The organism is Streptomyces gelaticus (assembly GCF_014649535.1).
Classification (GTDB): Bacteria; Actinomycetota; Actinomycetes; order Streptomycetales; family Streptomycetaceae; genus Streptomyces; species Streptomyces gelaticus.
The window spans coordinates 56,392-114,062 of the sequence record NZ_BMTF01000003.1; the positions used below are offsets into that span (position 1 = coordinate 56,392).

The 57,671-nt window shown below is 70.1% G+C and carries 46 protein-coding genes and 2 tRNA genes (2 of these 48 only partly in view); 43 read left to right on the top strand and 5 right to left on the bottom strand.

Translation table 11 applies throughout. From position 1 onward, the window contains the following. The 21 genes from ndk to IE107_RS05200 form a co-directional block, all read left to right on the top strand. A protein-coding gene (gene ndk / locus IE107_RS05100) for a nucleoside-diphosphate kinase (RefSeq protein WP_072483627.1) crosses the window boundary here: on the top strand, window positions 1-69 show its final stretch. The gene continues 345 nt to the left of window position 1, outside the view; the window shows 69 of its 414 coding nt (coding positions 346-414); its start codon lies beyond the left edge, outside the window; its stop codon occupies window positions 67-69. A 287-nt stretch (window positions 70-356) separates the two neighbouring features. Then, window positions 357-1,376 carry a rod shape-determining protein gene (locus IE107_RS05105; RefSeq protein ID WP_189541490.1) on the top strand — a complete coding sequence of 340 codons (1,020 nt, stop codon included), beginning with the start codon at window positions 357-359 and terminating at the stop codon, window positions 1,374-1,376. Window positions 1,377-1,508: 132 nt separating this feature from the next. Beyond that, the gene (mreC, locus tag IE107_RS05110) at window positions 1,509-2,549 is read left to right on the top strand and encodes a rod shape-determining protein MreC (RefSeq protein WP_189541492.1); all 1,041 of its coding nucleotides are present in this window, start codon (window positions 1,509-1,511) and stop codon (window positions 2,547-2,549) included. 11 nt (window positions 2,550-2,560) lie between these two features. Next, window positions 2,561-3,223 carry a rod shape-determining protein MreD gene (gene mreD / locus IE107_RS05115; protein ID WP_189541494.1) on the top strand — a complete coding sequence of 221 codons (663 nt, stop codon included), beginning with the start codon at window positions 2,561-2,563 and terminating at the stop codon, window positions 3,221-3,223. Between the two features lie 61 nt (window positions 3,224-3,284). Continuing rightward, window positions 3,285-5,450 carry a penicillin-binding protein 2 gene (gene mrdA / locus IE107_RS05120; protein WP_189541497.1) on the top strand — a complete coding sequence of 722 codons (2,166 nt, stop codon included), beginning with the start codon at window positions 3,285-3,287 and terminating at the stop codon, window positions 5,448-5,450. Next, window positions 5,450-6,640, top strand: coding sequence for a rod shape-determining protein RodA (rodA, locus tag IE107_RS05125; protein ID WP_189541499.1), 1,191 nt, complete (start codon window positions 5,450-5,452; stop codon window positions 6,638-6,640). Before mrdA ends, rodA begins: the two co-directional genes overlap by 1 nt. Before the next feature lie 51 nt (window positions 6,641-6,691). Continuing rightward, a complete protein-coding gene (locus IE107_RS05130; protein WP_189541501.1) occupies window positions 6,692-8,257 on the top strand; it encodes a CYTH and CHAD domain-containing protein in 1,566 nt (521 codons plus the stop codon). Between the two features lie 50 nt (window positions 8,258-8,307). Then, complete coding sequence (locus IE107_RS05135; RefSeq protein WP_189541504.1) at window positions 8,308-10,233, top strand: TIGR03960 family B12-binding radical SAM protein; 1,926 nt, start codon at window positions 8,308-8,310, stop codon at window positions 10,231-10,233. Between the two features lie 109 nt (window positions 10,234-10,342). Beyond that, window positions 10,343-11,533, top strand: coding sequence for a hypothetical protein (locus IE107_RS05140; RefSeq protein ID WP_189542094.1), 1,191 nt, complete (start codon window positions 10,343-10,345; stop codon window positions 11,531-11,533). A gap of 122 nt (window positions 11,534-11,655) precedes the next feature. Next, complete coding sequence (locus IE107_RS05145) at window positions 11,656-12,438, top strand: TIGR03936 family radical SAM-associated protein (RefSeq protein ID WP_189541506.1); 783 nt, start codon at window positions 11,656-11,658, stop codon at window positions 12,436-12,438. A 231-nt stretch (window positions 12,439-12,669) separates the two neighbouring features. After that, window positions 12,670-16,713 (top strand): Rne/Rng family ribonuclease, encoded by a 4,044-nt coding sequence (locus IE107_RS05150; RefSeq protein ID WP_189541508.1) that lies wholly within the window; start codon window positions 12,670-12,672, stop codon window positions 16,711-16,713. Between the two features lie 376 nt (window positions 16,714-17,089). Further along, window positions 17,090-17,410, top strand: a complete 321-nt coding sequence (gene rplU, locus IE107_RS05155) for a 50S ribosomal protein L21 (RefSeq protein WP_042812502.1) — start codon at window positions 17,090-17,092, stop codon at window positions 17,408-17,410. Between the two features lie 14 nt (window positions 17,411-17,424). Beyond that, entirely contained in the window at window positions 17,425-17,682 is a 258-nt protein-coding gene (gene rpmA, locus IE107_RS05160) for a 50S ribosomal protein L27 (RefSeq protein WP_018103204.1), read from the top strand. A gap of 178 nt (window positions 17,683-17,860) precedes the next feature. Beyond that, window positions 17,861-19,297, top strand: coding sequence for a GTPase ObgE (obgE, locus tag IE107_RS05165; protein ID WP_189541510.1), 1,437 nt, complete (start codon window positions 17,861-17,863; stop codon window positions 19,295-19,297). A gap of 332 nt (window positions 19,298-19,629) precedes the next feature. Continuing rightward, window positions 19,630-21,087, top strand: coding sequence for a bifunctional cytidylyltransferase/SDR family oxidoreductase (locus tag IE107_RS05170; protein ID WP_373302394.1), 1,458 nt, complete (start codon window positions 19,630-19,632; stop codon window positions 21,085-21,087). 131 nt (window positions 21,088-21,218) lie between these two features. Beyond that, window positions 21,219-23,264: a hypothetical protein gene (locus tag IE107_RS05175; RefSeq protein ID WP_189541514.1), complete on the top strand. Its 2,046-nt coding sequence runs from the start codon at window positions 21,219-21,221 to the stop codon at window positions 23,262-23,264. A 156-nt stretch (window positions 23,265-23,420) separates the two neighbouring features. Further along, complete coding sequence (locus IE107_RS05180; RefSeq protein ID WP_268246563.1) at window positions 23,421-24,632, top strand: glycosyltransferase family 2 protein; 1,212 nt, start codon at window positions 23,421-23,423, stop codon at window positions 24,630-24,632. A gap of 138 nt (window positions 24,633-24,770) precedes the next feature. Further along, entirely contained in the window at window positions 24,771-25,841 is a 1,071-nt protein-coding gene (locus tag IE107_RS05185; RefSeq protein ID WP_189541518.1) for a glucose-1-phosphate thymidylyltransferase, read from the top strand. Beyond that, window positions 25,838-26,824 (top strand): dTDP-glucose 4,6-dehydratase, encoded by a 987-nt coding sequence (rfbB, locus tag IE107_RS05190; RefSeq protein ID WP_189541519.1) that lies wholly within the window; start codon window positions 25,838-25,840, stop codon window positions 26,822-26,824. Before IE107_RS05185 ends, rfbB begins: the two co-directional genes overlap by 4 nt. Beyond that, a complete protein-coding gene (gene rfbD, locus IE107_RS05195; RefSeq protein WP_189541521.1) occupies window positions 26,821-27,705 on the top strand; it encodes a dTDP-4-dehydrorhamnose reductase in 885 nt (294 codons plus the stop codon). Before rfbB ends, rfbD begins: the two co-directional genes overlap by 4 nt. A 155-nt stretch (window positions 27,706-27,860) precedes the next feature. Further along, on the top strand, window positions 27,861-28,655 hold the full coding sequence (locus tag IE107_RS05200; RefSeq protein WP_189541523.1) for an O-methyltransferase: 795 nt from the start codon (window positions 27,861-27,863) through the stop codon (window positions 28,653-28,655). 67 nt (window positions 28,656-28,722) lie between these two features. On the opposite strand, the gene rfbC is transcribed toward IE107_RS05200, so the two are convergent. Continuing rightward, window positions 28,723-29,322, bottom strand: a complete 600-nt coding sequence (rfbC, locus tag IE107_RS05205; protein ID WP_189541525.1) for a dTDP-4-dehydrorhamnose 3,5-epimerase — start codon at window positions 29,320-29,322, stop codon at window positions 28,723-28,725. Window positions 29,323-29,408: 86 nt separating this feature from the next. After that, on the bottom strand, window positions 29,409-31,448 hold the full coding sequence (locus IE107_RS05210) for a glycosyltransferase family 2 protein (protein WP_189541527.1): 2,040 nt from the start codon (window positions 31,446-31,448) through the stop codon (window positions 29,409-29,411). A 440-nt stretch (window positions 31,449-31,888) separates the two neighbouring features. Here IE107_RS05210 and proB point away from each other — a divergent pair, with 440 nt between their 5' ends. From proB to IE107_RS05235, 5 genes are all read left to right on the top strand, one after another. Then, window positions 31,889-32,974: a glutamate 5-kinase gene (gene proB, locus IE107_RS05215; protein WP_229866734.1), complete on the top strand. Its 1,086-nt coding sequence runs from the start codon at window positions 31,889-31,891 to the stop codon at window positions 32,972-32,974. Between the two features lie 142 nt (window positions 32,975-33,116). Then, the gene (locus IE107_RS05220) at window positions 33,117-33,617 is read left to right on the top strand and encodes a DUF8830 family protein (protein WP_189541531.1); all 501 of its coding nucleotides are present in this window, start codon (window positions 33,117-33,119) and stop codon (window positions 33,615-33,617) included. Window positions 33,618-33,738: 121 nt separating this feature from the next. Further along, window positions 33,739-35,022 (top strand): glutamate-5-semialdehyde dehydrogenase, encoded by a 1,284-nt coding sequence (locus tag IE107_RS05225; RefSeq protein WP_189541533.1) that lies wholly within the window; start codon window positions 33,739-33,741, stop codon window positions 35,020-35,022. A 67-nt stretch (window positions 35,023-35,089) separates the two neighbouring features. After that, window positions 35,090-35,704: an SCO2584 family spore wall biosynthesis protein gene (locus IE107_RS05230; protein WP_189541535.1), complete on the top strand. Its 615-nt coding sequence runs from the start codon at window positions 35,090-35,092 to the stop codon at window positions 35,702-35,704. 357 nt (window positions 35,705-36,061) lie between these two features. Next, window positions 36,062-37,192 carry an SCO2583 family membrane protein gene (locus IE107_RS05235; protein WP_189541537.1) on the top strand — a complete coding sequence of 377 codons (1,131 nt, stop codon included), beginning with the start codon at window positions 36,062-36,064 and terminating at the stop codon, window positions 37,190-37,192. Here the strand turns inward: IE107_RS05235 and IE107_RS05240 are convergent. Beyond that, complete coding sequence (locus IE107_RS05240; RefSeq protein WP_189541539.1) at window positions 37,116-38,249, bottom strand: M48 family metallopeptidase; 1,134 nt, start codon at window positions 38,247-38,249, stop codon at window positions 37,116-37,118. The two genes, IE107_RS05235 and IE107_RS05240, sit on opposite strands and share 77 nt — an antisense overlap. 111 nt (window positions 38,250-38,360) lie before the next feature. Between IE107_RS05240 and IE107_RS05245 the strand changes: the two genes are divergently transcribed. The 15 genes from IE107_RS05245 (at window position 38,361) to IE107_RS05315 (ending at window position 54,137) form a co-directional block, all read left to right on the top strand. Next, window positions 38,361-38,513 (top strand): hypothetical protein, encoded by a 153-nt coding sequence (locus tag IE107_RS05245; RefSeq protein WP_189541541.1) that lies wholly within the window; start codon window positions 38,361-38,363, stop codon window positions 38,511-38,513. Between the two features lie 84 nt (window positions 38,514-38,597). Then, entirely contained in the window at window positions 38,598-38,762 is a 165-nt protein-coding gene (locus IE107_RS05250) for a hypothetical protein (protein WP_189541543.1), read from the top strand. Between the two features lie 38 nt (window positions 38,763-38,800). Further along, on the top strand, window positions 38,801-39,418 hold the full coding sequence (gene nadD / locus IE107_RS05255; protein ID WP_189541545.1) for a nicotinate-nucleotide adenylyltransferase: 618 nt from the start codon (window positions 38,801-38,803) through the stop codon (window positions 39,416-39,418). A 19-nt stretch (window positions 39,419-39,437) separates the two neighbouring features. After that, complete coding sequence (locus tag IE107_RS05260) at window positions 39,438-41,180, top strand: LCP family protein (protein WP_189541547.1); 1,743 nt, start codon at window positions 39,438-39,440, stop codon at window positions 41,178-41,180. 114 nt (window positions 41,181-41,294) lie between these two features. Beyond that, window positions 41,295-41,726 carry a ribosome silencing factor gene (gene rsfS, locus IE107_RS05265; RefSeq protein ID WP_189541549.1) on the top strand — a complete coding sequence of 144 codons (432 nt, stop codon included), beginning with the start codon at window positions 41,295-41,297 and terminating at the stop codon, window positions 41,724-41,726. Beyond that, on the top strand, window positions 41,723-42,376 hold the full coding sequence (locus IE107_RS05270) for a histidine phosphatase family protein (RefSeq protein ID WP_189542096.1): 654 nt from the start codon (window positions 41,723-41,725) through the stop codon (window positions 42,374-42,376). The genes rsfS and IE107_RS05270 overlap by 4 nt, the downstream gene beginning before the upstream one ends. 160 nt (window positions 42,377-42,536) lie before the next feature. Further along, window positions 42,537-42,609, top strand: a tRNA-Ala gene (locus tag IE107_RS05275). Between the two features lie 1,021 nt (window positions 42,610-43,630). Next, entirely contained in the window at window positions 43,631-43,864 is a 234-nt protein-coding gene (locus tag IE107_RS05280) for a hypothetical protein (protein ID WP_015608461.1), read from the top strand. A gap of 141 nt (window positions 43,865-44,005) precedes the next feature. Further along, window positions 44,006-44,078 (top strand) — tRNA-Ala (locus IE107_RS05285). A 348-nt stretch (window positions 44,079-44,426) separates the two neighbouring features. Beyond that, complete coding sequence (gene leuS, locus IE107_RS05290) at window positions 44,427-47,294, top strand: leucine--tRNA ligase (protein WP_189541551.1); 2,868 nt, start codon at window positions 44,427-44,429, stop codon at window positions 47,292-47,294. Between the two features lie 163 nt (window positions 47,295-47,457). Continuing rightward, entirely contained in the window at window positions 47,458-48,162 is a 705-nt protein-coding gene (locus IE107_RS05295) for a hypothetical protein (protein ID WP_189541553.1), read from the top strand. A 108-nt stretch (window positions 48,163-48,270) separates the two neighbouring features. After that, window positions 48,271-49,116 carry a DegV family protein gene (locus IE107_RS05300; RefSeq protein ID WP_189541556.1) on the top strand — a complete coding sequence of 282 codons (846 nt, stop codon included), beginning with the start codon at window positions 48,271-48,273 and terminating at the stop codon, window positions 49,114-49,116. 854 nt (window positions 49,117-49,970) lie between these two features. After that, complete coding sequence (locus IE107_RS36050; protein WP_373302395.1) at window positions 49,971-50,393, top strand: ComEA family DNA-binding protein; 423 nt, start codon at window positions 49,971-49,973, stop codon at window positions 50,391-50,393. Next, window positions 50,390-53,065 (top strand): ComEC/Rec2 family competence protein, encoded by a 2,676-nt coding sequence (locus IE107_RS05310; protein ID WP_189541560.1) that lies wholly within the window; start codon window positions 50,390-50,392, stop codon window positions 53,063-53,065. The genes IE107_RS36050 and IE107_RS05310 overlap by 4 nt, the downstream gene beginning before the upstream one ends. A 187-nt stretch (window positions 53,066-53,252) precedes the next feature. Continuing rightward, the gene (locus IE107_RS05315; RefSeq protein WP_189541561.1) at window positions 53,253-54,137 is read left to right on the top strand and encodes a YceI family protein; all 885 of its coding nucleotides are present in this window, start codon (window positions 53,253-53,255) and stop codon (window positions 54,135-54,137) included. A 49-nt stretch (window positions 54,138-54,186) separates the two neighbouring features. Here IE107_RS05315 and IE107_RS05320 read toward each other — a convergent pair whose 3' ends face one another. Next, window positions 54,187-54,432, bottom strand: coding sequence for a hypothetical protein (locus IE107_RS05320; RefSeq protein WP_189541563.1), 246 nt, complete (start codon window positions 54,430-54,432; stop codon window positions 54,187-54,189). Window positions 54,433-54,911: 479 nt separating this feature from the next. On the opposite strand from IE107_RS05320, the gene holA reads away from it, so the two are divergent. After that, on the top strand, window positions 54,912-55,898 hold the full coding sequence (holA, locus tag IE107_RS05330) for a DNA polymerase III subunit delta (protein ID WP_189541565.1): 987 nt from the start codon (window positions 54,912-54,914) through the stop codon (window positions 55,896-55,898). Window positions 55,899-56,313: 415 nt separating this feature from the next. On the opposite strand, the gene rpsT is transcribed toward holA, so the two are convergent. Then, window positions 56,314-56,580 carry a 30S ribosomal protein S20 gene (gene rpsT, locus IE107_RS05335; protein WP_072483588.1) on the bottom strand — a complete coding sequence of 89 codons (267 nt, stop codon included), beginning with the start codon at window positions 56,578-56,580 and terminating at the stop codon, window positions 56,314-56,316. 216 nt (window positions 56,581-56,796) lie between these two features. Here rpsT and lepA point away from each other — a divergent pair, with 216 nt between their 5' ends. After that, window positions 56,797-57,671: the beginning of a translation elongation factor 4 gene (gene lepA / locus IE107_RS05340; RefSeq protein ID WP_189541567.1), read on the top strand. The gene runs 1,000 nt beyond the window's last position; only the first 875 of its 1,875 coding nucleotides appear in the window; its start codon is at window positions 56,797-56,799; its stop codon lies off the right edge, out of view.

Consider the following 57,671-nt stretch of genomic DNA (forward strand, 5'->3'; position numbering starts at 1 on the left):
ATTCACGCCTCGGATTCCGAGGAGTCCGCGGAGCGGGAACTGAAGCTTTTCTTCCCCGGAATCGCCTGATCCCGATCAGCCGAACAGCGCTCAGCCCCGGGGCGACCGAATTAATTCGGTCGCCCTTCGGTATAGGGTCCGGGATCGCGGGAACGCATCCCTCCGACATAACGTCACCATGAGTGGAGCGGCCACCCGTTCCGCCCACAATGGCGAAGGACCCTCGCGCGGTCTCCGTCACTGCGGCACTACGATGGAATCTTCCACGCCCGCCGCGCTCACCTCGCCGACCAGAACAAGCCATATCGCTTTCTCGGAAGGCCCGACGCATCCTCATGGGGAACAAGGGGAACTCAATGTCGTTCATCGGCCGTGACATGGCTATCGACCTCGGGACTGCCAACACGCTGGTGTACGTCAGGGGGCGCGGCATCGTTCTGAACGAGCCGTCCGTCGTGGCCATCAACACCAACACCGGCGGCATCCTGGCGGTCGGCTCCGAGGCCAAGAAGATGATCGGGCGTACACCGGGCAACATCGTTGCCGTACGGCCGCTGAAGGACGGCGTGATCGCCGACTTCGAGATCACCGAGCGGATGCTCCGCTACTTCATCCTGAAGATCCACAAGCGTCGCTACCTGGCCCGCCCGCGGGTCGTCGTCTGTGTGCCCTCCGGCATCACCGGGGTCGAGCGACGCGCCGTGATCGAGGCGTCGACGCAGGCCGGCGCGCGCCAGGTGCACATCATCGAGGAGCCCATGGCGGCGGCCATCGGCTCCGGACTGCCGGTCCACGAGGCCACCGGCAACATGGTCGTCGACATCGGTGGCGGCACCACGGAGGTCGCGGTCATCTCGCTCGGCGGAATCGTCACTGCCCAGTCGATCCGGGTCGCCGGTGACGAGCTGGACAACGCGATCATCCAGCACGTCAAGAAGGAGTACTCGCTCCTTCTCGGTGAGCGCACCGCCGAACAGATCAAGATCACGATCGGTTCAGCGTACGACATGGACAAGGACGAGCACACCGAGATCCGCGGCCGCGACCTCGTCTCCGGACTGCCCAAGACCGTGGTCATCGCGGCCGCCGAGGTCCGCAAGGCCATCGAGGAGCCGGTCAACGCGATCGTCGACGCCGTGAAGACCACGCTCGACAAATGCCCGCCGGAGCTCTCCGGTGACGTCATGGACCGCGGCATCGTCCTGACCGGCGGCGGCGCGCTGCTGCGCGGACTGGACGAGCGGCTGCGCCGCGAGACCGGCATGCCGATCCACATCGCGGAGGACCCGCTGGACTCGGTGGCGCTGGGATCCGGCAAGTGCGTCGAGGAGTTCGAGGCGCTCCAGCAGGTACTGGACGCACAGCCCCGCAGGTGAACGACCCCACGGGTGAACAGCCCCGTGGGTGGACAACACTGCGGTCTGCTGTACGGGACACTGCCGCTCCGTACGGCCGATCGTTGATATACAGGCACGAACATTCCGACGAGGAAGGCACGGCCGCCGCACGTGAGGGACACACGAGAGAGCCGGCTGCTCCTGGTGCTGCTGATCGCCATCGCGTTCGCATTGATCACGGTGGACATCCGCGGGGGCGAGGAGTCACCGGTGGACGGCGCCCGGCGGGCCGCCGCAGCGGCCTTCGGGCCGGTGGAGAATGGCGTCGCGGCAGCCGTCGACCCGGTGGGCAACGCCATAGGGGCGGTACGCGACTCCGGGACACGGCACAACCGGATCGCCCAGCTGGAACAGCAGAACGCCGCGCTCAAGACGAAGCTCGGCAGCGACGACCGCAACCGCAACCGGGTCCGTGAGCTCGACCGGATGCTGAAGAAGTCGGCCGCCGGACAGTACGGCATCAAGGGCGCCGAGGTCATCGCCATAGGAGCGGCCCAGGGCTTCTCCTGGACGGTCACCATCGACGCGGGTTCCCACGACGGGATCAAGCGCGACATGACCGTCATCAACGGTGACGGCCTGGTCGGCCGGGTCACCACCGTCGGCCCGGACACCTCCACGGTGCTCCTCGCCAACGACCCCGACTTCACCGTCGGCACCCGGATGGAGAAGACCGACGAGCTGGGCTTCGCCACCGGTCAGGGGACGCGGCCGCTCTCGGTCCAGTTCCTCAACGGCAAGGCCAAGGTGAAGAAGGGCGACCGGCTCGTCACCTTCGGCTCCAGCAAGGACAAGCCCTTCGTGCCCGGCGTCCCGGTCGGCGAGGTCGTCCGGGTCGACCCGTCCGGCGGCGGCCTGACCCGTACCGTCTACGTCCGTCCGTACGTCGGCTTCACCAAGCTCGACATCGTCGGCGTCGTGGTCCAGGCCCCGCGCGAGGACCCCCGTGACATGGTCCTGCCGAAGCAGCCGGCCAAGCCCGCCAAGCCGAAGCCCACGCCCACCGTCACCGTCACGATCTCGCCCAACGGCGACATCGTCGACACCGAAGGAAACGTCGTCGGGAACATCCACGAGAGTCCGGACCCCAGCAACAGCCCGGACCCGAACGGCACTTCGAACGCCGACTCCGCGGTCAACGAGCAGAGGTAGAGCTGATTCCCATGCGTTTGAACCGGATTCTGCTCTCCGTCGTCCTGGTCGTCGTCGCCCTCGTCGTCCAGGTCTCCGTGCTCGCCCGCCTCCAGCTCCCGGGCGCCGTGCCCGACCTGCTGCTCCTCGTCGTCCTCGCTCTCGCCTTCGTGTACGGGCACGTCAGCGGCGCCCTCATCGGTTTCGGCGCGGGGCTCCTCGCCGACCTGGCACCGCCCGCCGACCACGCGGCCGGACGCTACGCGCTGGTCCTCTGCGTCATCGGCTACCTCGCGGGGCTGCTGAAGCCGGAGAACGGCCAGCTGAAGTCGGCGATGGTCCCGATGATCGGGGTGGTCGCCGCGGCGATCGGCTCGACCCTGCTGTACGCGCTGGTCGGCGCGCTCGTCGGGGACACGGCGGCCCGTCATGTCGGCCTCGGCAGCCTGCTGTTCACCGCCGCCGTCTACGACCTGCTCCTGGCCCCCTTCGTCGTACCGCTGGTCATGGCTGTCGCCAGACGCACGGTGAACGACCCGCTCGCCGAGACCTCCGGCGGCGGGGACGTGGCCGCGGGCTGGCTCGCCTCCGGCACCGGCCTGCGGATCGGCAGCCAGCGCGGCGGACTGCGCGTCAAGGCCGCCCGCAGTCGCGCGGCCCGAGCCGGACGCATCAAGGGGGTCAAGCGACTGTGAGGCCGCACCGCAGCCAGGACCCCTCGCACCCCTCCGGCCCGACCACCACCGGGGGCGCCCCGTGAGCAACATCCCCGAGACCGGTCGGACCCAACGCGTCCAGATCCGGCTCGTCGTCATCCAGGTCCTCGTCTTCTCCCTGCTGCTCACCCTCGGCGGGCGCCTCTGGTACCTCCAGATCCGCAACGGCCAGGAGTACAGCGACGAGGCGAAGAACAACCACGTCCAGCAGGTCGTCCAGCCCGCCGTCCGCGGCTCCATCCTCGACGCGCGCGGCGTGCCCCTCGCCGACAACGAGACCCGGCTGGTGGTCTCCGCCAGCCGCACCGAGCTGATGAAGATGGAGGACGACGGCAAGAGCGTCCTGACCCGGCTCGCCGGTGTCCTGGACATGAAGCCCAAGGAGGTCCTCGACAAGGTCCGGCTCTGCGACTCGAAGACCCCGCAGCCCTGCTGGAACGGCTCGCCGTACCAGCCGATCCCGGTCACCGACGAGGCCACCACCCAGCAGGCCCTCCAGATCCGCGAACGCGCCGAGGACTTCCCCGGCATCACCGCCGAACCCACCGCCGTACGCCGGTACGCAGCGCCCGGCAAGGCCAACACCGCGCAGGTCCTCGGCTACCTCTCGCCGGTGACCGACGAGGAGATCACCAAGGCCCAGGACACCGACTCGCCGTACCTCCGTTCCGACCAGGTCGGCCGCTCCGGCCTGGAGCGCACCTACGACAAGGAGCTGCGCGGCAAGGCCGGCGTCACCCGCTACGAGGTCGACAACCTCGGCCGGGTCATCGGCGAGGCGAAGAACGACAAGGCGGAGCCCGGCTCCAGCGTCGTCACCTCCATCGACGCCCGGGTCCAGGCCGTCGCCGAGTACGAGCTCAACGAGGCCATGAAGACGGCCCGTCAGGCGTTCGACAAGAACACCGGGGAGAACTACAAGGCCGACTCCGGCGCCGTCGTCGTCATGGAGGCCAAGACCGGCCGCGTCGTCGCGATGGCCTCCCTGCCGAACTACGACCCCAACTCCTGGGTCGGCGGCATCTCCGCCAAGGACTACGCCAAACTCACCGGCAAGAAGTCCAACTTCCCGCTGCTGAACCGGGCCATCCAGGGCCAGGCCGCCCCCGGCTCGATCTTCAAGGTCATCTCCTCGACCGCCGCGGTCAACGCCGGATACCCCTTCGACGGCCACTACCCCTGCCCCAGCTCGTACAACGTCGGCGGGCAGACCTTCAAGAACTTCGAGTCCCAGGGCTACGGCGACATCACCATCGGCCGGGCCCTCGAAGTCTCCTGCGACACCGTCTACTACGGCATCGCGCACAAGGAGTGGCTGAAGGACGGCGGGATGAACCCCAAGAAGAACGCCAAGGACTGGTTCTACAGGACCGCCCACCAGTTCGGCCTCGGCAAGGAGACCGGCATCGACCTCCCCAACGAGGTCAGCGGCCGGGTCCCCGACCGCAAGTGGAAGCAGGACTTCTACGACGCGAACAAGGACGCCTGGTGCAAGCAGGGCAAGAAGGGCGGCACGTACGTCGAGCAGATCGCGTACGAGAACTGCCTCGAAGGCGACAAGATGCGCGCCGGTGACTCCGTCAACTACTCGATCGGCCAGGGCGACACGCTCGTCACCCCGATCCAGATGGCCACCATCTACGCCGCGATCTCCAACGGCGGCACGCTCTACGACCCCACCGTCGGCAAGGCGATCGTCAGCGGCGACGGCAGGAGCGTCGAGGAGATCAAGCCCAAGTCGCACGGCAAGCTGCCCTTCACGCGCAAGACCCGCAACGAGATAGACGAAGCCCTCGCGGGAGTCGCGACCCGTGGTTCGGCCGCCTGGCGATTCGGCGGCTGGCCGCAGGACAAGATCCCGATGCACGCCAAGACGGGTACCGCCGAGGTCTACGGCAAGCAGACGACCTCCTGGTTCGCCACGTACACCAAGGACTACTCGATCGTCATGACGATCTCCCAGGGCGGTACGGGCTCCGGTGCCTCCGGGCCCGCCGTGCGCAACATCTACGACGCCCTCTACGGTCTCGACGACTCCGGCAAGCAGGATCTGAAGAAGGCGCTGCTGCCCACCCCGCAGAAGTCCCTGCCGAAGATCCAGCCGGACGGCTCGATCGACGCCCCGGAGATCAAGCCCTACAACCCGGCCTCGCAGAAGACCCCGGAGGAACAGACCCTCGCCGCGGTGCTGGGGAGGCGCGACTGATGGCCGGCTTCTCCGTCCAGGGGTACGGCCCCGAGCGCTCCGCCTGGGGCAAACTCACCGCCCGCGATTCCCTCGTACGCAGACTCGACTGGCCGCTGCTCGGGTCCGCGATCGCGCTCTCCTTCATCGGCTCGCTGCTGGTCTGGTCGGCGACCCGGGGACGTGACTCGCTCACCCACGGCGACCCGTACTACTTCCTCTTCCGGCACGCCCTCAACAGCGGCATCGGCTTCGCCCTGATGGTCGGCACGATCTGGCTCGGCCACCGCACCCTGCGCGGCGCCGTCCCGATCCTCTACGGCGTCTCGGTGCTCCTGGTGCTCGCGGTGCTCACCCCGCTCGGCGCCACCGTCAACGGCGCCCATGCCTGGATCATCATCGGCGGCGGCTTCTCGCTCCAGCCGTCCGAGTTCACCAAGATCACCATCATCCTGATCATGGCGATGCTGCTCGCCGAGCGCGTCGACGCGGGCGACCAGCTCCATCCCGACCACCGGACCGTAGCCAAGGCCCTCGGTCTGGCGGCCGTCCCGATGGCCGTCGTCATGGGAATGCCGGACCTCGGATCCGTGATGGTCATGGTCGTCATCGTGCTCGGGGTGCTCCTCGCCTCCGGCGCGTCGAACCGCTGGATCGCCGGACTGCTCGGCGCGGGCGTGGCCGGCGCCATCGCGATCTGGCAGCTCGGCCTGCTCGACGAGTACCAGATCGCCCGCTTCGCCGCCTTCGCCAACCCGGCGCTCGACCCGGCGGGCGTCGGCTACAACACCAACCAGGCCCGCATCGCGATCGGCTCCGGCGGCCTCACCGGAACCGGCCTCTTCCAGGGCACCCAGACCACCGGCCAGTTCGTCCCCGAGCAGCAGACCGACTTCGTCTTCACCGTCGCGGGCGAGGAGCTCGGCTTCCTCGGCGCAGGGCTGATCCTCGTCCTGCTCGGAGTCGTGCTGTGGCGGGCCTGCCGGATCGCCCGCGAGACGACCGAGCTGTACGGCACGATCGTCGCCGCCGGAATCATCGCCTGGTTCGCCTTCCAGTCCTTCGAGAACATCGGGATGACGCTCGGCATCATGCCGGTGGCCGGACTGCCGCTGCCGTTCGTTTCGTACGGAGGGTCCTCGATGTTCGCCGTCTGGGTGGCGGTCGGGCTGCTCCAGTCGATCAGGGTGCAGCGGCCGATAAGCGCCTGAGCCGGTGCGTGAGCACTGCCCATTCGCGTACAACACGTCTAGATTCGGGTCATGGCGGACTCGAAGCGTGAGATCGAGCGGAAGTACGAAGCCACCACGGAAACCCGGCTCCCGGACCTGAGCCGGGTGGCCGGGGTCTCGGCCGTCGTCCCCCGGGGCGTCAGCGAGCTGGACGCCGTCTATTACGACACCGAGGACCTGCGGCTCGCGGCGGACTCCCTCACCCTGCGCCGCCGCACCGGCGGGAGCGACGCCGGCTGGCACCTCAAGTTCCCCGTCGCCTCCGGCATCCGGGACGAGCTGCAGGAACCGCTCTCCGACACCCTGCCGAGCTCCTTCGCGGGGCTGCTGCGCTCCCGGGTCCGCGACCGCGGCCTCGTCCCCGTCGTCCGACTGTTCTCCGCCCGCGACGTCCACCATCTGCTCGACGCCGACGGCGCCCTGCTCGCCGAGGTCAGCGTCGACCGGGTGCGGGCCGAACGGCTGACCGGCGGCGCCGGCACGGCCGCCTGGACCGAGATCGAGGCCGAGCTCGCCGATGACGGCGACCCCGCCTTCCTCGACGCCGTGGAGGGCCGGCTGCGCAAGGCCGGGGTCCGCCCGTCGGCGTCACCGTCCAAACTGGCCAGGGCGCTCGCCGAGACGGCGCCCGAGCCGAGCAAGAGCCCCGCCGAGGGCCGCAAGGAGAGCCCCGCACGCCGGAAGCAGAGCCCCGAGGGCCGGACCCGGCGGTCCACCGCGGGCGATCACGTCCTCGCTTACATCCGTGACCAGGCCGAGGCGATCGTCGCCCTCGACCCCGCCGTGCGCCGTGACCTGCCCGACTCCGTGCACCAGATGCGAGTCGCCACCCGCAGGCTGCGCAGCGCGCTGCGGACGTACCGGAAGATCCTCGACCGCGAGGTCACCGACCCGGTCGGCGACGAGCTGAAGTGGCTGGCCGCCGAACTCGGCATCGACCGCGACCAGGAGGTGCTCGACGCCCGGCTGCTCGCCCACCTCGACGGCCTGCCCCGCACCCTGGTCCTCGGTCCGGTCCGCGGCCGGCTCCGGATCCGGTCGGTGGCCCAGGGCAACGGCTCCCGCCGCCGCACCGTGGCCGTGCTCGACGGCAAGCGGTACCTGGCACTCCTGGAGAGCCTCGACGCCCTGCTCGCCGCCCCGCCCCTGCTGCCCGCCGCCTCCCGTGCCCCCGGGAGGGCGCTGCCCCGGGCCGTGCTGAAGGAGTACCGGCGCCTCGCGGCCCGGGTCGGCCACGCACTGGAGCTGCCGCCCGGCCACGACCGGGACGTGGCCCTCCACGAGGCCCGCAAGGCCGCCAAACGTGCCCGGTACGCGGCGGAGGCGGCCCGGCCCGCGCTCGGCAAGCCCGCCAAGCGCTTCGCCAAACGGATGAAGGCCGTCCAGAGCCTTCTCGGCGACCACCAGGACAGCGTGGTGGCCCGCGAGGCGCTGCGCGCCCTGGCCGTCCAGGCGCACGCGGCGGGGGAGTCGGCCTTCACCTGGGGACTGCTGTACGGGAGGGAGGAGGCGGCCGCCGCGGCCCGCGAGCAGGAGCTGCCTCAGGTGTGGGAGAGGGCGTCGCGGGCCGGACTGCGGGCGGCGCTGGGAGGCTGAGCATCGGGGTACGCTTGATGGTCACCCCTGCCGGCTCTCGAAAGTTCGCGATGTCTGTCGATTCGGTCTTCCCACAGCTCGAAGCTCTGCTCCCGCATGTGCAGAAGCCCATCCAGTACGTCGGCGGTGAACTGAACTCCACCGTCAAGCCGTGGGACGAATGCGACGTCCGCTGGGCACTGATGTACCCGGACGCGTACGAGGTCGGGCTCCCCAACCAGGGCGTCATGATCCTCTACGAGGTACTCAACGAGCGCCAGGGCGTCCTCGCCGAGCGCACCTACAGCGTGTGGCCGGACCTCGAAGAGCTGATGCGTGAGCACAAGGTCCCGCAGTTCACCGTGGACAGCCACCGCCCGGTCAAGGCGTTCGACGTCTTCGGGCTGAGCTTCTCCACCGAGCTCGGCTACACCAACATGCTCGCCGCCCTGGACCTCGCGGGCATCCCGCTGAACGCCGCGGACCGCACCGTCGACGACCCGATCGTGCTGGCCGGCGGCCACGCCGCGTTCAACCCCGAGCCGATCGCCGAGTTCATCGACTGCGCGGTCATCGGCGACGGCGAGCAGGCCGTCCTGGAGATCACCGAGATCATCCGCGCCTGGAAGGCCGAGGGACGCCCCGGCGGCCGCGAGGAGGTGCTCTTCCGCCTCGCGAAGACCGGCGGCGTGTACGTCCCGGGCTTCTACGACGTCGAGTACCTCCCGGACGGCCGCATCGGCCGTGTCGTGCCCAACAGGTCGGGCGTGCCGTGGCGGGTGTCCAAGCACACCGTGATGGACCTCGACGAGTGGCCGTACCCGAAGCAGCCCCTCGTCCCGCTCGCCGAGACCGTCCACGAGCGGATGTCCGTCGAGATCTTCCGCGGCTGCACCCGCGGCTGCCGTTTCTGCCAGGCCGGCATGATCACGCGCCCCGTGCGGGAGCGAAGCATCACCGGCATCGGCGAGATGGTCGACAAGGGCCTCAAGGCGACCGGCTTCGAGGAGGTCGGCCTGCTCTCGCTCTCCTCCGCGGACCACACCGAGATCGGCGAGATCGCCAAGGGCCTCGCGGACCGGTACACCGAGGACAAGATCGGCCTCTCGCTGCCGTCCACCCGCGTCGACGCTTTCAACGTGGACCTGGCCAACGAGCTGACCCGCAACGGCCGCCGCTCCGGTCTCACCTTCGCCCCCGAGGGCGGCTCCGAGCGGATGCGCAAGGTCATCAACAAGATGGTCTCGGAAGAGGACCTCATCCGTACCGTCGCCACCGCGTACGGCAACGGCTGGCGCCAGGTGAAGCTGTACTTCATGTGCGGCCTGCCCACCGAGACGGACGAGGACGTCCTCCAGATCGGCGACATGGCGGTCAACGTGATCGCCAAGGGCCGCGAGGTCTCCGGGCAGAACGACATCCGCTGCACCGTCTCCATCGGCGGCTTCGTGCCCAAGCCGCACACGCCCTTCCAGTGGGCCCCGCAGCTGAGCGCCGAGGAGACCGACGCCCGGCTCACCAAGCTCCGCGACAAGATCCGTGGCGACAAGAAGTACGGCCGCTCCATCGGCTTCCGCTACCACGACGGCAAGCCCGGCATCGTCGAGGGCCTCCTCTCGCGCGGCGACCGCCGCGTCGGCTCCGTCATCCGCGAGGTCTACGAGTCCGGCGGCCGCTTCGACGGCTGGCGCGAACACTTCAGCTACGACCGCTGGATGACCGCCGCCGAGAAGACGCTGCCCGAGTACGGCGTGGACGTCGACTGGTACACCACCCGCGAGCGCTCCTACGAGGAGGTCCTGCCCTGGGACCACCTGGACTCCGGCCTCGACAAGGACTGGCTCTGGGAGGACTGGCAGGACTCGCTCGACGAGACCGAGGTCGAGGACTGCCGCTGGACCCCGTGCTTCGACTGCGGCGTCTGCCCGCAGATGGACACCAGCATCCAGATCGGCCCGACCGGCAGGAAGCTGCTGCCGCTGTCGGTCGTGAAGTAGCCGCCCGCGAGCACGTCCCACTGGTGACGGCTCGGTGACGAGGGCCCGGTCCGGGAAACTAGGGCCCGGTCCGGGAAACTGCGGACCGGGCCCTCGCGTCATGTACGGCATGGACTACGGCAAGCACCAGGTCCCCGCGCGGTACGAAGCCGGCGAGGGCTGTCTCACCACGTCGATCCGGATTCCGGTACGGATCGTGGTCCTGGTCGTCGTGCTGCCTGTGCGGATGGTCCAAGACGCCCTGGTGGTGGCGGGCCGTGCCGTCGAGCGGAGCCTGTTGCGTCCGCTGGGGCGTGGCCTGTCCTGGCTGTCCGGGACCCTGGTGGTGGCCCCCGCCGGCTGGCTGTACGAGTCGGTGCTCACCCCGCTCGGCCATGCGCTGCGGTGGCTGGCCGCAGCGGTCTTCGTGTGGCCGTGGGCCGCGTTGTGGCGGTACGTGCTGGTGCCGGGGGTCCGGTACGGGCTGGCGGTGCCGGTGGTGTGGCTGTACGGGGCGGTACTCACCCCGCTCGGGCACGGGCTGCGGTGGGTGTACCGGGAACTGCTCGTGCCTGCCGGACGCGGGATCCGTACAGCCGTCGGCCGGGTTCTCACGGCGGCCTTCGTACGGCCGGTGACCGGACTGTGGCGGTACGTCCTGGTGCCCCTCGCGCTCGCCGCCGCCTGGCTTGCCGACCACCTCGTCGTACGGCCGCTGGGGTGGCTGTACCGGGAGGTGCTGACCCCGTTCGGCCACGGCGTAGCCCGGCTGCTCGACAGGCTGGCGCGCGGGATCGCGGCCGTCGGGGCCGGTCTGTGGGCGGCGGTGGGGTGGCTTGTCGCGACCCTGGTGGTCGCGCCGCTCCGATCGCTGTACCGGCGGGTCCTGGCCCCGGTCGGCCGGGAGATCGCCGCCGCCTTCGGCGTCGCCTGGCGGGTCGCGGGGTACATCTCGCGGGCCGTCGGCCGGGCCGTCGTCCGGCTGGCATGGAATCTGGTCGGGGCTCCGGTGGCCTGGGGCTACCGCACGGTCTGCACACCGGTGGGGCATTTCCTGCGCGACCGGATCTGGGCGGCGGCCAGAAGGGGAGCCGTCGAGGCGGGCCGCGCGGCCCGGTCGGCGCTGCGCTCGGCGCGCGAGACCGTACGCCGGGCACGCCACGATGCCTGGCGGGCCCTGGTCGGCGGGGCGCCGCAGCCCGAGCCCAGGGAACCGAAGGGGCCCCTTGCGCGTAGTCTGGGTAGTACAACGACTGTGCCCAGCGCGGCGCCCGAACCAGAGATCTCCCCGCCCGGAGTGAAAAACGCCGAGCGGGGGTGAGCCGGACCGGACACCCCGGGCCACCCGCATTTCGAGGGCGGCGCCCCACCGCGTCCGCCCCGCACCGAGGAGAAGAACCACTGGGCAAGCGACAGCCCGAAGGCCCGCCGCCCGCACCGGCGGTGCAGCGCATCCGACTGCGCTACACCAAGCGCGGCCGCCTCCGGTTCACCAGTCACCGTGACTTCCAGCGCGCCTTCGAGCGGGCACTGCGCCGCTCCGAGGTGCCCATGGCCTACTCGGCCGGCTTCACCCCGCACCCGAAGGTGTCGTACGCCAACGCCGCCCCGACCGGCACGGGCAGTGAGGCCGAGTTCCTGGAGATCGCCCTCACCGAGGCCCGAGATCCGGCCGTGCTGCGGGAGCTGCTCAACGACTCGCTGCCGGACGGCCTCGACATCACCGACGCCGTGGAGGCCCGTACCTCGGGTCTCGCCGAACGGCTGACCGCCTCCGTCTGGGAGCTGCGTCTCGACGGTGTCACCGAGGCGGACGCGGCCGAGGCCGTGGCCGCCTTCAACAAGGCGGAGACCGTCGAGGTCCAGCGCCGTGCGAAGAACGGCATGCGCACCTTCGACGCCCGCGCCGCCGTCGTCGACCTGCAGGCTCTTGATCCACAGGCTGATAGGCCCGAGGACAAGCCCTGTGCGATACTGCGGCTGGTTGTTCGGCACGTGACACCTGCCGTGCGACCTGACGACGTCCTGTCCGGTCTCCGCGTTGTGGCCGACCTGGCGCCGCCGGTCCCCGCAGCGGTGACCAGGCTGGCGCAGGGGCTCTTCGACGAGGAGTCCGGCACGGTGACCGACCCGCTCGCGCCCGACCGCGAGGCAGCCCCGGCCGCTCCACCCACGGCCACCGGGACCGCCGTCGCGACGGCGCCGGAAGGTGCAGGTACCGCGTAAGGCGGTCGTTGCAGCGCGGCCTCCGACTCGGGAGCCATCCGGTTCGGGCCGCGCGATGACCCATAAGACTTTCGCCAGGCCGTACGCACATCGCGTACGGAACCGGCGAGCCAGACATTGAGCTCCCGTGCGGCGCCCGCGCCCCGGACGGCGGAGCCGCGTACATCGCGCGGACCGTGCCGGACCGGAACCAGACGCGGCGCCCGGGAGCCTGACGGGAGAACCGCCCGCATGCCCCAGTCCAACGAGCCCGGCACGACCGGGAACGCCGAAGAGAACAACGCACCCGGCGACAAGCTGCCGCCGCGCCGCAGGCGCCGCGCCGCGTCCCGCCCGGCCGGTCCGCCGGTGACGGAGGCCCAGGGCGCAGCCGCCGAAGCGGCCGCGCCGGCCGTTGACGCCGCAGTGTCCGACAGCACCACCGCCGACGCCGGAAGCGCCGCGTCGCAGGAAGCCGCGCCGCCCGCGCGTCCGCGTCGTCGTGCGGTCCGCAAGGCGACGTCCCCGGCCGGTGCGCCGAAGGCCGCCGAAGCAGCCGAAGCGGTGGAGCCCGCCGCGGTCGCCGAGCCCGTGGCCGAGGCGCCGGCGGAGGCGGCCCCCGCGCGTCCGCGTCGTCGTGCGGTCCGCAAGGCGACGTCCCCGGCCGGTGCGCCCAAGGCCGGCGAGGCCACCGAGGCCGCCGCCCCGGTCGCCGAGCCCGAGGCCGAGACGGTGGAGGCGGCGCCCGCGCGTCCGCGTCGTCGTGCGGTCCGCAAGGCGACGTCCCCGGCCGGTGCGCCCAAGGCCGCCGAAGCCGTGGAGATCGTCGAGGAAGCACCGGCCGAACCCGAGCCGGTTGCCGAGGTCGTGGAGCCCGAGCCCGCCGCGCCGCGCGGCCGCGCCCGGCGCCGGGCGTCTGCCCCGGCCGGTGCGCCGCAGCCCGCCGAAGCGCCCGCCCCGATCGCGGAAACCGCAGAGCCCGTCGTGGCCGCGGAGGAAGAGGTCACCGAGGAAGAGGTCGTCGAGCCCGTCGAGGTCGTCGAGGCCCCGCGCGGCCGTCGTCGTGCGGTTCGCAAGGCGACGTCGCCGGCGGGTGCGCCGAAGGCCGCCGAAGCCGTGGAGATCGTCGAGGAGGCGCCGGCCGTCGCCGAGGAGCCCGCCGCCGAGACCATCGAGCCGGCCGAGGCCGAGGACGCCGCACCGCGCGGCCGTCAGCGTCGCCGGGTCACCGCCGCCGCGGGCCGGCCGGAGTTCACCGCTCAGGCCGAGGAGCCCGTCCGCAAGAGCCGTCGCTCCGCGCGCCCCGCCGTGGCCGTGTTCCAGGCGCCGGTCTTCGCCGAGCCGATGTTCCAGACCCCGGAGACCGCGGCCGCCGCCGCTGCGGCGTCGCGCTACGAAGAGGTCGAGGAAGAGGCCGAGACGGTCGAGGAGCCGACGGCCACCGTCGAGGCCCCGGCCGCCGAGGCCGCGCCGCAGGCCGGTTCGCGCCGTCGTCGCCGCCGTCGCGGTGAGGCCGCCGAGCCCGAGCAGGCCGCCGCCGTGGTGGAGGAGCAGGCCGAGGAGGAGGCCGAGCCGGAGCACGAGGGCGAGGCCGAGCACGAGGGCGACGAGACGGACGAGTACGGGGACCGGCCCTCGCGCCGTCGCCGTCGCGGAGGCCGTCGCCGCCGTCGTGGCGAGGTCAGCGAGGGCGAGGAGGCCGCGGAGCAGCACGCCGACGAGGCCGCCGCCGACCACGCCGAGGACGAGCAGGAACGTGCTCAGGAGTCCGAGGAGGAGGACGAGGAGCACGAGGCGGCCGCCGCCGGATCGAGCAGCAGCCGTCGCCGTCGTCGTCGCCGTCGTCGCAGCGGGGAAGTCTCCGCCGAGGCCGAGCACGGCACGGACGACCCGGAGCGCACGGTCGTCAAGGTCCGCGAGCCCCGTCGCAAGGACGCCGAGCGCGAGCCCGGCACCGGCTTCGACGAGGTCCAGTCCATCAAGGGCTCGACCCGCATGGAGGCCAAGAAGCAGCGCCGCCGCGAGGGCCGTGAGCAGGGCCGCCGTCGTGTCCCGATCATCACCGAGGCCGAGTTCCTGGCCCGCCGCGAGGCCGTGGAGCGGGTCATGGTCGTCCGCCAGAACGGCGAGCGCACCCAGATCGGCGTCCTCGAGGACAACGTGCTCGTCGAGCACTACGTCAACAAGGAGCAGGCCACCAGCTACGTCGGCAACGTCTACCTGGGCAAGGTGCAGAACGTACTGCCGTCCATGGAGGCCGCCTTCGTCGACATCGGCAAGGGCCGCAATGCCGTGCTCTACGCCGGTGAGGTGAACTTCGAGGCGCTCGGCATGGCCCACGGGCCGCGCCGTATCGAGACCGCGCTCAAGTCCGGCCAGTCGGTCCTGGTCCAGGTGACCAAGGACCCGATCGGCCACAAGGGCGCCCGCCTGACCAGCCAGGTCTCGCTGCCCGGCCGATACCTGGTCTATGTGCCCGAGGGCTCGATGACCGGCATCAGCCGCAAGCTGCCCGACACCGAGCGGGCCCGGCTGAAGACCATCCTCAAGAAGATCGTCCCCGAGGACGCGGGCGTCATCGTCCGTACCGCCGCGGAGGGCGCGAGCGAGGACGAGCTGCGCCGCGACGTCGAGCGGCTCCAGCAGCAGTGGGAGGACATCCAGAAGAAGTCGAAGAGCACCGGCAGCTCCAATGCGCCGACCCTGCTCTACGGCGAGCCGGACATGACCGTCCGGGTCGTCCGCGACATCTTCAACGAGGACTTCTCCAAGGTCATCGTCAGTGGCGACGACGCGTGGGAGACCATCCACGGCTACGTCTCGCAGGTGGCGCCCGACCTGACGGACCGCCTGTCGCGGTGGACCTCCGAGGTCGACATCTTCGCGACGTACCGGATCGACGAGCAGCTGATGAAGGCGCTGGACCGCAAGGTCTATCTGCCGAGCGGCGGCTCGCTGGTGATCGACAAGACCGAGGCGATGGTCGTCGTCGACGTCAACACCGGCAAGTTCACCGGTCAGGGCGGCAACCTCGAAGAGACCGTCACCAAGAACAACCTGGAGGCGGCCGAGGAGATCGTGCGCCAGCTGCGGCTGCGCGACCTCGGCGGCATCGTGGTCGTCGACTTCATCGACATGGTGCTGGAGTCCAACCGGGACCTGGTGCTGCGGCGCCTGCTGGAGTGCCTGGGACGCGACCGTACGAAGCACCAGGTCGCCGAGGTCACTTCGCTGGGCCTGGTCCAGATGACCCGCAAGCGGGTGGGCCAGGGTCTGCTGGAGTCCTTCTCCGAGACATGTGTCCACTGCAACGGGCGCGGCGTGATCGTGCACATGGAGCAGCCGACCTCGATCGGTGGCGGCGGCAACGGCAAGCGTGCCAAGAAGCGCGGCCGGGGCGGCGCGGACCACGAGCACGTGGCCGGGACCGAAGCCGTGGCAGAGGTCGAGACCGAGGCCGAGGTGGCCGCCGAGGTGGCCGCACCGGTGGCGCTGCCCGAGCCGGAGTTCGTCCCGGACGAGGAGCTGTACAGCAGCCCGGCCGAGGCCGAGGCGGCCGCCACGCGCGGTCGTGGCCGTCGACGTGCGACCCGTAAGGCAACGGCCCCGGCCGGCGCCCCGAAGGCCGCTGTCGCACCCGCCGCCGCCCCGGCCGTCGAGCCGGAGCCGGTCGTGGTCGCGGAGCCCGAGCCGGTCGTGGAGCCGGAGCCGGTGGCCGAGGCCCCGGCCGACGAGGCCCCGGCCCCGGTGGTGGAGGAGGCCCCCGCGGCCGAGGCCCCCCGGGCCCGTACGCGCCGTCGGGCGACCCGGAAGGCGACCGCCCCGGCGGGCTCGCCCGCCCCGGTCGAGCCCGCCGTCCCGGTGCAGGCCGCCGAGCCGGAGCCCGTGGTCGAGGCCGCACCCGAGGCCACACCCGAGGAGGTGGCCCCTGAGGCCGCCCCGCCGCGTGCGCGTCGCCGGGTGACCCGCAAGGTCACCGCACCCGCGGGCTCGCCCGCCGGTGCGGACGGGGCGGAGGTCGTCGTGGTGACCGGCCCGGCCGAGCCGAAGCCCGAGACCGAGCCCGAGACCGAGGCGGAGCCGGCCGAGGCGGTGGCTGCGGCCAAGAAGGCGGTCCGCAAGACCGCCAAGAAGGCCACGGCCAAGAAGGCGGCCACGGCGAAGAAGACGGCCACCAAGAAGACGGCTGCCAAGAAGACCGCGGCGAAGAAGACGACGGCCAAGAAGGCGGCGAAGAAGACCGTCGCCGCTGAGCAGCCGTCGAAGTCCACCGTCTCGGCCGACGCCGAGGCGTAGGCGACAGCGCGGCCCGTACGGCCACGGAGGTTCCTCCGCGGACGTACGGCGCGGTAGGACGGCCGTGGGCCACACTCCTGCGGGGATGTGGCCCACCGGCCGTCGTGGGCCCGCCACAGCCGGTGGCCGCCCCGGCGGCGGAAGCACGGGCGGGTCAGCCACGCATGAACGGGGGAGCGGCGGGGAAGGACCCCGGTTTGACCCTCCGGACGGCGGCCCGTAATCTTGCTCTTCGGCGTGTTTCCATGCGCCTGTCCCTGAGCAACCCCCTCCCTTCACAGGTGAGAGGCCGCTCGTCCATTCGGATCACCTCGGGCCCCGGCCCGTGTGAGCGGCTGGCATCAGGGACTTCGTTCCGAGCGAGAGAGAGATCCGCGTGTACGCCATCGTGCGCAGCGGTGGCCGCCAGCACAAGGTTGCTGTCGGTGACATCGTTGAGGTTGACAAGATTTCCACTGCCAAGGTTGGCGACACGGTCGAGCTCTCGACCCTGCTCGTGGTCGACGGCGACGCCGTGACCAGCGACCCGTGGGTGCTGGCCGGGATCAAGGTCCAGGCCGAGGTCGTGGACCACCACAAGGGCGCGAAGATCGACATCCTTCGCTACAAGAACAAGACCGGCTACCGCCGTCGCCAGGGTCACCGCCAGCAGTACACGGCGATCAAGGTCACCGGTATCCCCGCGGCTGCGAAGTAAGGGACTGAGGAGACATGGCACACAAGAAGGGCGCATCGTCCACCCGGAACGGGCGCGATTCCAATGCTCAGCGGCTCGGCGTGAAGCGCTTCGGCGGTCAGGCCGTCAACGCCGGTGAGATCCTGGTCCGCCAGCGCGGCACGCACTTCCACCCGGGCACGGGCGTCGGCCGTGGCGGCGACGACACGCTGTTCGCTCTCGCCGCCGGTGCGGTCGAGTTCGGCACGCACCGTGGCCGCAAGGTCGTGAACATCGTTCCGATCGCCGGCTGATTTTCGGCGCTCGTCGAGCGGTCTCTGCGGAGGCGGACCTCACTTCCCGTACGGGAAGCGGGTCCGCCTTTCGCGTGTTTCTCCCATGAGGGACGGCTGTCCCCCGGCGGTACGGCACGAGCCGGCGGGGCAGCGCGAGTGAGATATTTCTGCACGTATGTAACTGGAGGTTTCAACCATGACCACCTTCGTGGACCGCGTCGAGCTGCATGTCGCCGCGGGTAACGGGGGCCACGGCTGTGCCTCCGTACACCGTGAGAAGTTCAAGCCGCTCGGCGGTCCGGACGGTGGCAACGGCGGACGCGGCGGCGATGTGACCCTGGTCGTCGACCAGGCGATCACCACGCTCCTCGACTACCACCACCACCCCCACCGCAAGGCCACCAACGGCCAGCCCGGCGCGGGCGACCACCGTTCCGGCAAGGACGGCCAGGACCTGGTCCTGCCGGTGCCGGACGGCACGGTCGTGCTCGACCGGAACGGCAATGTGCTCGCCGATCTGATCGGCCAGGGCACCACGTTCGTCGCCGGGCAGGGCGGCCGCGGCGGCCTCGGCAACGCCGCGCTGGCCTCCGCCCGGCGCAAGGCCCCCGGCTTCGCGCTGCTCGGCGAGCCCGGTGAGGCCCGGGACATCGTGCTGGAGCTCAAGACCGTCGCCGACGTCGCACTGGTCGGCTACCCGAGCGCCGGCAAGTCCTCGCTGATCTCCGTCCTTTCGGCGGCCAAGCCGAAGATCGCCGACTACCCCTTCACGACCCTCGTCCCGAACCTGGGCGTGGTCACCGCGGGCAGCACCGTCTACACCGTCGCCGACGTTCCGGGGCTGATCCCGGGGGCCAGCCAGGGCCGCGGCCTCGGCCTGGAGTTCCTGCGGCACGTGGAGCGCTGCTCGGTGCTGGTGCACGTACTGGACACCGCGACGCTGGAGTCCGACCGCGACCCGGTCTCCGACCTCGACGTGATCGAGGAGGAGCTGAAGCAGTACGGCGGTCTGGAGGACCGGCCCCGCATCGTCGTCCTCAACAAGGTCGACATCCCGGACGGCCAGGACCTCGCCGACATGATCCGCCCGGACCTGGAGGAGCGCGGCTACCGCGTTTTCGAGGTGTCCGCCATCGCCCACACCGGTCTGAAGGAGCTCTCCTTCGCGCTCGCGGGCATCATCGCCGAGGCGCGCGCGGCCAAGCCGGTGGAGGTGGCGACCCGGATCGTCATCCGCCCGAAAGCCGTCGACGACGCGGGCTTCACCGTCACGCTGGAGGAGGACGGCATCTACCGGGTGCGCGGCGAGAAGCCGGAACGCTGGGTGCGCCAGACCGACTTCAACAACGACGAGGCCGTCGGCTACCTGGCCGACCGGCTCAACCGCCTCGGTGTCGAGGACGAGTTGACGAAGGCCGGTGCCCGTGCGGGCGACGGCGTCGCCATCGGTGCCGAGGACAACGCCGTCGTCTTCGACTGGGAGCCGACCCTGGCGGCGGGCGCGGAGATGCTCGGCCGTCGTGGCGAGGACCACCGGCTCGAAGCACCGCGCCCGGCGGCGCAGCGCCGCCGCGACCGCGAGGCGGAACGCGACGAGGCACAGCGCGAGTTCGACGAGTTCAACCCGTTCTAGAACGGGCGCCGGCCGCCGGACGGGCCTGTTCCGCAAGCCCCGTCCGGCAGTTGTGCACGCTCTCCGCGTCATTCGTCCGGGGGATCCGAACCCGCTCAAGGGTGAATCATGCCGCTCACTCGTGTGGCGTCGATCACCTGGCCGGGAAGCGTGAATTCCGGTATTCGCCCTGATCGCAAGGCAACAAAAGGTTTCCGTACGGCATGCGGTGGCCGACGTCCACCTTGCGAGACGGTAACGGAGAGTGCAACCATCGCGGTATCTCCCAGCCCTCGCAAGGTAGGTCGTCTGTGTCTGCTCAGCACATAGTCAAAGCCCGAACCACAGCTGTCGTGCTCGCCGGCGGTACCGGCCAGCGCGTGGGTCTGTCCATTCCCAAGCAGCTGCTGAAGATCGCAGGCAAGGCTGTCATCGAGCACACACTGTCGATCTTCCAGCAGGCCGACTCCATCGACGACGTCATCGTGCTGATGGCTCCGGGCTATGTGCCCGACGTGGAGAAGATCGTCGCCAAGGCGGGGCTCACCAAGGTCACCAAGGTGATCGAGGGCGGCTCCACGCGCAACGAGACCACCGAGCGCGCCATCGCGGCCCTCGGCGAGGGCCTGGCCGAGGGCGAGGACCGCAACGTCCTCTTCCACGACGCCGTGCGCCCGCTGCTCTCGCAGCGCGTCATCAAGGACTGCGTCGACGCCCTCGACCGCTACGAGGCGGTCGACGTCGCCATCCCGTCCGCGGACACGATCATCGTGACCCGCACCCACGGCGGCGACGGCGAGTTCATCACCGATGTGCCCGACCGTTCCCGGCTGCGCCGGGGCCAGACGCCGCAGGCCTTCAAGCTCTCCACGATCCGCCGGGCGTACGAGGTCGCCGCGGGCGACCCGAACTTCCAGGCGACCGACGACTGCTCGGTCGTGCTGAAGTACCTCCCGGACGTACCGATCTACGTCGTGGCGGGCGACGAGTACAACATGAAGGTCACTCAGCCGGTCGACGTCTTCATCGCGGACAAGCTCTTCCAGCTGGCCTCCACGGCCGTCCCGCAGCCGACCGACGACGCGGCCTACCGCGAGCTGCTCAGCGGCAAGACCCTCGTCGTCTTCGGCGGTTCGTACGGCATCGGCGCGGACATCGCGACGCTCGCCGAGTCCTACGGCGCCACCGTCTACGCCCTGGGCCGCTCCACCACCGGTACGCACGTGGAGAACCCGGTCCACATCGACGAGGCGCTCTCCAAGGCGTACGCCGACACCGGCCGGGTCGACTACGTGATCAACACCGCCGGCGTGCTCCGCATCGGCAAGCTGGCCGAGACGGACAACGCGACCATCCAGGAAGCGCTGAACGTCAACTACCTGGCACCGGTGCAGATCGCCCGCGCCTCGTACAAGTACCTCGCCGAGACCAAGGGCCAGCTGCTGCTCTACACCTCCAGCAGCTACACCCGGGGCCGCGCGGAGTACAGCCTCTACTCGTCGACCAAGGCCGCCATGGTGAACCTCACCCAGGCGCTCTCGGACGAGTGGGCGGCCGACGGCGTGCGGGTGAACTGCGTGAACCCCGAGCGCACCGCCACCCCGATGCGCACCAAGGCGTTCGGTGAGGAGCCGGCGGGCACGTTGCTCTCCTCCGAGGCGGTCGCCAGGACCTCGCTCGACGTCCTGCTCTCCGAGATGACCGGCCATGTCATCGACGTGCGCCAGCAGGACCCGACGCGGGGCGCCTCCGAGGCGTCCGGTTTCGAGCAGGCGCTTGCCGCTGTCCTGGACCGACAGGCCGATGTGTAATACTGCTTGACAATCGACTATTCGGACCCCTGCAGTCGCCACGTGCGTACCGCAGGGGTCCGTATTCGTGAAGCTCTGCCTTCACATTCCCCACGTAAGGTAAAAGTCGGCACCCTCGGGAGCGGTACTTCGTGATTTCGAAAGCCATGCGCTTGGCTCGGGTGGGCAGCGGTTCGGAGCTGGCCGCCGCGCTCCTGGTGGCTCTGGGGTTCCCGTGCATAATGCTCGCGGCAATAATCCCCAATCTCTGGTTCTTCGCCGCGGCCACCGCGGTCACCTATCTCGCGGACCGGTATCTGCACCACTGCGGCAGCTATCTGATCAACCGGCTCGCCGCCGTCCGGGCGGGGCTTTCGATCCGCTTCCTGGTCCGGCAACTCCTGCTCATCCTGCTGCTGTCCCGCATGGGATACGGCGAGGAGACGCTCTTCTACGTGACGGTCGCCTGCCTGCTGGCGTTCTACGGACTCCAGGCACCACAGAGCGCGATGGTCACCCTCATCCGGCTGCGCCGCAAGCTCCCGGTGGTCACCCGCAACATCGACCTGGCGTCGGTGCGGATCGCGGATGCCCCGCCGCAGGGCCTGATGAGCCGGCCCGCGGAGAAGATGCTGCACCTGGACGTCTTCTCGATGGTGGGTGTGCTGGTCGCGGTCGAGACCGGCAAGGACGCCATCGCGTACATCGGTCTCGGTCTGACGCTCGTTCTCGCGGTCTGCTACCTGGCGGCGCTGCTGCCGTACGTCCGGCCGAGCCGGCTCGTACCGCCGGAGACCAAGGTCCTCAACGCGGTGGGCGACTGGCTCGCCGAGTACCGGCCGACCGTGATGCTGTACTTCTCCGGCTCCAAGGACTCCGCCTACCAGGCCAACATGTGGCTGGAGACCATGGCGCAGCTCGGCGGCCGGCCGATGATCCTGCTGCGTGAGCGCAACATCGTGCCGCAGCTCGCCACGACCTCGGTGCCGGTGCTCTGCGTGCCCGGCGGTGTGCACCTGATGAATCTGGACCTCTCGTCGGTGCGGGTCGCGCTCTACGCGGCCAACGTCGGCAAGAACATCCACCTGCTCCGGGTGCCGACGATGAAGCACGTCTTCATCGGCCACGGCGACAGCGACAAGATCGCCAGCGTCAACCCGTACAGCAAGGTGTACGACGAGGTGTGGACCGCAGGCCGGGCCGGCCGCGACCGTTACGCGCTGGCCGACGTCGGGGTGCGCGACGAGGACATCGTGGAGGTGGGCCGCCCGCAGCTGGCCACCATCCAGTCCTGGTCCGGCACACAGAAGAACCCGATCCCGACCGTGCTGTACGCCCCCACCTGGGAGGGCTGGGACGACAACCCGGGCAACACGTCCCTGCTGCTGGCCGGCGAGAACATCGTCAGGCGGCTGCTGGAGGCCGAGCAGCCGGTCCGGCTGCTGTACAAGCCGCACCCGTTCACCGGCACCCGCAGCGACAAGGCCAAGGCGGTGCACCTGCGCATCACCGCGATGATCGAGCAGGCCGCCGCCGAGCGCGTCACCGATCCCCGCTGGGCGGAGCAGTCGGCCGCGCTCCGGAGCGAGCAGGCCGAGGCGCGGGCCGAGCTGACCCGTATCGAGGCACGGCTGGCCGAGCTGGCCGGCGGCGGACGCACCGCGCGGGACGAGGCGGAGCTGTCCCGCGACTCGCTGGCCGACCCGGCGCGCGAGGCCGAGACCGCGAAGCTCAAGGACGAGTGGAACGCGGCGTCCTGGCGTGCACAGGGCTGGTGGGAGCACCGAGTCATCACCGGCGCCCAGATGCGGCTGTACGACTGCTTCAACGAGTCGGACGCCATGGTCTCGGACATCTCCAGTGTGGTGTCCGACTTCATCGCGAGCGGCAAGCCGTACGCGGTCACGGACTCGGCCGAGCTGGGCGAGGACGAGTTCCGCCGGCAGAACACCGCGGTGCGCGCCGCGGTGATCCTGTCCAACTCGGCGGCCGAGCTCGACGAGCTGCTCGCCGCGGTGGCGGATCCGGCCGCGGACGTCCGGGCGGATGCCAGGCGCGAGCTGAAGCAGTACCTCCTCGGGCCGGACGAGCCCACCTCGATCGTGCAGTTCGACACTGCCGTGAAGGCGCTGGCGGCCAAGTCCGACGCGCGGAACGCCGGAGTGGCGCAGAGCCTGGGCGAACCTGTGGGCGGCTGAAAGTCAGCCATTTGCACTACATGATCGGGTAAGGCCCGGCACACCCCGCAAAGGGTTGTGCCGGGCCTTTGTGATGAGTATCACTATTTGGTCGTGTCGTGTTGGACAACCAACGGACCGGGCCGCCTGTCTTCTGTTTGTGTGAACGAGACGCAAATTCCTGACGTGACTGTGGTTGTCGGTGCATATGAGGCGATGCCCTACCTCATCCGCTGTCTCGAATCGGTGGAGGCGCAGACCATCGGGGCCGATCGCATCGAAATTGTTGCGGTCGACGACGGTTCCACCGACGGCACGGGCGAGTACCTGGAGGAATTCGCCGCGCGGTCGAAGGTTCCGACCAGGGTGGTCAGACAGAAGAACTCCGGCGGACCCAGCGGGCCGCGCAATGTGGGTCTCGGACTGGCCCGCGGCCGCTATGTGTTCTTCCTGGACGCGGACGACTACTTCGGGGACGAGGCGCTGGAGCGGATGGTGGCCATGGCCGACCGGGCGGGCACCGACGTGGTGCTCGGCAAGGTGGTCGGCGTGAACAGGGGGGCACCGCAGTCGATGTGGGGCGCCACCCGAGAACGTGTCGACGTCTACAACTCCAAGGTCATATACACCCTGAGTGCCCAGAAGCTCTTCCGGCGTGAACTCCTGGAGCGTCTCTCCCTGAGATTCGACGAGAATCTCAGAACCGGTGAGGACGCCCTCTTCACGATGGAGGCATATCTGCGTGGCGCCGGGGTCTCGGTGATCTCCAATTACGTCTGCTATTACCTGGTGGGCCGTGACGACGGGAAGCACGTCACGAAGAGCGGCACCTATGAATGGCGCTTCGACTCGATGCGCGCCATGATGGCGCTCATTCACCGGATCGAGCCCGCGGGTCCGAAACGGGATTTCCTGATGGTCCGGCCCTTCACGGTCGGGATGCTCCAGCAGTTCGGCCCGGTCGTGCTGAAGGATTCCGAGGAAGTCCGGCGGCACAAGATGGAACTTGTGGCTCCGCTGATGGAAACGTACTGGCACGACGGTGTGGCCCGGCTGATCAAGGTCTCGGAGCGGCTGCGTCTGGCCTGTGTCGCACAGGGCAGGATGGACCTGCTCATCGAGATGGTGCGGTACATCCGCGCGAAGACGGTCCCGGACGTGGTCCGCTCGCGCGACGGGCAGACGCTCTACCTCGCGTACCCGCACTTCCGCGACCGCTCAGCAGGTCTGGCCGACTCGAACTACGAGGTGACCGTGCCGGACTGGCACGACGGCAAGCGCATCGAGCAGCCGAAGGCCGCCGCCCGCCGGGCCTCGCTGTCCCGGCGCGTGGCCCGCAGGATGCGCCGTGACATGAGGCGATGGAAGGAGCGGCTGAGCGTGGAGTGACGGCCGCTTGTCCTGCGGGTGGACCCCGAGTGCACCCGCAGAACCGATTCACCGAAGATCACACCAAGAAGCATCAGTAAAATCGTCCGGACGTCGCGCCCGCGACAGGACCGACAGATCACCATGGGGACTGGTCACGTGAAGGCTCTCGTACTATCCGGAGGGGCCGGCACACGCCTGCGTCCCATCACACACACCTCGGCCAAGCAGTTGGTGCCCGTGGCCAACAAGCCCGTGCTCTTCTACGGGCTGGAAGCCATCGCGGAAGCGGGCATCACCGAGGTCGGCATCATCGTCGGCGACACCGCGCCCGAGATCCGCGAGGCGGTCGGCGACGGTTCCGCGCTCGGCATCGAGGTCACGTACATCCCGCAGGACGAGCCGCTCGGGCTCGCCCACGCGGTGCTGATCGCCCGCGACTTCCTGGGGGACGACGACTTCGTCATGTACCTCGGCGACAACTTCATCGTCGGTGGCATCACCGGTCTGGTGGAGGAGTTCCGCGCGGACAAGCCCGATGCACAGATCCTGCTGACGCAGGTGCCCAACCCGACCTCCTTCGGCGTCGCGGAGCTCGACGCCAACGGCCGGGTCGCGGCGCTGGAGGAGAAGCCGAAGGAGCCCAAGAGCGATCTGGCGCTCGTCGGCGTCTACCTCTTCACCCCCGCCATCCACGAGGCGGTCCGCTCGATCGAGCCCTCCTGGCGCGGCGAGCTGGAGATCACGCACGCCATCCAGTGGCTGATCGACCAGAAGCGCGACGTGCGCTCCACCACGATCCACGGCTACTGGAAGGACACCGGCAACGTCACCGACATGCTGGAGGTCAACCGGACCGTCCTGGAGGCCGTCGAGCCGTTCCACGAGGACGCCGAGGTCGACGAGGACAGCGAGATCATCGGCCGGGTGCGGATCGAGGCGGGTGCCAAGGTCAGCGGCAGCCGTATCGTCGGGCCCGTGGTCATCGGCGCGCGTTCGGTGATCAGCGGCGCGTACGTGGGCCCGTTCACCTCGGTCTCGGAGGACGTCCGCATCGAGGACAGCGAGATCGAGTACTCCATCGTCCTGCGGGGAGCCTCCATCGCCGGTGTCCGCCGTGTCGAGGCCTCGCTCATCGGCCGTGACGTCGAAGTGACCCCCGCGCCCCGTTCCCCGTCCGCCCACCGACTCGTACTCGGCGACCACAGCAAGGTGCAGATCTCTTCATGACCACCAACATCCTGGTGACCGGCGGCGCCGGCTTCATCGGCTCGCACTACGTCCGTACGGTGCTCGGCCCCGAGGGCCCCGGCGACATCGCCGTCACCGTGCTCGACAAGCTCACCTACGCGGGCAACCCGGCCAACCTCGACGAGGTCCGCGACCACCCCGGTTTCCGGTTCGTGCAGGGTGACATCTGCGACCCGGAGCTGGTCGCCAAGCTGATGGCCGAGCACGACCAGGTGGTGCACTTCGCCGCCGAGTCCCATGTGGACCGTTCCATCGACGGCGGCGCCGAGTTCGTCCGTACCAACGTCGTGGGCACCCACACCCTGATCCACGCCGCGCACCTGGCGGGCATCAAGACCTTTGTGCACATCTCCACCGACGAGGTCTACGGCTCGATCGACGAGGGCTCCTGGCCCGAGACCGACCCGCTCGCGCCCAATTCGCCCTACTCCGCGGCCAAGGCGTCCAGCGACCTGATCGCGCTCTCCTACCACCGCACCCACGGCCTCGACGTGCGGGTGACCCGCTGCTCCAACAACTACGGGCACCACCACTTCCCCGAGAAGGTCATCCCGCTCTTCGTCACCAACCTGCTGGACGGCAAGACGGTCCCGCTCTACGGCGACGGCGCCAATGTCCGCGACTGGCTGCACATCGACGACCACGTCCAGGGCATCGAGCTGGTCCGCACCAAGGGCCGGGCCGGCGAGGTGTACAACATCGGCGGCGGCACCGAGCTCTCCAACAAGGAGCTCACCGGCCTGCTGCTGGACGCCTGCGGCGCCGACTGGGACACCAGCGTCACGTACGTCGAGGACCGCAAGGGCCACGACCGCCGCTACTCGGTCGACTGCACCAAGATCCGCGAGGAACTCGGCTACGAGCCCCGCAAGGACTTCCGCGCCGGCCTCGCCGAGACCGTGCAGTGGTACCGCGACAACCGCGCCTGGTGGGAGCCGCTGAAGGACCGGGCCGCGCTGTGAGCGCCGTCTGGCTGGTCACCGGGGCCGCCGGGATGCTGGGCCAGGACGTCCTGGCCCGGCTCGCCGGTGAGGATGTCACCGCGGTCGCCGCGGACCGGGCGGCCGTGGACATCACCGACCCGGAGTCGGTGCGGGCGGCCTTCGAGGAGCACCGCCCTGCCGTGGTGGTGAACTGCGCCGCCTGGACCGCGGTCGACGACGCCGAGTCCCAGGAGGACGCCGCGCTGCGGGTCAACGGCACGGGCCCCGCGGTCCTCGCCGAGGCCTGCCGCGAGCACGGCGCCGTGCTCCTCCAGGTCTCCACCGACTACGTCTTCGCCGGTGATGGCGAGAAGCCGTACGCCGAGGACGACCCGACCGGGCCGCGCAGTGCGTACGGCCGTACCAAGCTGGCCGGCGAGCAGGCCGTGCTGAGCACCCTGCCGGAGACCGGTTATGTGGTCCGCACGGCCTGGCTCTACGGTGCGGGCGGCGGCAACTTCGTCCGTACGATGATCAAGCTGGAGGGCGTCAAGGACACCCTCGACGTGGTGGACGACCAGCGCGGTCAGCCCACCTGGACCGTCGATCTGGCCGACCGGCTGGTCCGGCTCGGGCAGGCCGCCCTCGCGGGTGGCGCCCCCGCCGGTGTCTACCACGGCACCAGCGGCGGCGAGACGACCTGGTTCGGCTTCACCCGCGAGATCTTCCGGCTGCTCGGCACCGACCCGGAGCGGGTCCGCCCCACGACCAGCGAGGCCTTCGTGCGGCCGGCTCCCCGGCCCGCGTTCAGCGTGCTGGGCCACGACCGCTGGGCCGCGGCCGGGATCGAGCCGGTCCGGGACTGGCGGGCGGCGCTGGCCGAAGCCTTTCCGGCACTTCTCGCGGCAGAGCGGCCATGATCATGAATTGATCTTACGAACGGTCAAATCACGTCGTTTTCAAAGATTTTCACAACCATGGTTTACATGAGGGAGAACGCTTACATCACAGTGTGGTCATGAGGTAACTTCGCCGGGCACCAGACCAGTTGATTTCCTGCGAAGGGCTGCTCCGAGTGAACCGCCACGACTTCCTGCGTCATCTGCACCGTGTGTACCGTCCCCGGAACTATCTGGAGATCGGGGTCAACGACGGCAGAAGCCTGGCCCTTTCACGGGTCCCTTCCGTCGCCGTCGACCCCGCCTTCCGGGTCGTGACGGACATCAGCTGTGACGTCCACCTGGTCAAGGCGACGAGCGACGACTTCTTCGCCCGCAAGGACCCGCTGCTGCACCTGCGCAACGGCCGGAACCCGTTCCGTGCGCTCGCCCGCCGCGATCCGCTCAACGTTCTCGGCGGGGACCCGAAGCTCGAGCTTTCCTTCATCGACGGCATGCACCTCTTCGAGTACGCCCTGCGCGACTTCATGAACGTGGAGAAGCACTCCCGCTGGTCGAGCGTGATCGTGCTGGACGACATGCTCCCGCGCGACGTCGACGAGGCGGCCCGCGACCGGCACACCAAGTACTGGACCGGCGACGTGTACAAGGCCGTGCAGGTACTGCGCCGCTACCGCCCCGACCTGGTGGTCGTCGAGGTGGACACGGAACCGACCGGCGTGGTCGCCGTGTTCGGCGCCAACCCGGAGAGCGAGGTCCTGAAGAACGCGTACGACGAGATCATCGAGGAGTTCGTCGTACCCGATCCGCAGGACGTGCCCGAAGAGGTGCTGGTACGCAAGAACGCCGTCCGGCCCGAGACACTGCTCCGCGCCGACTTCTGGCCGGCCCTGGCCCGCGCCCGCAATCTGCGCCGCCCGCGCTCCGCGTTCGCGCCGCTGCGCTCGCGCATCGAGGCCGTGACGGGCTGACCGGAGCCGGACAGCACGAAGCCCCCGTGATCCGCACGGACCACGGGGGCTTCGGCGTACCCGGGGGTCAGCCGCGGGCGCGCAGCTGCGCGTAGTACTCCTGGCACGCCTCGTACGTGGGCAGCAGGCCCTGCCGCTCGGCCTCGGCCAGCGAGGGCGCCGCGGCGTCCTTGTCGGACAGCAGCGGGGTGATCCCTTGCGGCCACTCGATGCCCAGCTCGGGGTCGAGCGGGTTGATGCCGTGCTCGCGGCCGGGCGCGTAGCCCTCGGAGCACAAGTAGGCGACGGAGGCGTCGTCCGTCAGCGCCATGAAGGCGTGGCCGAGGCCCTCGGCGAGGTAGACGGAGTGGTGGTCGATGTCGTCGAGCCGGACGGCTTCCCACTGCTTGTACGTGGGGGAGCCGACCCGGATGTCCACGATGACGTCGAGCACCGCGCCGCGCACGCACTTGACGTACTTCGCCTGGCTCGGCGGCACGTCGGCGAAGTGCACGCCGCGCAGCGTTCCCCGGCTGGAGACGGAGAAGTTGGCCTGCGCCAGCCGCAGCGTGTGCCCGACGGCCTCGCTGAGCTCCGACGCCTTGAACCACTCGTGGAAGCTGCCGCGGCTGTCCGGGAAGACCTTGGGCTCATGCACCCAGGCCCCTGCGATGGAGAGCTGCCGCATGCGATCACGTCCTTGTTCTGTCGCTCGTGGCCGATGGACCCGGCCGGTGTGTGCTGGTGAAAAGCGTACGGAGGTACGGGGCGGGGTCAGCCGGTGAACCGGGCGGCGAGGCGCCGCGCCCGCTTGCGGCTCTTGGCCGGGAGCCGGCGCACCAGAGGACCGCCGACCGCGCGCAGCGCGCGGCGCAGCTTGGCCTTCTGGCGCCTGCCGACGATCCCCTGCATGATCTCGGCCTCGATCGCGGGCACGCTCTGCGGGACGGTGATCCGGCCGCCCTTGCCGACGGTGACGTCGCAGAGGTGGAACGCGGGGTGCTTGTCGCCGTCCAGCCGGGCCGCGAGCTTCCAGACGCCGGGCGCGACGCCCGACGCGCGGTCGGGCACGGTCAGGTGGGCCCGGCCGTCGGTGGGGCGCAGCATGGTGCGGAGCTGGTGGGACGGTCCGTCGGAGCCGTCGGCCGGGCTCAGGACCAGCGTGGTCTCGGAGGGCGCGGTGGCGGACGTGGTGAACAGATCCAGCCGCAGTTCGGTGGGGCTGCCGGGGGAGCGGCGGACCGGACGGCCTTCGAGGTACTCGGCCAGCCTCTTGGCGCGACGGGCCACGTCGAGGGTGATGTTGCCGTGCGGGTCGGTGAAGTAGGGGATGACGGCACGGGCCGGCGAACCCAGCGAGGCGGGCAGGCAGGCGGCGTCCACCTCCGGGGCGCGGTCGGCGCCGAGCCGGGCCTTGCGGACCAGACCGAGACCGCGCAGCGGCACCCAGACGTCCCAGAAGCCGCGCGACACCCGGCCGCGGCCCTTGACCGCCTCCGAACCGATCTGGCCACTGCCGTGCAGGACAACCTCGCAGACGTCGTCGCCGAGCTCTTCGATACGGGCGGTGAAGGTTGCGGGGCAGGACCACTCGACGGCCGTCTCGCGGTTGCGCAGCGACAGCTCGGCGGAGAATCCGGACATGTCGTCGGTGACGTCCAGGAGCTCGCCGTCCGGCAGCAGACCCTCGGTGATGTCGGGGTGCAGGAAGTAGCGCCCGTCGCGGCGCAGCAGCGTCAGCGGGGCCTGGTCCTCGCCGTGGACGAGACGGCCGCTGATGGTGAGGTCGATCCGGCCGTCCGGACGCCAGGCGAACTTCTCCAGGCGGGCTGCCGCCTTGACCGACGCGGCGAACCGGGAGATCCGGACGAGGCCCTGGCGGTCGTTGTTGCGCAGCAGCGTGGAGCGCAGCCGGAGCACCGGGCCGAGCCCGTCGTGCACCCCGTCGTGCATGAAGTCCGTGGCCAGTTCCTGGACGGCGTCGCACATCTCGTCCAGGTATTCGGGCTCGTACTTGAGGACGGCGGGCTCGCTGAGCCGGCCGAGCATCTCGACGCGGTAGAAGCGGCGCAGCAGCATGTCCCGGAACTCGCCGGGCTCCGTGTTCTCCACGACGACGTCGAGGACCTCACGGAGGTTGCCGTAGTAGCCGGACGGGACGATCTTCGCGGAACCGGCGTTCTGGCCGTCGTCCCGGCGGGAGTAGTAGTAGCAGGTGTAGCTGCCGAGGATCGAGACGACCTTGGCGGGGAAGTACGCCTGCATCATGTAGAGCTGGTCCTCGAGCCGGCGCTTGCCCTCGGGGTAGGCGATGCCGTTCTCGCGGAGGAACTCCGTACGGAACATCTTGTGCGGCGTGAGGCTGTCGTACAGGGGCGCGTCGTGCAGGGTGCACTTCTCGCGGTTCTTCTTGAACACGCCGTGCGGGACGCCGCGGAAGTTGCTCGCCACCTTGCCGATGACGATGTCCGAACCGTTGCGGTGGCCCATGTCGTACAGCCGCTGCAGGGCGCCGGAGGCGAGGTAGTCGTCCTGGTCGACGAACTGGACGTACTCGCCCTTCGCCTCGTCCACACCGATGTTGCGGGGCTTTCCGGGCCAGCCGGAGTTCGGGATGGTGATCACACGGAAATGCGGGTGCTCCCCGGCCAGCTTCTCGAGTCTCTCGCGAGTGTCGTCCGTCGAGCCATCGTTGACGAAGAGAACTTCGAATTCCCCTGCCGGGAGGGTCTGTCGCAGCAGCGAGTCGATGCAGGGGTCGATGTACTTGCCCGGGTTGTATACAGGAATGACGACACTTACTTTGACTGGCATTACTGCTGTCCCATGTCTGTGAGAAGTCCCTCTGGCAGGCGGCGGATGAGGGGCCTGCGCTGCTGAAAATGGGCATAGGAAGCCACCCGCCGTTCACCCTATCGGCTATTAGATGATCGAGACGCCCCGATGGTTGCGTGCTCCGGCACGGCGTGATTCTGCCGACAGTGTGCGGATACGGCCCGAGGAGTCCCGGGACATTCGGTATATGCGCGCGGATGAACGGCCGGTGCGGCGCGACCGCCGAGAGGTGCCGGTCCGGGGCGCGGTCCCACGGCCCGCCCGGCCCGGTTCGCGGATCCGGCGGGCACCGTCCAGAGGGCGGAACGCGCAGGCGCCGGTTCTGCCGCTCGCGTAGATTGCGGGGGCCGGGTGAGGCCGAATCATTGGGGATGGACGTGTCAGGGGCAAGGCAGGGCGTCGCAGAGGCCCGCAGGATCGTGGTCAAGGTCGGTTCCTCATCCCTCACCACCGCGGCGGGCGGCCTCGACGCGGACCGTGTCGACGCGCTCGTCGACGTACTGGCCAAGGTGCGAAGCGGCGGGGAGCGCGAGATCGTGCTCGTCTCCAGCGGCGCCATCGCGGCCGGGCTCGCCCCGCTCGGGCTGGTGCGCCGTCCCAAGGACCTGGCCCGGCAGCAGGCCGCCGCCAGCGTCGGTCAGGGGCTGCTCGTCGCCCGCTACACCGCCTCCTTCGCGCGGTACGGCGTACGCGTCGGCCAGGTGCTGCTCACCAGCAACGACACCAGCCGCCGCGCCCACTACCGCAACGCCTACCGCACCCTCGACCAGCTCCTGGACATGGGTGCGCTCCCGGTCGTCAACGAGAACGACACCGTCGCCACCGACGAGATCCGGTTCGGCGACAACGACCGGCTCGCCGCGCTCGTCGCCCATCTCGTCCGCGCGGACCTGCTGGTCCTCCTCTCGGACGTGGACGGTCTCTACGACGGCGACCCCAGCACCCCGGGCACCTCGCGGGTCGCCGAGGTGGCCGGCCCGGAGGATCTGGCGGGCGTCACCATCGGCAGCGCCGGGAAGGCGGGCGTCGGCACCGGGGGCATGGTCACCAAGGTCGAGGCCGCCCGGATCGCCACGGCCGCCGGCGTCCCCGTCGTCCTCACCTCGGCGAGCCGGGCCGCCGACGCCCTGGCCGGACGCGACACCGGCACGTACTTCCACCGCACCGGACGCCGCTCGGCCGACCGGCTGCTCTGGCTCGCCCACGCCTCCACCCCGCAGGGCTCACTGACCCTCGACGACGGGGCCGTACGGGCCGTCGTCGACCGGCACAGCTCGCTGCTGCCTGCCGGGATCGCCTCGGTCGAGGGTGAGTTCGTCGCGGGTGACCCGGTGGAGCTGCGCGATCTCGAAGGCCGTCCTGTGGCCCGGGGGCTCGTCAACTTCGACGCCAAGGAGATCCCGCAGCTGCTCGGCCGCTCCACCCGCGACCTGGCGCGGGAGCTCGGTCCGGCGTACGAACGCGAGGTCGTACACAGGGACGATCTGGTCGTACTGCACACCTGACAAACCCCTGAAACGGCTGAAAGTCCAGTCTCGGGGCAGAGACCTTCACGAAAACCGCCCCATCCCCGGCCGCGGACTGGTCAACTTTGTAGCGGGGAACAGCGGGGTACAGCACAGTAAACGCATTCACAGGAGGCCGCCGGTGAGACGAGCGCGCCCGGGGGCGCCGCCCCGAGGAACGGGTGGCCGGGCCCTGACCAGTGTCGGAGCAGGTGCCGGCTTCGACGGGAGCCGGACCACGGAGCGAGGGGACGGCCGGACCACCCGGCCCGAGCAGACGGTGGTGAAGGAGGAACGCACCCCGTCGAAGCTGTGGCACATCACGCTCAGCGTCTCGGGAGCCGACACCCCTCTGAAGGAGGTCAGACGCGGACTCGAACAGCTGGCGCACGACCATCCCTTCCTGCTGACCAGCCGGTACGCCAACGACCATGCGGAGATCCGCTACTGGGAGGAGGCCCGCGATCTGCACGACGCGGCGGCCGTCGCGCTGCGGCTGTGGGGCGAGCACCGCTCCACGGCCAAGCTTCCGCCCTGGGAGATCGTCGGCCTGGAGGTCATCGACCGCGAGACGTACCACCAGCGCGTCGCCGAGGGGTACGGGCCGCCCCCGGCCGCTCCGGTCGGAGTGCACCCGTACTGACTACTGAGCAGGCACCCGCGTTCGGAACGGCCGTCCCGAAATCGGGCGCCTCGCATCAGCGGTTGTCTCGCATCACGGGATAAGTGACGGATGCCCGCAGTGTGCGCACTACCCTGCGGGCATGACCACGTTCTCGCCGTACGACAACATGTCCCCGATCGCCCAGGCCGCCTACCGGGCACGCTCCGCCGCAGCCGACATCGCGCCGCTGCCGCGCGCGGCGAAGGACGACGCACTGCTGGCGATCGCGGACGCGCTGGAGGTGCGGACGAGCGAGATCGTCACGGCCAATGCCGAGGACGTCGCCCGCGCCCGCGAGGCCGGGACCAGCGAGTCGATCATCGACCGGCTCACCCTCACCCCGGAGCGGATCCGCGCCATCGCCGCCGATGTGCGGGACGTGGCGGCGCTGCCCGACCCGGTCGGCGAGGTCGTCCGCGGCTCGACCCTGCCCAACGGCATCGACCTGCGCCAGGTCCGGGTGCCGCTCGGCGTGGTCGGGATCATCTACGAGGCCCGGCCCAATGTGACGGTCGACGCCGCGGCCCTCTGCCTGAAGTCGGGCAACGCGGTCCTGCTGCGCGGTTCGTCCTCGGCGTACTCCTCCAACGTCGCGCTCGTACGGGTGCTGCGCGACGCGGTAGGCGGCTCCGGGCTCCCGGCCGACGCGGTGCAGCTGGTCCCGGGCGAGAGCCGGGACTCGGTACGCGAACTGATGCGGGCCCGTGGCCTGGTCGACGTCCTCATCCCGCGCGGCGGCGCCTCGCTGATCCGTACGGTGGTCGAGGAATCCACCGTTCCGGTCATCGAGACAGGCACCGGCAACTGCCATGTGTACGTGGACGCGCAGACCGACCTCGACATGGCCGTGGACATCCTGATCAACTCCAAGGCGCAGCGCCCGAGCGTCTGCAACGCCGCCGAGACGCTCCTGGTCCACAAGGACGTCGCCGCGCGGTTCCTGCCGCGCGCCCTGGACGCGCTGGCCGAAGCGGGCGTGACCGTGCACGGCGACGAGCGGGTGCTCGAACACGCCAAGGGATCCAAGGCCATCGTGGTGGCGGCGACGCCGGAGGACTGGGAGACCGAGTACCTCTCCTACGACATCGCCGCGGCCGTGGTGGAGTCGCTGGACGCGGCCGTCGCGCACATCCGGCTCTGGTCCTCGGGCCACACCGAGGCGATCGTGACCACCTCCCAGGCCGCGGCCCGCCGCTTCACCCAACTGGTGGATTCCACGACGGTGGCCGTGAACGCGTCCACCCGCTTCACCGACGGCGGCCAGTTCGGCTTCGGCGCCGAGATCGGCATCTCCACGCAGAAGCTGCACGCCAGGGGCCCGATGGGGCTGCCGGAGCTCACCTCGACGAAGTACATCGTCACCGGCGACGGGCATGTGCGGTGACCTCCCGGGGCCGGTGAATGTTGCGGGCTCCCTGCCCAGAACGACCCGGCGGGGCTAGTCTGGAGCCGTGCCGGACGACGTGGGGGGCAGGCCGTTCCCGGACGGCTGGGAGCCCGACGACGACCGCGGGGGCGCGGACGAGGACTTCGCCTCCGTGGTGTTCGACGAGGACTTCGTACGGGCCGCCGAGATCCATGAGCCGACCGCCGTCGAGCGGCTGCTGGCGGCCGCCCAGGCACGCGCCGAGGCCGAGGCATCCCGGGCACGGGCGGGCGGCGGCCCCCTGGACGAGGATCTCTACGAAGAGGGGTACGGCGAAGAGGGGTACGGCCCCGGCGCATACGGCCGCGAGAGCACCTACGACGACCCGCTGGACCTCGACGACGACGGGTACGGCAGCGGTCCCTACGGCCGCCATGGCGGCGCTCTGCGGCCCTACCGGGGGGCCGCGCGCTGGCACCGGCCTGTGGCCTGGCTGCTCGCCGTGCTGATGGGCATCGGAATGGTCGCGCTGGCCTTCAGCGCCGTCTACCGCAACTCCTCCGGCAGCCGCCAGGACCCCGCCCCGCCGCCCGCCACGACCGGCGTGGACCGGGCTCCCGGCGCCGTCCCCGACGCCACTCCATCAGCCGCCACGGGCTATCCGCGCCCCACGGTCTCCGCGATCCCCCGCACGGACTGAGAAGCGCGCCGGGCTCCTGCCCGCCTGCCCACGCCCGGGTACGCCCCGCTCTCTCTCCGCATTCCTCGCAGGCCCCGAAGGTGTGCCCGCGGGCTCCGGCGGCACTCCTGGCCCGTTCTCCCGCAGTTCTCCCTCGGTTCTCTCGCGGCTGGGCGTTTACCCCGGTCGTAATCGACCTACCCTGAAGGTGTGACCCCTCTCTTCGAGGGGGCTTCTCACTCGTCCGTACATGCGCAGTCGTACGAAGTCACACGAACTCATACGAACTCATGACGGGCAGGCCCTGTCCGAAGCCATTCGGCCGAAGCAGAGCGAAGCGTTACGGCCCCGGTCAGTGACGTGGAGTCGGGAGAAGTCATGGCACGCCGCGGAGAACCACCAGAAGGTCCGTCCGAGAGTCCGGCGGGCGGCGGTGAGGACGAGTACCGCTCACTCGTCTTCGACGAGTCGTTCGTGCGTGCTGCCCGGCTGCAGGAATTCTCCGCCCAGGAGCGCATGGGGGACCACGCACCTGCCGTACGCAGCCTGCCGTCCCGGCGCCTGCGCAACGGACCCAGAGCGGCCATCGCCCTGGTACTCCTGATCGCCCTGGCCTTCGGAATGGCCGTGTACATGGGCCTTCGCCACCCCTACGAGGCGCCCGTCGGCAGACGCGCCGAGCCGCTGAGGTCCACCGTCGTACCTCTGGCTCCCCAGGGCGCCGTACCCGGTGGAACCGCAGCCGCGCTTCTCGCGAAGAGCCCCGCCGCACATTTCGAAACAGGTGCCGCAGGCATCAATCTGCCGGCGATCAGACGGACGGACAATTTCTCGGACAACCAGGTCGCGACCGCACTGACCACCGCCAAGGACTATCTCGTCGCCTCCTCACTCGATCCCGACGTACTCACCGGTGCCGCGGTGCGCCCGGTGGAAAAGCTGCTGGATCCGGACCAGACGACCCAGTTCGAGCAGAGCATGAGCCGGCCGCAGGACGACGGCCGGCATGCCGCGACCGGATGGCTGGTGCGGTTCGACGCGGCGAAGGTGGCACTGGCCGCTCCGGACGTCAGGGTCCACGGCACCCTGAGCTACGCCGAGGAGGGGTCCGACACGCTGGAGGTGGTGTCGGACCACACCTTCACCTACACGCTCCGCCCGGCCGCCGCGGGCCCCCAACAGGCGGGCGACGCCTCACTCTTCACCGTACGGCGCGAGCTGCACTTCCGCTTCGACCGGGAAGACCTGCGGCTGCACCGGCTGGAGCTGCGCACCAGCTATGTCCAGGCCGGACCGCAGGCGTGCCCGGCGGATTCCACCGGCGCGCTGCGGCCGCTGCTCGCAGGGCAGCACGCCGTCCCCCGCGGCCCCGCGGGCACCGACCCGTACGCGACGGGCGGGCCCACGGCGGCACTCTGCGGGACCCTGGCGGTCAGCTCCCCGCCGGCCCCGGGTCTGTCCCCGGCCCTTCAGGGTTCCGCGGCTCATCCCGCCTCGCAGAGTCCGTAGCGCCGCCCTTGCCGCCCGAGCTCCCGCTCTGGCCGGTGAACTTGTCGCGGAGCTTGCCGCCCAGATCCCCGGCGCCCCCCGCTATGTCGCCGACCAGCTTCATCAGCGGGTCCTTGCTGGAGCGGACCGTGTCCGCGTAGTGGGCCGCGGACTCCCGGAACGAGTCGGTCACCGAGGTGTCCTTGTCCTCGTCGCGCCGCGGGTAGTGACCGTCCATGATCCGCTGGTAGTCGCGGCTCTCGGACCACTTCTTCAGCTCGGCCGCGCGCACCGTGGTGAACGGGTGCGTGCGGGGCAGCAGGTTGAGGATCTTGAGTACGGAGTCGCGCAGATCGCCGCCCTTCTCGTACTCGTCGGCCTGCGCGAGGAAGGCGTCCACATTCATCTCGTGCAGATGATTGCCGCCCGCGATCTTCATCAGACCGCGCATCGACGCCTGCAGATCCTGGCCGACGAGCAACCCGGCCCGGTCGGCCGACAGCTCGGACTTGCGGAACCACTCCCGCAGCGCCGTCACGATCGCCATGATCGCGACATTGCCGAGCGGGATCCAGGCGACCTTCAACGCGATACTGGTGAGGAACAGCAGGATCGTGCGGTACACCGCGTGGCCGGAGAGCGCGTGTCCCACCTCGTGGCCGATGACGGCCCGCATCTCCTCCTCGTCGAGCAGCTCCACCAGGCCCGTCGTCACCACGATGATCGGCTCGTCGAGGCCGATGCACATCGCGTTGGGCTGCGGGTCCTGGTTGACGTACATCGGCGGGACCTTCTCCAGATCCAGGATGTAACAGGCGTCCCGAAGCATGTCGTTGAGATGGGCGAACTGGGCATCGCTCACCCGGACGGAGTCGGAGAGGAAGAGCAGCCGGAGACTGCGCTCGGGCAGCAGGCCGCTCAGTGTCTTGAAAACGGTGTCGAAACCGCTCAGCTTGCGCAGGGCCACCAGGGCCGAGCGGTCCGCCGGGTGTTCGTAGGCCCGGGACGAGATGCCCGCGAAACGCCTGCGTTGCCTGCTCGGCACCTTCTCATGGCTCTCGTGGCTGCGTTCGGTCATGAATGGGCCCCCTGTTCGTACGAGATGTCGCTCGCCCCCCTGACAAACCCCAGCGTAGGTGCTGGGGCTACGGTGTGCGGGGGGCTGTGGATAACTGAGGAGACGCCCGACATGCCGCACACCGTTGCTCTGCTCGCCGCCGCGTCCGGGGAGCAGGGGCCCGGCAGCACGCTCCGTATCGTGCTGCTCGCCTCGCTCGTCGGAGCCGTCCTGCTCGGCTGGTTCCTGCTCCGCGGATACCGCAACGACGACAACAACGACTGAGTCGGCGTGAGCGTGCCCGAGGCTCCCGCATACGATGTGCGCGATGTCTTCCTTCCGACTCCCGATCGATAGGTCCTGCCGAAGATGAGCCTCACGAGCACCGCGCACCAGCTGGTCACTCTCGCCTCCGAGGGCGGCGAGCAGGGTGGTAACCACGAAAGCCTCAGCCCGTATCTCACCGGGGGCGGCGCGTTCGTCGCGCTGATGCTCCTGCTCTGGATCACCACTCGCTTCAACCGCGACCGCTGAGGCGAAGGCGTACAGCTGTGCCAGTAGGCTCTGCACGCATGGGAGAGCAGGAAGTGCCTACCGGCCGCATAAAGCGCCGACTCGGCGTGATGGGCGGGACGTTTGACCCGATTCATCATGGACACCTGGTGGCGGCCAGCGAAGTGGCCGCCCAGTTCCACCTCGACGAGGTGATCTTCGTCCCGACCGGGCAGCCGTGGCAGAAGAGCCACAAGCACGTCTCCCCGGCGGAGGACCGCTATCTGATGACGGTCATCGCGACAGCGTCCAACCCTCAGTTCTCGGTCAGCCGGAGCGACATCGACCGCAGCGGGCCCACGTACACCATCGATACTCTGCGGGACCTGCGCGCGATCCACGGCGACGCGGACCTCTTCTTCATCACCGGTGCCGACGCGCTCTCCCAGATCCTCACCTGGCGGGACGCCGATGAACTGTTCTCGCTCTCCCACTTCATCGGTGTGACGCGGCCGGGGCACGTGCTCACGGACGCCGGACTGCCGGAGGGCGGGGTCTCCCTCGTGGAGGTTCCCGCGCTCGCCATCTCGTCCACGGACTGCCGTGAGAGGGTCGCGCAGGGGGATCCGGTCTGGTACCTGGTGCCGGACGGCGTGGTCCGCTACATCGACAAGCGCCAGCTGTACCGCGGCGAATGAGCGACGCAGAGGGGCACCGGTGAACGACCGACAGAACGCGTACGACCCGTACTACCAGCAGCCGCAGATCATCGGCTACGACGAGTACGGGCAGCCGGTGTACCAGCAGCCGCAGCACGTCCAGCCGCAGGCGTACGACCCGTATGCGTCGCAGCAGCCTCAACAGGCCCAGCAGCCTCAGCAGGCCGATCAGGGGTACGGCTACGACCCGTACGCCCAGCCCCATCCGCAACAGCCGCAGGCGTACGACCCCTATGCGCCCCAGCAGCCCCAACAACCGCAGCAGCCCCAACAACAGGGATACGGCGGTTACGACGGCTACGGCTACGACACCGGGCGGCAGCCCGCCGCGGTCGACACCACCCAGCAGTGGAACATCCCGCAGCAGGCGGCCGCGCAGTCGTCCCCGCCGGCGCCCGCTCCGGCCGAGCCGGAACCCGTGCCCGTGCCGGGCTCCGGGACGGAGCCGGATGCGGCCGTTCCCGGGCAGCGCCGCGCCGACCGCGACTACCGCACCGAGCAGTTCTCCTTCATCGAGGAGCCCGACGAGGACTCCGAAGACGTCATCGACTGGCTGAAGTTCACCGAGAGCCGCAGCGAGCGGCGCGAGGAGGCACGGCGTCGCGGCCGCAACCGCATGGTGGCGCTCATAGTCGTGGTGGCCCTGGTCGTGGTCGGCGGAGTCGGCTACCTCTGGTCCGCCGGAATGCTGCCGGGCCTGTCCGGCTCGGACAAGGACAGCACGGCGTCGACGGGCCCGCAGAAGCGGGACGTCATCGTGGTCCATCTGCACAACACCAAGAAGGGCGGCACCTCCACGGCGCTGCTCGTCGACAATGTGACGACCAAACAGGGCACGACGGTCCTGCTCCCCAACTCGCTCGCGGTGGCCGACGAGGACGGCACCGCGACCACCCTCGGCAAGTCCGTCAAGGACGACGGCACCACCGGCACCCGCGAGTCCATCGGCACCCTGCTCGGCACCGACATCAGCGGCACCTGGCGGCTCGACACTCCGTACCTGGAGACGCTTGTCGACCTGGTCGGCAACATCGAGGTCGACACGGACACCGACGTGCCGGACGAGAAGAAGGGTGCCTCCCCCCTGGTGAAGAAGGGCGAGGCGCAGACCCTGAGCGGCCGGATGGCCGTCGCGTACGCCACCTACCTGGGGCCGGGCGAGGCCGAGACGAAGCAGCTCACGCGGTTCGGGGAGGTCATGCGCGGCGTGCTGCGGAAGATCTCGGACGACCCGAAGGCCGCCACGGTCACCGTGCAGACGCTGGCGCAGATCCTCGACCCGTCGCTCCCCGAGAAGGATCTGGGAGCCTCCCTGGCGAAGCTCGCCCAGCACGCCAAGGTCGGCGACTACAAGACGGCGGTGCTGCCGGTTCAGGCCGACGGATCACTCACCGAAGCGGCCACCGAGAGCGTCGTCAAGGACATCCTGGGCGGTGCGGTCAAGGCTCCGGGCGCGGGTGACGCACCGGTGCGAGTCGGCGTCAAGAACGCCACCGGGGACGAGGGCGGCACGGGGTCCGCGCAGGTCAAGCTGGTCAACGGCGGCTACACCTTCGTCAGCGGCGGAACGGCCGGGACCGCGGCACTGTCCGAGGTCGTTTACAAGGGCGCGGCGGACAAGGAGAAGGCGACGCAGGTCGCCAAGACCCTGGGGCTGCCGACGGACGCGGTGAAACAGGGCAAGCCCGCCGCGAACGTGGATGTGTCCGTGCTGCTCGGACAGGACTACAAGATCAAATGACCCGCTTCCGACCGCACGGATGATGTCGATTCGATCTTCGAACAATCGCTGCGTCGGCTGTCGGCGGTCCGTGAGACCCTAGAGGTCGATCTGACCGCCGACGAAAGCCTGCATGTGACCGCCACGGACCGCTCCATCGAGCTCATCAATGCCGCCGCCCAGGCGGCCGCCGACCGGCTCGCGCACGACATCATCGCGTACGACGTCAGCGACGTGCTGTCGATCACGGACGCCTTCCTGCTGGCCTCGGCCCCCAACGACCGCCAGGTCAAGTCGATCGTCGACGAGATCGAGGAGCGGCTCCAGAAGGAGCTCGGCGCCAAGCCGGTACGCCGTGAGGGCGACCGCGACGCGCGCTGGATCCTCCTCGACTACGTCGACGTCGTCATCCACGTCCAGCACAGTGAGGAGCGGGTCTTCTACGCGCTGGAGCGCCTCTGGAAGGACTGCCCCGAGATCCCGCTTCCCGAGGACGCCGTCAAGACCCGCGGCAAGGCCGAGGAGTACGCCCGGCTCACCGGCAGTACGGAAGGTGAGCAGAGCTGAACGGCAGCGGAAGCGGCAGGGGCCGCAGGATCGTCCTCTGGCGCCACGGCCAGACGGCCTGGAACCTGGAGCGCAGGTTCCAGGGCTCCACGGACATCGCGCTCACCGAGGCCGGGGTCGGCCAGGCCCGGCGGGCCGCCCGGCTGCTGGCCTCGCTGAAGCCGGACGCGATCGTCGCCTCCGATCTGCAGCGGGCGGCGGCCACGGCCGCCGAGCTCGCCGCGATCACCGACCTCGAAGTCGCGCACGACGCGGGACTGCGCGAGACCTACGCGGGCGCCTGGCAGGGTCTCACCCATGAGGAGATCATCGGGCAGTACGGCGAGCAGTACGCCGCGTGGAAGCGCGGCGAGGCCGTGCGCCGCGGCGGTGGTGAGCTGGAGACCGAGGTCGCCGACCGGGCCGCCCCGGTCGTGCTCGGACACGCCGACAAACTGTCCGAGAACGGCACGCTCGTCGTGGTCAGCCACGGCGGCACCATCCGCACCACCATCGGCCGGCTGCTGGGCCTGGAGGCGCACCACTGGGAAGGGCTCGGCGGGCTCTCGAACTGCTGCTGGTCGGTGCTGGGCGAGGGTGCGCGGGGCTGGCGCCTGCTGGAGCACAACGCCGGCACGCTGCCCGAGCCGGTGCTCGGCGACGACACCTAGGGTCTTCCGTCCGGATCGTGCCGGGCTCCCGGGCCTGTCCGGCGGGTCCGGATCGGACGGGCCCCAGGGGTCACCCGGCCGGATTTCACTTTCTGGCAGGTCACAGGCTAAAGTTCTTCTTGTTCGCAGCGCGGAAACGCAGAGAAACACAGTGAACGATGGGGCTATAGCTCAGTTGGTAGAGCGCCTGCATGGCATGCAGGAGGTCAGGAGTTCAATTCTCCTTAGCTCCACAATCAAGATCCCGTCCCCGGCAGGGGGCGGGATCTTTGCGTTGCCCCTCTCGGCGCCGTCGCAACGCGGCAATCCGCTCCCTGCGAACAGGTCGCGACAGGCGGGGTTGGTGGCGAGATGTCGTGTCTCGCGTTGCAGACCACGGCGGGGCGCGGAACGAGCGCGTCGATGATGCCCTGGATCTCCGGCCCCATCTCGAAGGCGTCGGACTGACTGCCGGGTGCGCGGGCCACCTCCGCTCGCGCTCCGAGGCGTCCGGCTGGACCGTGCGCGCCACGGTGTCCAGTACCGGCGCCATGCCCACATCGGCAGGGGTCACCCGTGTCCGCGATTGCGCAGAAAGGTGGCGAGCTCCGGACGCCGCCGGTGCCGGACTGTTCGATCCGCCGTCCGGCTGCCCTGCCGATTCTCCGCCTGAAGTCCCGCCTGATGTGACGTCATCGCAGTCACACGCCCATGGCCGGTGACCTGCAAGGGAGTTGCCGGGTGCTGCCGGTACCAGCATCAGCGGGCTCTCGTCACCCGCATGAGGCCGGGGCCGGGCTCGATGTCATGACAACGGCCTCCGAGGCGATGGGTGTCGGACTGGCGCTGGGCTTCGGTCCCACCCCCGGCGGGGCGTTGGCGGACGTACGTCCCAACGGCGCGGCCGACGTGAGCGGCGCATTGGTGACGGTCACCCAGCCGGGTCAGCTGGCCGGGCGCGCGGCGTTCGGCACGCTCTGCTTCAACCGCCTTGATACACAAGGGCGCAGGGGTCGGGCAGGCGTTGTGGGTGTGCGCCCTCGCGCTCTTCATGACCGTGGCGGCGGGGGCGGCGGCGGGTTTCGTACGCCGTCGGTGAGCGGCCGGAACTCCGGCGGGCTTCCCCCCTTGCGGGGTCATGGCAGAATCGGAGCGCCGGAGGGGGCGACGGACCGAACGGGAGGGAGCGCGATGCCTGCGAGCCGCCACGAGGTCCCGGACCTGCCCCTTGTTCCCGGATTTCCTGCGACTCACGGCCAAAGCCGGAGCTGACCCATGGGTGCACACAGGCGGAAGTGCGACTGGTGCGGCAGCGGTACGCCCATCGTCAGGGACATGGATCCGATCAATCCGGAGTACCAGTACTGGTGCGAGGAGTGCGCCCGGGCGCTGATCATAAAGGGCGACCCGATCGAGACCTATCGGGAGCTGGAGGGGGAGCCGATCTACGGTCGGCTGCTGGAGGAGCACTGCACGCTCAAGCGCTTCTACTCCTTCGCCACGGCTTGACCCCCTTCGGCGTCCTCGGCGGCCGTCCGTACGATGTCGCAAATCAGTCAAATCGATACGGCGAGGAATCGATTTGGTGGACCGGCGGGGTCACCGGTAATGTTCTCGATGTCGCCAGGGAGACCGGGCGGAAAACAGCACGGGGCTATAGCTCAGTTGGTAGAGCGCCTGCATGGCATGCAGGAGGTCAGGAGTTCAATTCTCCTTAGCTCCACAGTGAAGACGAGAAGCGGGTCATCCACAGGGTGATCCGCTTCTCGCTTGCGTGGGTACGCCGGTTTCGGCCGTCGCCACGGGCCGGTACTTGGTGCCCGTCGCTTCCACAGCCCTGCCCAGGGTTCGGTCGCGCCCGGCCCGGTTCCGGGCCCGTGCGGTACCCTGACGCCATGCGTGCCGTACGCCTTCTGCTTAGCGAGCCGCGCTGATCAGTCCCGACCGGTGAGAATGCCTGGCCGGAATCAGCGCGGCGTCCCCTCCTGTGCGAGGGGATTTTTCGTTTCCGTAGACGCGTGTCCGTAGACATGGGCGCCGGCAGATGACGATCGATGGAGCTTTGAGGATCATGAGCGAGACGACTTCCGCAGCCGAGACGGCTGCGCCGCACCGCTACACGGCGGCGATGGCCGCCGACATCGAGGCACGCTGGCAGGACTTCTGGGACGCCGAGGGCACGTACGAGGCGCCGAACCCGAGCGGTGACCTCGCGGGCGATGCGGAGCTGGCCGCCAGGCCGAAGAAGTTCATCATGGACATGTTCCCGTACCCCTCGGGTGCGGGCCTGCACGTCGGCCACCCGCTGGGCTACATCGCCACCGATGTCTTCGCCCGCCACCAGCGGATGACCGGGCACAACGTGCTGCACACCCTGGGCTTCGACGCCTTCGGCCTGCCCGCGGAGCAGTACGCGGTGCAGACCGGCACACACCCGCGGGTCTCCACCGAGGCCAACATCGAGAACATGACCGCCCAGCTGCGCCGACTGGGCCTGGGCCACGACAAGCGCCGCTCGTTCGCCACGATCGAGTCGGAGTACTACAAGTGGACGCAGTGGATCTTCCTGCAGATCTTCAACTCCTGGTACGACACCGAGGCCGACCGGGCGCGCCCGATCGACGAGCTGGTCGCCCAGTTCGAGAGCGGCGCTCGCCCCACCCCGGACGGCCGTGACTGGAGCGCGCTGAGCGCCGCCGAGCGCGCCGACGTCCTGGGCGAGTACCGTCTGGCGTACGCCTCCGACGCGCCCGTCAACTGGTCGCCCGGCCTGGGCACCGTGCTGGCCAACGAAGAGGTGACGGCCGACGGCCGCTCCGAGCGCGGCAACTTCCCCGTCTTCAAGGCCAAGCTGCGCCAGTGGAACATGCGCATCACTGCCTACGCAGACCGGCTGCTGAACGACCTGGACGGGCTGGACTGGCCCGAGGCCATCAAGCTGCAGCAGCGCAACTGGATCGGGCGCTCCGAAGGCGCCCGCGTCGACTTCCCGGTCGACGGCGCCGGCAGCATCACCGTCTTCACCACCCGCCAGGACACCCTGTTCGGCGCCACCTACATGGTGCTGGCACCCGAGCACGAGCTGGTCGAGCAGATCATTCCGGCAGCCTGGCCCGAGGGCACCCACCCGGTGTGGACCGGCGGATACGCCTCCCCGGCCGAGGCCGTCGCCGCCTACCGCAAGCTGGCCGCCACCAAGTCCGACGTGGAGCGGCAGACCGAGGCCAAGGACAAGACCGGTGTCTTCACCGGTGCGTACGCGACCAACCCGGTCAGCGGCGAGAAGGTTCCCGTCTTCATCGCCGACTACGTCCTGATGGGTTACGGCACCGGCGCGATCATGGCCGTACCGGCGCACGACGCGCGCGACTTCGCCTTCGCACGCGCCTTCGAGCTGCCGATGCGCTGTGTCGTCGAGCCCTCGGACGACCGTGGCACGGACCCCTCGACGTGGGACGACGCCTTCGACTCGTACGAAGCGAAGCTGGTCAACTCCGCCAATGACGAGATCTCGCTGGACGGTCTGGGCGTCGTCGCCGCCAAGGCGAAGATCACCGAGTGGCTGACGGCACACGGCGTCGGCGAGGGCACCGTCAACTTCCGGCTGCGTGACTGGCTGTTCAGCCGCCAGCGCTACTGGGGCGAGCCCTTCCCGATCGTCTACGACGAGGACGGCGTAGCCCACCCGCTGCCCGAGTCGATGCTGCCCCTGGAGCTGCCGGAGGTCGACGACTACTCTCCGCGCACCTTCGACCCCGACGACGCCGACACCCAGCCCGAGACCCCGCTGTCCCGGAACGCCGAATGGGTCAACGTCACCCTGGACCTGGGCGACGGCCCCAAGAAGTACCGCCGCGAGACCAACACCATGCCCAACTGGGCGGGCTCCTGCTGGTACGAGCTGCGCTACCTGGACCCGAACAACGACCGGAAGCTGGTCGACCCGGCGATCGAGCAGTACTGGATGGGCCCGCGCGAGGGCCGGCCGACGGGCGGTGTCGACCTGTACGTCGGTGGCGCCGAGCATGCCGTCCTGCACCTGCTGTACGCCCGTTTCTGGTCCAAGGTGCTGCACGACCTGGGACACATCTCGTCCGCCGAGCCGTTCCACAAGCTGTACAACCAGGGCATGATCCAGGCGTTCGTCTACCGGGACAGCCGCGGCATCGCGGTCCCGGCGGCCGAGGTCGAGGAGCGCGACGGAAAGTTCTACTACCAGGGCGAGAAGGTCAGCCGCGTCCTGGGCAAGATGGGCAAGTCCCTGAAGAACGCCGTCACGCCGGACGAGATCTGCGCCGAGTACGGGGCGGACACGCTGCGCCTGTACGAGATGGCGATGGGCCCGCTGGACGTGTCGCGGCCGTGGGACACGCGCGCCGTCGTCGGCCAGTACCGGCTGCTGCAGCGGCTGTGGCGCAACGTCGTCGACGAGGAGACCGGTGCGGTCACGGTCGTCGACACGGAGCCGGGCGAGGAGACGCTGCGTGCGCTGCACAAGGCGATCGACGGGGTCGGCCAGGACATGGCCGGGATGCGCTTCAACACGGCGATCGCCAAGGTCACCGAGCTGAACAACCACCTGACCAAGGCCGGCGGCCCGCTGTCCCGGTCCGTCGCCGAGTCGCTGGTGCTGCTGGTGGCGCCGCTGGCACCGCACATCGCCGAGGAGCTGTGGCGCCGGCTGGGCCACACCGAGTCGGTTGTGCACCAGGACTTCCCGGTCGCCGACCCGGCGTACGTCGTGGACGAGACCGTGACCTGCGTCGTGCAGGTCAAGGGCAAGGTCAAGGCGCGCCTGGAGATCTCCCCGTCGATCACGGACGAGGAGCTGGAGGCGCTGGCCCTGGCCGATCCGGCCGTGGTGGCGGCGCTGGACGGCGCCGGCATCCGCAAGGTGATCGTCCGGGCACCGAAGCTGGTCAACATCGTCCCGGCGTGATGACGCGGCGTCCCGCCTGAGGCGCTGACCGCGCCACGCGCGATCGTGTGGGGGCATTCCCCTACGGGCAGGTTGGGGGTTTCGAAGGAACCCTCGGCCTGCCCTTTCCGTTTACGGTGGAGGGGCCGGCACCGGCAGCCGAAACGACATCCGAGGGGCACTCATGGAAGCCGTGATCCTGATCCTGGGGTTGCTCTTTTTCGCCTTCGTGGCCCTGGGCGTGTACGTGAGCGTCAAGGCCATCGGCGCGGCGAAGCGCGGTGTGGACCGTACGATCACGCAGGCTCGCCGCACCGTCGAGGAAACCGCGCTGCGGGCGAAGAGCTATGGTCAGGCGGGCGTGGGCGGAGAGCTGGCGCAGCTGCGGCTGGCGCTGCGCACATCCATGCGGGCCACGCAGGACGCGTTGCAGGCGGGAGTCGTCGAGGACGCCTCGCTCTCGGAGTCGCTGGGCCTCTTCCAGCGGCTGAGCGTTCACGGGCGGGAGCTGGACGAAGAGCTGAAGAAACTGGAGCACGAGCCCGACCGGGCGACCGTGGCCTCGCTGCTGCCGAGCCTGAAGCAGCGTACGGAGCGGATCACGCACTCCGCTGATTCGCTGCGGTGGGCCGCGCGGGACAGGGCGCGGCGGTTCACGGACGACGAACTGGACGCGCTGAACGCGCAGATCGATGTGGAGGCGGGAGCGCTTCGGCATTGGACGGCGGAGACGGACGAGCCGCAGGGACAAGGGCAGGCGCCGGAGCAGGGGCGGAGGCAGGGGAGCGGGCCGGACGACGGGGCGGCCCAGGCGATCACGGCCCCGGATCCGCGGCTGCAGACCGGATACCCGTGGCAGAAGGCGCCCCGGCCCGAAGCGACGAACTGAGACGGTCGGCGACCGACGGCGACAGGATGCGGTCCGAAGAGGTCAGGAGAGATCATTCGGCCGGGGTCGGACTGCCGGGACACGGACTTGCCAGGTAACCTCCCGCTCATGTCCCGCCATGTCGCGATCGTCACCGATTCCACGGCCTACCTGCCGCCCGAGACGATGGAGCGGCACGGCATCAGCGCGGTGCCGCTGACCGTCGTCCTCGGCGATCAGGCTCTGGAGGACGGCACCGAGATCTCGGCCCGCTCCCTCGCGGTGGCGCTCCAGAAGCGCCGTCCCGTGACCACCTCCCGGCCGAGCCCGGAGGTGTTCGCCGCCGCGTACCGTGCGGCGGCCGAAGCCGGAGCCGCCGGCATCGTCTCGCTGCACATCTCGGCCGAGATGTCGGGTACGTATGACGCTGCCCTGCTCGCGGCGAAGGAGGCACCGGTTCCGGTCCGGGTGGTGGACACCGGGATGGTCGCCATGGCCCTCGGCTTCTGCGCCCTGGCATCGGCGGAGACGGTGGAGGCGGGCGGAAACCTGGACGAGGCGGTCGCCGCCGCGGAGAAGCGGGCCGCGGGAACCTCCGCGTACTTCTACGTCGACACGCTGGACTATCTGCGCCGGGGCGGCCGTATCGGTGCCGCGCAGGCGCTGCTGGGGTCGGCACTCGCCGTGAAGCCGCTTCTTCAGCTCGACGGCGGCCGTATCGAACTGCTGGAGAAGGTACGGACGGCCTCGAAGGCGATCGCACGCCTGGAGGAGATCGTCGTGGAACGGGCGGGCAGCGGCCGCGTGGACATCGCCGTGCATCACCTGGCGGCGCCCGAGCGGGCGGAGCGGCTCGCGGAGCGGCTGTGTGAACGGGTGCCTGGCCTGGTCGATCTGCATGTGAGCGAGGTGGGCGCGGTGATCGGTGCACATACCGGGCCGGGTCTGCTCGGGGCAGTGGTCTCGCCGCGCTGATCCGGGCCGGGCGGCCCTGCCGGTTTTTTGTGCGTCACTCGTAGGGGTGCCCGAGATATCCACAACTGGTTGGTTGTCCACCGGAATTGAGGCTGCTCGGCGGGTTCGGGCCGATGTGTCTAACGTCGTGAGACATGACTCCCCGATCACATCGTGCAACCAGCGCAAGCGGCAGCGGCCCCGGCCGCGTCCCGGCCTCGGACGTCCGTGTCCGCAGCGGTCCCGGCCCCGGAAGCGGACCAGGCCGCGGCGGCGGTGGGCCGGGCCTGGGGCCGGGCCTCGGGCCCGGTCGGCGGCGGTCGTCGCGCGGGCGGGCGAACGCCGTGGCCGCGGCTTCGCGCCGACGGGCGGACGCCCTCATGACGGGCGCGTACGGTGGACGGGTCGCGCGGCCCGTGCTGGGGGTGGCCCCGGCTCCGGCTTCCGCCCGGTCTCCGGGCTCGGCATTGCCCCCGACGCCGACGCCGACGCCGGCCTCGGCCTCGGCTTCAGTCCCGAGTCCGAGCCTGACCTCGGCTTCAGTCCCGAGTCCGAGTACGACTGCCGGTGCGGTGGGGCGGCGGTGGGAGCGGCTGGTTCCCGCGCTGCGGGAACGGATTCCGGTCTGGCTTCAGCTCAGATGCGGTCTGGAGCCAAAGTCCCTTGCCGCACTGGCAGTTGTCCTGGTCGCGGCCGGAGTCTTTGCCGCGATGCACTTCTGGTCCGCGCGCCCGCACTCCGTGCGCGCGCCCGATCCGGTCGACGAAGCCGCGCATGCCCGGACACCGCACCCCGTGCCGGGCGCCGCCGAAGCGCCGGAACCGTCACCGGGACCACCACCCGTGACAGGGCCGGGCGGACACATCGTCGTCGACGTGAGCGGAAAGGTACGACGGCCCGGCATCCGGCAACTACCGTCCGGAGCAAGGGTCGCCGATGCGTTACGCGCGGCGGGCGGAGTCCGGAACGGAGCCGACCTCACCGGACTCAACCGGGCGCGGGTGCTCACGGACGGAGAGCAGATCGTGGTGGGCGCCCCATCCGGCCCCTCAGCCGCCGGCGGGCCGCTCGGAGCCGTGGCGGGCGGTGGCACGGGCTCTCCGGCAGGCCCGGTCAGCCTCAACACCGCGACCGCCGAGCAACTGGACACGCTGCCTGGGGTCGGCCCGGTCCTCGCCCAGCACATCGTCGACTACCGCACCCAGCACGGCGGCTTCCGGTCCGTCGACGAACTGCGTGAGGTCAACGGGATCGGCGACCGCCGGTTCGCCGACCTCCAGCCACTGGTGGGGCCATGAGCGGCCTGGACGTCCACGCGGCGTCGGGCTGTCGGCTCGGCGCCGCCGATCCGCGGCAGGAGGGCCCGCTCGATCTGCGCCTGGTCCCGCCGGCCATGGCGGCCTGGGCCGGAGCGGCACTGGCGCTGAGCGCCCCCGGGCGGTGGACCACCACGGGCGTGATGCTCTGCGTGGGTGCGGCGATGGTGCTGCTGGCGATGTCGGGAGCCTCGGCCACCCGTGCACTGCGCGGGGTGTCAGCCGGCACCGGGGGAGGGGCGGCTGAGGGCGAAGGAGAAGGCGAGGACGAGGAAAGGGAAAGGAGCGAGGAAAGGGAGAGGGGCGAGGAAAGGGAAAGGGGCGAGGACAGGGAAAGGGGCGAGGGCGCGGTACGTGGTAGAGGATGGCCGCGGGCCACGGCGACCGCCACCGCCGCAGCCTTGCTCTGCGCGGCGGCCGGAGCCGCATCGGCCGGGCTGCACGGCGCGGACGTACGGCAGGGGCCGGTTCACGGGCTGGCCCAGCGGTTCGCGAGGGTCGAGGCAGAGGTGACGGTGACGTCGGACGCCCGGCAGACCCGGCCCCGGGTACGCGGCGACCGCAGCACGCCCGCATCCCTCCTCGTGGACGCCGAGATCACACGGCTGACCGGCCCCGACGGCGCGGTCACCAGGCTGAGTACGCCCGTGCTGCTGATCGTCTCGCCCGGCGGATCGGCGGGGCAGTGGCGGCAGTTGCTTCCTTCCACACAACTGCGCGTCGGCGGCCGACTGGCGCCACCGCTGCACGGCGGGGAGCGCAGCGCCGCCGTACTGCGCCCCGAGGGCAAGGGGCCGCCTCGCATCATCGGTCCCCCCTCCTTCCTCCAGCGCACGGCGGGCGCGCTGCGCGGCGGTCTGCGGCAGGCGACCGAGCGACTCGAACCCGATGCACGGGCCCTTCTGCCGGGCCTGGTGGTCGGCGACACCTCGCGGGTCACCCCCGAACTGCACGAGGCGTTCAAGGCTGCCGATCTCACCCACCTGATGGCGGTCTCCGGTGCCAACCTGGCGATCCTGCTCGTCCTCCTCATCGGACCACCGGGCACGGCGCTGCGCGTCGAACGCCGCGGAGTGGCACCCCGGTTGGGGATTCCGCTGCGGCTGACGGCGCTGCTCGGCGGCGGACTCACCCTTGCCTTCGTCATCGTCTGCCGGCCCGAGCCGAGCGTTCTGCGGGCAGCCGTCTGCGGGCTGATCACCCTGCTGGCCATCGGCACGGGGCGGCGCAGATCGCTGATTCCCGCGCTGGCAGCCGCCGTTCTGCTGCTGGTCCTCCACGACCCGTGGATGGCGCGCAGTTACGGTTTCGTCCTCTCCGTGCTGGCCACCGGTGCCCTGCTGACCATCGCCCCGAAGTGGAGCGAGGCGTTGCGGCGGCGCGGAGTTCCGCCCCGGCTCGCCGAGGCGCTGGCCGCTGCGGCTGCCGCGCAGGCAGTATGCGCGCCGGTCGTCGTGCTGCTCGCCTCCCGGGTCAGTCTGGTGGCGGTCCCGTGCAACCTGCTGGCCGAGTTCGCGGTGGCACCGGCCACGGTCCTCGGGTTCGCCGCGCTCGCCCTGGCACCGGTGGCCATGCCGGTGGCGGAGCTGCTCGCCCGGATCGCGGGATGGCCGACCGGGTGGATCGCCACGGTGGCCCGTACCGGGGCGGCCCTGCCCGGAGCGGAGATCGACTGGCCCGACGGTGGGAGGGGGGCGGTGCTGCTCGCCGCGCTGACCGCTCTGGTGGTGCTCTTCGCCCGTCGGATCGTGCGCCACCCCTGGATCTGCTCCGCCGCCGCGCTGCTGTTGGTCCTCGCGGTGCTGCGCCCGGTGCCGCTCACCCGGGTCCTGACCGGATGGCCGCCGCAGGGCTGGGCGTTCGCGATGTGCGACGTGGGTCAGGGAGATGCCCTGGTGCTGGCCGCGGGGGAGGGAGCCGGGGTGGTCGTCGACGCCGGGCCCGACCCGTCTCTCGTAGACCGGTGCCTTCATGAGCTCGGTATCACGGAGGTTCCGTTTCTGGTCCTCACACACTTCCACGCCGACCATGTGCGGGGCCTGCCCGGTGTGTTGCGGGGCAGGGCCGTGGGTGCGATCGAGACGACGAGCCTGGACGAACCTCCGGATCAGGTCGCGTTCGTACGGCGGACGGCGGCCGGCGCGCATGTGCCCCTGGTGCGGGCCGCCCCGGGGGAACGCCGCCGGATCGGGGCGCTCGACTGGCGGGTTCTCTGGCCGGCGAATGCCATGGGGGCCGACGGCAGAGCGGCGGACCCGGGCGCCGGGCCCGTACCGCTGGAGCCGAACGATGCCAGCGTCACCCTGTACGTCCGGGCCGGCGGGCTGACCCTGCTGCTTCTGGGAGACCTCGAACCAACGGCTCAGCAGGGGCTGTTACGCAGATATCCCGCGCTGCCGCGGGTGGACGTGCTGAAGGTCGCCCACCACGGCTCCGCCCACCAGGACCCCGCCCTGCTGCGCAGCGCGCACCCTCGGTTCGCCCTGGTGAGCGTGGGCAGGGACAACCCGTACGGTCACCCGGCCTCACGTACTGTCGATGCGCTCGAAGCGGGCGGCGCGGTGGTGCTGCGTACGGACACCGACGGCGCGATCGCCGTGACGAGTGGCGAGGCGGGTGCCGGGCCGAGGCTGCGGGCGGTGGGCCGGTCGTGATCGCACTGCCCGAGAAAGATCAATTCGGACCTTCGGTAACACCTCCGCCCAAGCCCCTGCGAGTTGCTCTGTTTGCCTCGAACGCCACAATGGTGATCGAATGCATGCTCGTCGGTGGGCCGCTGCTCCGACAGAGACGTCCAGCCGCCGGGCCCCAAGGTGAATCGTCCCGGGGGGAAGGTGGAAGATGTTCGGTCGTTGGCTGAACGGCAGGCGAGCGGCGGGGGTCACGCAAGGCAATGCCCTTGCCGGGCTCGAAATGCCGCGCACTGCTGGATTGCTCAGTTGCCGGGTGCTCGACCCCGTCGACGAGGTCGTGCCGTTGGCCGAGTTCGCGGTCATGGACGGGGCGGGGCGCAAGGTGTTCGGCGGGGAGACGGATCCGTTCGGCAATGTGCTCGCCACCGTCCCGGCCGGTGAGTACCGGCTGGCCGTCACGGCCGAGGGCTTCACCCCGTTCCACGGCTCGGCCACGGTGGTCGAGGGCGGTCATGCGAGCCTCGGCGATGTGACCCTTCAGCTGTCCGCGCCCCCGCAGCTGCCCGCTCCGGGTGAGTGGGAGGTCGAGCCGATGCACTCCCAGATCGGCTTCACGGCCCGGCACATCGGACTCGCGCGCATTCACGGCCGGTTCAACACCTTCGCGGGTGCGGTGCGGATCGCCGACCGCATGGAGGACTCGGCCATGCACGTGATCATCGACGCCGCGTCCATCGACACCAACGTCCAGATGCGGGACGACCACCTGCGCTCCAGTGACTTCCTCGACGTCGGGGCCTATCCGACGATGGAGTTCTACAGCGACCGCTTCGTCCACCGGGGCGGCACCCGCTGGGGCGTCACCGGTGCGCTCACCCTGCACGGTGTCAGCCGCACGGTCACGCTGGACACCCAGTACCTCGGCCTCGGCAACGGCCTGGAGGGCGAGACCCGGGCCGCCTGCCGGGCCACCACCGAACTGCACCGCGAGGACTTCACCCTGACCTGGCAGACCATGCTGGCCCGCGGCATCGCGGCCGTCGGCTCCAGCATCTCCATCGACATGGACATCCAGATCGTCCCCAAGAGCTGAACCCGCCCTCCGTACCACGGGGCAGGCGGCGCCCCTTGCCGGACGCGCCCTACGGCGTTTCGAGCCACCCCTCGTATTCCGCTGCGAAGGCGTCGAGCGCCGAGGAGTCCAGCCGTCCCGACGGGTCCTCCACGACCACCAGCCACTGGGCGTCCTCGGCGTCGTCCTCACCGGCCAGCGCATCGCGTACGAGCTGGGGTTCCTCGGACACCCCGAAGCGGTCGCCGAGCTCTTCGGCCACTTCCTCCGCGGCATCGCGGTCGGGCAGCACCAGCACATGTCTCACATCGCTCACCTGCCCATTCTCCCGTACCGGGTACGCCGTACGGGCCGGGGAGCGGCGTCTAACGGCCGTTCATGTGCATGACGCTCTCGGGGTACCGGCTGCCGACGACCACCGACGGCGGCAGCGCCGCGTCCAGGCGCCGCAGTTCGTCCGGGCCGGGCGTGAGTTCCGTCGTCGCGAGGTTCTCCTCCAGCGTCGGCCTGCGCTTCGTACCGGGGGCCGACCGCTCCGGCCACGTCCTCGATCGGCACCTCCAGGTCCACCCGGTGCTGATACAACAGGTCGATCCGGTCCGTACCCAGTCGGTCAAGGCTCCCGTCGACCGCCTCGGTTCTCCTCAGGAATTCACTGGATCCGCTGCTGCGGCAGGAATCCTGGCAGCGGGAAGAATTCTTCTGGCAGGGGAAAGAGCGGTGAGCGGCGGAGAGCCGGCCCGGCGGGGGAGGGAGACCCGGGGCTGTCGGTGGTGCATGGGATGCTGGACTGCGATGGCCACCAGAAGGAATTCCACCGACGACCCGCTCGCCCCCCTCACGCTCGCCGTGGGGCAGGAGGACCTGCTCCTCGACCGCGCCGTGCAACAGGTGGTGGCGGCGGCTCGTGCCGCCGACCCCGACACGGATGTCCGCGACCTCACCTCCGACCAGCTCCAGCCCGGCACCCTCGCCGAGCTGACGAGTCCCTCGCTCTTCGCCGAGCGCAAGGTGGTGATCGTGCGCGGTGCGCAGGACCTCTCCGCCGACACGGTCAAGGACGTCAAGGCGTATCTCGGCGATCCGGTCGAGGAGATCACCCTCGTGCTGCTGCACGCGGGCGGCGCCAAGGGCAAGGGGCTGCTGGACGCGGCGCGCAAGGCGGGGGCGCGGGAGGTCGCGTGCCCGAAGACGACCAAGCCGGCCGAGCGGCTGTCGTTCGTACGGTCGGAGTTCCGGGCGCTGGGGCGTTCGGCGACGCCCGAGGCGTGCCAGGCGCTGGTCGACTCCATCGGCAGCGATCTGCGGGAGCTGGCGAGCGCGGTCTCGCAGCTCGTCGCGGATGTCGAGGGCACCATCGACGAGGCGGTCGTCGCCCGTTACTACACGGGCCGCGCCGAGGCATCGAGCTTCACGGTCGCCGACCGAGCGGTGGAGGGGCGGGCGGCGGAGGCGCTGGAGGCGCTGCGCTGGTCGCTGTCGACGGGAGTGGCGCCGGTGCTGATCACCAGTGCGCTGGCGCAGGGCGTACGGGCGATCGGGAAGCTGTCCTCGGCCCGCGGCGGGCGGCCCGCCGACCTCGCCCGTGAGCTGGGCATGCCGCCGTGGAAGATCGACCGGGTGCGGCAGCAGATGCGCGGCTGGACGCCGGACGGGGTGTCCCTGGCACTGCGGGCGGTCGCGGACGCCGACGCGGGGGTGAAGGGCGGTGGCGACGACCCGGAGTACGCCCTGGAGAAGGCCGTGGTCGCAGTGGCGCGAGCCGCACGGTCGGGGCGGTAGCCCCGCCCCGGACGGGGTCGTCCGCAGGCGCGTACGCACAGGCGGCCCCGGTGTATGCGCGGGCCGCCGCAGGCCCGCCAGGAGCACGCACAGAAGCCCTGGCAGAAGCACACGCGGCACCGAAGCCCCGGCAGGAGCACCTGATCAGCGACGCTGGCGCGAGCAGCGCACCGAAGCCCCTGCCAGGCGCGCGTCCACCGAAGTCTTGCCAGACGCGCGTCCACCGGAGCCCTGTCGGGAGCGCGTACGCCGAAGACCCCGGTCCCGCTCCGGGGAGAGCGTGGCCGGGGCCTCGGTTCGTGCTTGGTGCGCCGCACCCGCGTGGCGAACGCAGGTTCGGTGTGCGGCGCGGGGTGCCGGTCAGGAGTGGGAGAGAGGGCCCGCTGGGTCCGTCCCGGCGATCACATCAGAATGCTCAGCCCTGGAGGGAGGCAACCTTGGAGGCCAGCGCCGACTTCTTGTTGGCGGCGGCGTTCTTGTGGATGACACCCTTCGAGACGGCCTTGTCGAGCGCGCGGGAGGCGTCGCGAGCGGCCGAGGTGGCCTTCTCGACGTCACCGGCGGCGGCAGCCTCACGGGCCTTGCGGATAGCGGTCTTGAGCGAGGACTTGACGGCCTTGTTGCGCAGGCGCGCCTTCTCGTTCGTCTTGTTCCGCTTGATCTGGGACTTGATGTTCGCCACGAAAAGAGCCTTTTCAGGTTCGTTGGATCTTCGATGTGCGCCCCACGGCCCAAGAGGGTCGCGAGGCACAGCTGTCAACGGTACCAGTCCGGCTCCGACCGGCCCAAACCGGTCTCCGCCCCGCAACCATGGGACGATGGAGGCTACGTATCGATCCGACCGAACCGACATCGACCCGAGACACGGCGTTCGGCGTCTCAAGAATCAGGACCCTGCGTGCCCGCGACTCCTACCAACGTGCCCGAGCCGAGCCGTACCGACCCGGCGCTGATCCGCAACTTCTGCATCATCGCGCACATCGACCACGGCAAGTCGACCCTTGCCGACCGGATGCTCCAGCTGACCGGCGTGGTCGACCAGCGGCAGATGCGTGCTCAGTACCTCGACCGGATGGACATCGAGCGCGAGCGCGGCATCACCATCAAGTCCCAGGCGGTGCGTCTGCCCTGGGCCCCCACCACGGGCGAGGACCAGGGCCGCACCCATGTCCTCAACATGATCGACACCCCGGGCCACGTGGACTTCACCTACGAGGTCTCCCGTTCGCTCGCCGCCTGCGAGGGCACGATCCTGCTGGTCGATGCCGCGCAGGGCATCGAGGCCCAGACCCTGGCCAACCTCTACCTGGCGATGGAGAACGACCTCACCATCGTCCCGGTGCTCAACAAGATCGACCTGCCGGCCGCGCAGCCCGAGAAGTTCTCGGAGGAGCTGGCGAACCTCATCGGCTGCCAGCCCGAGGACGTGCTCAAGGTCTCCGCGAAGACCGGTGTCGGCGTGGACGCGCTGCTCGACCGGGTGGTCAGGGACGTTCCGGCTCCGGTCGGCGTGGCGGACGCCCCGGCCCGAGCGATGATCTTCGACTCGGTCTACGACTCGTACCGGGGCGTCGTCACGTACGTCCGTGTCGTCGACGGCCAGCTCAACAAGCGCGAGCGCATCAGGATGATGTCCACCGGCGCCACCCACGAGCTGCTGGAGATCGGGGTCTCCTCCCCGGAGATGACCCCGGCCGACGGCCTCGGTGTGGGCGAAGTGGGCTACATCATCACCGGTGTGAAGGACGTCCGGCAGTCCAAGGTCGGTGACAC

What these genes read in the sequence shown, in the direction of transcription:
- IE107_RS05140 (WP_189542094.1), top strand. Translation starts at nt 10,343, where the DNA reads ATGGACTACGGCAAGCACCAGGTCCCCGCGCGGTACGAAGCCGGCGAG.
- IE107_RS05130 (WP_189541501.1), top strand. Translation starts at nt 6,692, where the DNA reads ATGGCGGACTCGAAGCGTGAGATCGAGCGGAAGTACGAAGCCACCACG.
- holA (WP_189541565.1), top strand. Translation starts at nt 54,912, where the DNA reads ATGGCCACCAGAAGGAATTCCACCGACGACCCGCTCGCCCCCCTCACG.
- nadD (WP_189541545.1), top strand. Translation starts at nt 38,801, where the DNA reads ATGGGAGAGCAGGAAGTGCCTACCGGCCGCATAAAGCGCCGACTCGGC.
- IE107_RS05280 (WP_015608461.1), top strand. Translation starts at nt 43,631, where the DNA reads ATGGGTGCACACAGGCGGAAGTGCGACTGGTGCGGCAGCGGTACGCCC.
- IE107_RS05225 (WP_189541533.1), top strand. Translation starts at nt 33,739, where the DNA reads ATGACCACGTTCTCGCCGTACGACAACATGTCCCCGATCGCCCAGGCC.
- IE107_RS05310 (WP_189541560.1), top strand. Translation starts at nt 50,390, where the DNA reads ATGAGCGGCCTGGACGTCCACGCGGCGTCGGGCTGTCGGCTCGGCGCC.
- IE107_RS05300 (WP_189541556.1), top strand. Translation starts at nt 48,271, where the DNA reads ATGTCCCGCCATGTCGCGATCGTCACCGATTCCACGGCCTACCTGCCG.
- obgE (WP_189541510.1), top strand. Translation starts at nt 17,861, where the DNA reads ATGACCACCTTCGTGGACCGCGTCGAGCTGCATGTCGCCGCGGGTAAC.
- rfbC (WP_189541525.1), bottom strand. Translation starts at nt 29,322, where the DNA reads ATGCGGCAGCTCTCCATCGCAGGGGCCTGGGTGCATGAGCCCAAGGTC.
- IE107_RS05315 (WP_189541561.1), top strand. Translation starts at nt 53,253, where the DNA reads ATGTTCGGTCGTTGGCTGAACGGCAGGCGAGCGGCGGGGGTCACGCAA.
- leuS (WP_189541551.1), top strand. Translation starts at nt 44,427, where the DNA reads ATGAGCGAGACGACTTCCGCAGCCGAGACGGCTGCGCCGCACCGCTAC.
- rodA (WP_189541499.1), top strand. Translation starts at nt 5,450, where the DNA reads ATGGCCGGCTTCTCCGTCCAGGGGTACGGCCCCGAGCGCTCCGCCTGG.
- mreD (WP_189541494.1), top strand. Translation starts at nt 2,561, where the DNA reads ATGCGTTTGAACCGGATTCTGCTCTCCGTCGTCCTGGTCGTCGTCGCC.
- IE107_RS05295 (WP_189541553.1), top strand. Translation starts at nt 47,458, where the DNA reads ATGGAAGCCGTGATCCTGATCCTGGGGTTGCTCTTTTTCGCCTTCGTG.
- IE107_RS05105 (WP_189541490.1), top strand. Translation starts at nt 357, where the DNA reads ATGTCGTTCATCGGCCGTGACATGGCTATCGACCTCGGGACTGCCAAC.
- rpmA (WP_018103204.1), top strand. Translation starts at nt 17,425, where the DNA reads ATGGCACACAAGAAGGGCGCATCGTCCACCCGGAACGGGCGCGATTCC.
- IE107_RS05240 (WP_189541539.1), bottom strand. Translation starts at nt 38,249, where the DNA reads ATGACCGAACGCAGCCACGAGAGCCATGAGAAGGTGCCGAGCAGGCAA.
- IE107_RS05235 (WP_189541537.1), top strand. Translation starts at nt 36,062, where the DNA reads ATGGCACGCCGCGGAGAACCACCAGAAGGTCCGTCCGAGAGTCCGGCG.
- IE107_RS05210 (WP_189541527.1), bottom strand. Translation starts at nt 31,448, where the DNA reads ATGCCAGTCAAAGTAAGTGTCGTCATTCCTGTATACAACCCGGGCAAG.
- IE107_RS05135 (WP_189541504.1), top strand. Translation starts at nt 8,308, where the DNA reads ATGTCTGTCGATTCGGTCTTCCCACAGCTCGAAGCTCTGCTCCCGCAT.
- IE107_RS05250 (WP_189541543.1), top strand. Translation starts at nt 38,598, where the DNA reads ATGAGCCTCACGAGCACCGCGCACCAGCTGGTCACTCTCGCCTCCGAG.
- rfbB (WP_189541519.1), top strand. Translation starts at nt 25,838, where the DNA reads ATGACCACCAACATCCTGGTGACCGGCGGCGCCGGCTTCATCGGCTCG.
- IE107_RS05245 (WP_189541541.1), top strand. Translation starts at nt 38,361, where the DNA reads ATGCCGCACACCGTTGCTCTGCTCGCCGCCGCGTCCGGGGAGCAGGGG.
- IE107_RS05150 (WP_189541508.1), top strand. Translation starts at nt 12,670, where the DNA reads ATGCCCCAGTCCAACGAGCCCGGCACGACCGGGAACGCCGAAGAGAAC.